Below are 57,671 nucleotides of genomic sequence, written 5' to 3' on the forward strand. Positions count from 1 at the left end.
TTTTGATTAAGTGATAAAAGGAACCATATTTCTCACTTTCATCATAACCGCGATTGGCAGCAGCTTCTTTATATAAATTTCCTACATAAATACGTGCAGCTGCATAAGTCCAATCTGGATTTGCTTCATCTATATTTTCAAGAGCTGTCTGAATCAGTGTATCATTCACTTTTTTACTCGAGGTAACACCTTGTGTTTGTTTTTCTGCTTTTTGAAACCAAGAAGCAGCATCTACTTTTAAGCCTTCCGATGCATTATTAATTTTTTCTTGGATAGATGACGGATTAATAATAATGGTCATGTTTAAGCCTCCTGTAATCATATATATTTCTATAAAACAATTATTTGTAAATATAAAAAAATAACTATGTATTCTTCAAATGATTCTGTTGCTTCTTCCGTACAAATAATAAACGTCTTGCCGGGCAAATCTGCTGATTTATATTTTTTATTATTAAAAGCAATCCGCTACCCATACTAGATGTAGTAGATTGCCTCATTTTTGAATACCATAAGTTGGTGGGATATCCCTGATTTGTATTAGTTTCGACATTTCAGTAATTATCCTTTCACTTTCACAATACACTATATATAGTGTTAATCAGTTTTGAGTTCGCCCACATCTTGTATTAAACACTATCATAGATTATTCAACTACGCAAGATTTTAATTCAAGATAGTCTGTTTTAACTAGACTCTATTTTTATCTTTTTTTCTTCGTAAAGGCAGGTAATTTCTGCTTTCTTTAGAAGCTTAAAAACAAATAAAAATTATATTGTTTTTATCTTTCAATAAAATCTCTACCAAAGATACTATTTACTATTTCACTTTTTATTAAACTCAAGTTCTCATTATAGCTTAAATTAATAGAAAGAAAAGTATTTAGAAGTGATTTTTAATGGTAATTTTTTATCCACATCTCCCCCTGTGGATAAGGTGTGGATATTAAAAAGTTATTCAAGACATTTCCACAGTATTATCCCCAAATATATTTAAAATGTGAATACTTATTAAATAACTCAACTTTCACACCTGAGAATAAGTATCTATACCTTACCATTCCAGGATGAACATGTTCTTTATTATCTTGCTTGCATTTTGTTAAATCATCCTTCTATATGAAATGAAAATTGTGTATAGCGCCGCTCCGACCAACCACTACGCTTTCCACGGGGACGGCTTCAGCCAGTATAGAACATCCTGCTAGCGGAGGCAGACCGTTTTGACTCCTGAGGGAATAGCATCATCTGAAGATCCACTTTTGCCAAGTGCTCTTCTTGGTAAAAGTTAGCTGAAGAGCATGCCCCTAGGCAGGCTAAGGTCGCAACGTCCTGGGGTTGCGATTACTCACCCCATCGAAAAGAGTTGTTGCAACGCCTGCATTAGTACGTCCTGTACGTCGAAAGCAAAACGGTCCGCCGTAGCGGTGGCCTTACACGTTATCTTCTTTCTAAATAGCGTTTATACTTTGTCAAGAGATAGATGGAAGGAACGGTCAACACCTGTCTCTAGGATAAGCAAGTTATTTTTTAAGTCTGAAAGTTGAGTTAAATAATAAATAAGAGCAGCTCCTGCTCATATGTCAGGAACTGCTCTTATTTGCTATTTATTCATACTTGAAAAGAAATCACTTAATGGGTCAAGTTCTTCCTCGTCTTCATCATCTTCTGCAGAATCATGAATGTTTAGTTCATCTGCATTTAAATCATCCATATTCCAATTATCTTGAGTGACTTCCTGCTCTTGGTTTGAGACATAGCTTTTCGATTCTTCTATGCCTTTAAATATATTATCTGTGCTGTTATTCATGGAAGTTAAAAGGGCAGTTGCACGCATTGGATCGGTTAGCAATTGATATAAAATCGTTCCAATCAAAGCTTCAGAGTGTTCATGCTTCAACCAGCTCTTTTGCTCTTTTGTCAATGATCTGGGCAGAGGGATTGTAACAGTTTCCCTTTCTTTTACACTCATATCATTTACACCTTTTAAGACGAAACTTGCAATTTTACTTGAAAAGTTTCTCCGTTCGGTTTCCTTCAATTGCTGCAGCTGTCTCAGTAAGTATTCAGGAGTATCTGAAGGAATTCGAAATGTGATTGTTTGTCCTCTTTCGATATTCTTTCCCATAGGATCACCTTACTTTGCTTTCGTAGTCTTCTCTTCCTTCTTCTCAGCTTTTTCATTTTTCTGTACAAAATCAGTAATCAATTTATAGTATGCGTTAGCCATCATCCAGATACTTTCACTCTCATCTTCAAAGAATTCGATGTTGTAGCCATCCAGTTTATTGTTTAGAGCTTTGATATAATCCTTAAGAACTGCTGATCCTCCTCCGACAAAATAGCAAATCTCTGTCTGTGAGTTCCTGCTCCATACATTGCGCAGATAGCGATATTCTTTCTTGGCAAGCTCCAATAAAATATGATCTGTTATATCATGTACATTGGTACGGCTTCCTTTTACCATAATGTGATTGCGGTCATTTTTTCTTGTGATAATATCAACGACATCTCTTCTGCTATCCAGCTCTACACCATGCTTTGATCTTATTTCTTCACGGATTTGTTCCAGAGATTCAGAAACACCTATATTAAATCCTTGTGCTTTATCGTCATCCACATTTCTATTGCGAATAACGGCGATATCTGTGGATAACCCGCCGATATCCTGAATTAAAATTTGTTTGTCAATTAATTCCTTGTTGATAACTTTTAAGTCATTATCCATAATTAAATTGACGTAAGCGGCAAATCCTTCCGGGTATACTTTTACTTCATCAAATTTAATATTTACTTTCTTGCCCTGGTGTTTAGGAGTAACTAGAAATTCTATTTGATGCACTGACCCTAGCAGGCGAGAGCGGTACCCGACGTCTTTTCCTTCTTTTACTTCTCTGAGAGGCAACCCTGTTCCTAATGTATAAAGAGCGTCATAAACATCATTCTTCTCTTTAAACGCGTCGCTTGATACAGCATCCAATGCTAAAGCAGCAAATAACATAACTAATGTCTGATCTTCTTCTGATTTACTGCTTCCTGGATCCAGCTCCTGAGAGTTTGTTGTTTTTGTAGCCAGATTTCCCACTCTATATATAATGTTGTTTTCAGATAGGGCAGGGGAGTGGATACGAATATGAATATTATCCAATACTTCCTTATTATCCAGTTCTTCAATTCCAATTACAGGTCTATCCTCTAAATCTGGCGCTACCACATTAGGTATGTAATATTCATTCTCTAATTTACCAAAATTACCTTTTAAGGCATCGTTCCCAACATCAATTGCTGCAATTCTAGATTTTGTCATTTTCATTCTCCTTCCAAAAATAAGATTTTATAATGTACCTTACTTTTTTAAATAAGATACAAATATATGGACATTCTAGCAAACTATCTCTAATCGAATGTACATAACATAATTAAAAATCTATGTTTCTAGAATAAACGTATTCATTTATTTTCTCAAGTCTTTCGACAAATTGTTTACATGTTTGTTTTTTTGTATACTTTATATATCCTTATTAAATCAAGTTTTACACGATTTTGTACACAAGTAAACATTTTTGTTTATAATTGTACACAAAACTTGTTTACTTGTGTACAATTATAAAGATATTATTTTCGACATATTATAACCAGTTTTTCTATTTCAAAAAATAAGAAGAAAGACTTGTTAAATATCCCAATTTTCTATAAAATATGATTTGATAAATAAACATTAGTAACTTATAAAATGTTTATTTCTGTATATTTTACCCCTAAATAAAATCTTGTAAATATATTTCCTTCTACCAATCAAAAGGCGGTCAGCTATGTTTGCATATCATATAATTAGGTCTAAAAACCCGAGCCTTTTTCACTTGATTTATATAATATTTTGGCTATTATTTCATGAAATGGAGAGGTTTTTATTATGATCCGATTATATCTGCGATTTGTAATTATATCGATCTTTATTGCCGCTGCCGCATTATCCATTAAATATGGCACACTAATTGTTGATGTAAATACCTACTTTACATTATTTACATTGTACTTAGTCTTTTCTGTTCTGTTTGTACACTTAAGAACTCTCGTTAAAACCGGGACAATGAATGTTGACTACAGTATTTCTTACAGCTTCTCTTTTGTCCTATTAACTGGACCTTTAGGCTTATTTCTATTTGAATTAGTTAATCGTTTTTATGTATACTTCCATAGGAAAATTACAGGAACTGCTGACGAAGATGAACTGTTACATACTTTTTATAATATAGGCGGTCCGGTCCTTTTCCATTCTTTTGGATTTTATTGCTTTCAGCTTATATACCCTATGATTTCATCACTTCCTTTTGCATTCTGGTTATTTGTTTTCTTTCTCACTATTATAATGGACATTATTTCTTCCTGCTTCATATTAATACTTATGTTTATTACTAAAAATGTGCAATCTAAACAAGAAGCAATTGAATTTATTACGGGAAGAAGTATGCTTGACCTGCTTAAAACCGCATTGACTAATGCCCTTCTTTTCACCTTCATTACTTTAGGACAATGGGAAGCTGTTATTGCGATTTTCTTGTTAAGCTATATTGTAGGACGCGCTGGAATATTTCACACAAAACTTTTGCTGCAAAAACAGGAGAATGAGCGTTTCAAGAAAATGGCATATACTGATTTTTTAACGAATATCCATAATCGTGCATACATGAATAAGGTAATGAAGGAATTAAACGGTAATGAAGAGGATCTTGCAGTGGTTATTGCTGATATTGATTCATTTAAATCGATCAATGATACTTTTAATCATATTATTGGTGACGGCGTAATTCAGCACTTCGCCAAGCTTTTGCAAAAGCATACAGCCTCATGCGACTATGTATTCCGTACTGGCGGAGAAGAGTTCACCCTTATTCTAAGAAATAAAACATATGAAGAATGCCTGATTTTCCTGGGGCAATTACGAGATACTATTTTGGATACACCTGTAGAAACTGAATTCCGCTCCAAGACAGTCAATATTCCCTATACTGCTTCATTTGGGATGTATTATATACAAAAGGATAATCGTATGGAGCTAAAAAAAGCATATATGAAGGCTGATGAATTGCTGCTGGAAGCTAAACATAATGGTAAAAACAAAATCATCTCACAAAACAGCAGCTTAAATAAGCTTAAATAACAGTGGATTTGGCGAATAGTATTTATATGAACATAAAAAGCTGTGAATTCGATAAATTATAAACGAATTTACAGCTTTTCTTAAAACAGAATTATATTGTTTTTCATAGCTCTTTGATGTACCAGAGGTCCATTGCAGTGTGCTCGCTTCCTTCCAATGGTTTCTCTAATAACCGAAAGCCATATTTTTCATATAAGCGTCCCGCTGTTTCCAGCTCATGTCTTGTTTCTAAATAGCATTGCTTAAAATGCATAGAAGCATAGCTCAGGGCTGTTTTCATTAATTCCCTGGATAAACCCCTGCCCTGTGCTTTTTGAGCTAAATAAAGCTTCTGCAGCTCACAAATAGAGCGTTTCGCATCATAAACACCTATACCGATTCCCCCGGCTACCTCTCCATCCACCTCGATAACCCAATATTTATCCTTTGGACGTTCATTATAGTATGTACTTAGGTGCGCGAGCTGCGGATCTGTGTAAGCTGTGCCCTCATGATCTAAATGATGCTTCTCTAAAGAACGTTTAATGATGGCTTCTATGACCTTGTCATCCTTCGCTTCAATTTCTCTGATTACAACAGATTTATTCAACAAATACACCCCACTTATATAAAGAAAGAAGCCAACTCATCCCTGAGTAAGCTCCTTTTACTTCCTAGATTAAACTGCTTTTTCCTTTTTGATCTGCTTACTTCGTAATTGTCCGCAGGCTGCATCAATGTCTGCACCATTTTCCCAGCGGACACCACATTGGATACCTTCTGCTTTTAAGGTTTCATAAAAGGCTTGAATATTCTCTGAGCTGCTGCGTTGATATGCAATATGCTCATCAACCGTATTATAAGGGATCAGATTAACATAAGCAAGATGACGGTGGCCGCTGATTAATTTAGCCAATTCACGTGCTTCCTTCTTATGATCATTAACATCATGAAGCATGATGTACTCGTACGTAATACGGCGATTCTTCTTCTCTAAATAGTAATCTACAGCCTTCATCAGTTTTTCAATTGGGAAGGCACGATTAATCTTCATGATTTTCGTACGTAATTCGTTATTCGGTGCATGTAAAGAAATAGCCAGATTCACCTGGATTGGTTCATCAGCAAATTCATACATTTTATGTGCCAATCCACTTGTTGAAACTGTAATATGACGCGCACCAATATTTAATCCGCCGTCATCATTAACGATGTATAAGAAATCCATTAAGTTCTTATAGTTATCCAAAGGCTCTCCGATTCCCATAACAACAATATGGCTGACACGGTCTTCTTCTCCACGCTCATCCAGATGTTTTTGTACATTCATAATTTGCTCAACAATTTCTCCGCTGGTCAAATCGCGGTTTTTGCGCAATAATCCACTTGCACAAAAAGAACAGCCGATATTACACCCTACCTGTGTTGTCACACAAACAGACAGTCCATAATTAAAGCGCATCAGTACTGTTTCAATAACATTGCCATCCGCCAGTTTAAATAGAAATTTAATTGTGCCGTCTTTTGACTCTTGACGAATTTCTTCCCCCATTGTATGCAGGACAAAATTTTCCTTCAAAATGTCAATTGTTGACTGATTAACATTATTCATATCTTCAAAGCGGCTGATCCGCTTTTTATATAACCAATTCCACACTTGATCAGCGCGGAACCGTTTTTCACCATGTTCCATTAACCACAACTTCAATTGTTCATATGTTAATCCGTAGATAGATGAATTACTCATCAATATACCCTCATTTCCATTTTTTCTACTTTCCCTATATTACTTGATTAAGACAAGCTTAGCAAATAGTTTTCACCTTCTTTTTAAGGTATAAGTTCAAACATTGGACGGTATAACAAGAAACCTTTATTATTTTTATTAAGTAAGGAGGGATTTAATGGATACTCAATCATATAAAACATTTCAAAATATACCTTTATCTGTTCTTGATCTTGCCCCAATTATTGAAGGCGGGGACGCAACACAGGCATTTCAGGAAAGCGTCCGTCTGGCGCAGCATGTCGAAAGATTAGGATTTCACCGCTATTGGTTTGCAGAACACCATAACATGAAAGGAATTTCAAGCTCGGCTACCTCTTTATTAATAGGTCACATCGCCGGCCATACCAATTCCATTCGTGTAGGTTCAGGCGGCATCATGCTGCCAAATCACGCAAGCCTGGTTATTGCAGAACAATTTGGCACACTTGAATCCCTTTATCCAGGTCGTATTGACTTAGGATTAGGCCGCGCACCCGGAAGTGATCAGGCAACTGCCTTTGCTTTACGCCGTACACTGCATGCCGGTCCGGAGGAATTTCCGATGCAGGTTAATGAATTACAGGACTATTTTTCAACTAATCCTGTATCACGAGTGAAAGCAATACCCGGGCAAGGACTGGATATCCCGATCTGGCTGCTTGGCTCGAGTGATTTCAGTGCGAGATTAGCTGCTGAAAAAGGCCTGCCATTTTCATTTGCCAGCCATTTTGCACCTGCATATACCGTTCCGGCACTGAAGCTCTATCGCGACCGTTTCCAGCCGTCTGAAGCACTTGATAAGCCGTATGCAATGGTAGCAGTAAATGTTATTGCAGCTGATACAGATGAAGAAGCAGCGCGCTTAGCCACCTCTCACCAGATGCAATTTTTAAATCTGCGAAAAGGGAAAGAATCCAAGCTGCAGCCGCCTGTTGAAAGCATGGATGCAATCTGGTCACCAGCGGAAAAGGCTGCTGTTCAAGAGTCTTTGAGTCCAAAAACAACGATTATCGGCAGCAAAGAAAATGTCCGTAAAGGATTGGAAGCATTCCGAAAAGAAACAGATGCCGATGAGATTATTATCACATCTCAAATCTACGACATTAAAGCAAGACTCGACTCCTATTCTATTGTAGGCGAGTTAATGGATGAATAAATTAATGATGGTCTTCCTTAAGAGAAACTCACTCTCACAAGGAAGACCATATTTGTTTTCAAAGCTTTCATCCTTCTGGCTTCTTTAATTGTCTTCCAAAAACCCTTCATGATAAAACTCCAGACGAATACCATTCTTCGGTCTTGCTGGAATTTCCGTACCCCGGCAGGTGAACTCTTGATTCGGTACAATCCAGTCTGTCTGCAGCAGATACGATAAGCTCACTTTCATTAACTGCATTATTACACTTTCTTTCACAAAACCAGGTGCAGTATCACTGACTAAAAATCGATCAGGCTGAAATAATTCTGGCTGACTCCACTTCCCAGGATGATGGTTTGTACCATGTATATCAAATAAGACAAGCTGATTCTTTTCAAAGAACATATCCTTCCAGAAGAATTGCTCCTGTGTCTTTGCTGCTGAAAAAGGTACCATAGAAAAATAACGGATAACCTCATGAATAAAGCAGCCGACATATTTCTTGTCAATTCGCAGCCGTTCTTTTAACTGCGGATTCTCAATCAGCGCTAACTGGCTGAAGACAACCCATCGGCTGGAAGCAACAAAAGTCCGAATAAGTAATAGTAACTCCTCAACCACTGTTTTAATCGGTAAAATCCGACCAGATTCATCCTCATACCAAGATAATTTATAAAGGAATTTATCTTCATCGACATGGACTCCTCCTGCTCTTAGCTGACGGACTAAAAATACGAGCCACTTTTCAATTCGATTCTTCGCCTGATTCCTTTTCCAACGATTTAATCCATACTTTGAAAACAGTTGGACAAATTCCTGAATATCCGTTGTACGCTGCTTCAGATTATTTGCACGAATCGGAATTCCTAACCAGTTACAAACAGCAATGACCCACATCTCTTCCATTTCGGTCACAAAATTAATGGACGGATTGGTCTTCCATGCCTCTATTCTTTCTTGCCAACGCTGCCGAATAATCGCCTCCAACTCTTCCCGATTTTCTGCAGTGAAGGCTTCTTGAAACCACGCTTTCTCCTGGTGGTAATCAATATCCGCCAAATAAAATACGCCATTTTCTTCCGTCAGCAAACTAGTAGACAGTTCAGAGATACTTCTCTCGGCTTTAAACTTACTCGTATCCCTTACTAAATCTGCTGCCTCATCTGCACGCAGCATCACCAGCTTTCTCCCGAATATACGCGACCCGATAACATCTTCCTGATATTCATTCATTCGTTTAGAAAAATAAAAATAACCATCTCTTAAAAAATCTATCGTATGATCCATTCCTTTATCCTGCACGATTGGTTTTACCATGTTCTAACCCCCTAGTACTTCTCTATCCTACTTCCCTCTTCACCGCTCTTAAAACCTGTCCCTATCTTAAAAGTATGCACCGTTTTCTTAGGATTATAAACAAAGAGCACTCTACCTAGAATGCTCTTTGTCTGCTACTTTCTCATCCTCTATGATTACTTCACCAGTTTCACTACGCTCTTTTTCCGCTTCTTCTCTGACTTGATCCATCACATCTTTCAGCTCATCCTCAACTGTTGTATCTGCCATTTTCACATTCGCCCGGTAAGCAGCCCGGGTAATAACATGTCCGGCAACTGGAGCAGTCAAAAACACAAAGGCAATTCCCAGCAGCAGACGAACACTGTAAAAACCTTGATTGGAAGCAAAATAAATAAATGCTCCAACCAGAGTTAACAGAACCGCAAGCGTAGAGCTTTTAGTACCTGCGTGGGATCGTGTAAAGACATCTGGCAGACGAATGATTCCTATCGCGCTGATTAACGCCATAATCGATCCAGCAAGCATAAATAAAGCAGCAATAAACTCAATCGTCCCGTCTATATTCAAGAATGACCCCCCTCTCAATATATTTCGAGAAGGCAATGGTACTGATAAAAGCCAGAATAGCTAAAATCAATATAACCTCTAAAAATGCTGTTGTTGTCAGCATGACAGATACAATCGCTATGGAAGACACAAGCATCACACCAATCATATCTAAGGCTACAATACGGTCAGGCAGGCTCGGACCGATAATAATCCGAAAAACGCTGATACAAATCGATATTCCATAAAATGTTAAGGCAACTGTCAACATTCCTTGAACCATCAGCGCGTCACCCCCATAATCGCTTTTTCAAAGTTATCAATTGACTTTAATAATATATCTTTCGACTCTTCCACATCCATTGCATGTATATAAAAGGCATCCCCATCTTCTGTCACCTCTATGACAACAGAACCAGGAGTTAATGTTAATAATAGAGCCAATGCCGTAATTTCCCAATCGCCCTGCAGAACTGTTTCGTATTTAAACAGCCCCGGCTTAATTGAAAGCTTTGGTTTTAAAATTTGTCCAAGAACCATTTTTGAAGAAGAAATAAGCTCTCTTGTAAAGATAAATATAAGCTTTATTAATGCAAAAAAGCGTGATAAATAAAAGCGTTCTCCGAAAAATCGATGCATTAAAAATACGATACCGATCCCAACGATGTAACCTGCTACAAATGTTGTAAAACGAAGTTCTGATTCATCACTGATCAGCGTCCATAATACAGCGATAAAAACATTTAATAAAAACTGTGCCGGCATTCTGCATTCACCACCTTGTTTTTTAAAAACTGACCGGAGAATATCAACCTGATCTCAGAAAGGCTGACCAGATAATTCGAGCTTAAAATATTACATTCCAGCCGATTAATTACCTCCAAGTACTGCGTCAATATAGATTTGCGGGTTTAATAAAGTTTCCGCTGCATCCTGGACGTACACAGACATAGGCTCTGCGCCTAATCCCAAAGCAATCGTCCCTAATGCTAAAATACAAGTAGAAACAATCCAGCCTTTCTTAGCTGGTACTTCTTCATCCTTACTTATTATCGTTTCCCCCCAAAAGCTGGTAAGGAAAATACGCATAAGAGAGTATAGAACAAAGATACTTGAAATAAACGCAAGAGCTAATAAAACATACGATCCTGCTGCTACAGCCCCTTCACCAATCAGCACCTTGCCGATAAAGCCGCTCAGCGGCGGAATTCCAGACAAGGACAAGGTTGTCAGGAAGAACAGCCACCCAAGTAGCGGATGGTTCTTAATAAGTCCGCTTATCTCGTCTATTCTAGTTTGCCCAGTTACTGCAATCATTGTACCTACCAGTAAAAATAGTAGTGCTTTTATAATAATATCGTGAATCAAGTAGTAAATGGATCCTTCTATAGCAGATGGCGTTGCCACAGCCAAGCCCACCAGAATAAAACCAACCGCAATGATTACATTGTAAGAAGCTACTAACCGGATATCCTTATAAGCAACTGCTCCAATACTTCCACCGATTAAAGTTAATGCCGCCAAAATTCCAATCAGCGTATGCGTAATTTGCTGTTCCTGGTAAAACAGCAGCGTAAATACGCGGAACATCGCATAAATTCCGACCTTTGTCAGCAACGCTCCGAACAAAGCCGCAATTGGGGTAATTGGAACGGAATAAGATCCCGGGAGCCAGAAATATAGAAATAACCCTGCTTTTAATGCAAATACAGTTAAAAACACGACGCTGATAACAGTCACCATAGGTGTTTGCCCTACTTCTGCAATACGTTCTGATATATGTGCCATATTAAGTGTTCCAACTACTCCATATAAATAAGCAATGGCTACGAGGAAAATCCAGGAAGAGACAACATTAATAATTACATACTTTATTGACTCGCGAAGCTGTCTTTTCTTTCCTCCAAATGCAATCAGCACATAAGATGACAGAAGCATAATTTCAAAACAGACAAACAGGTTAAAAATATCTCCTGTCAGAAAGGAACCATTTACCCCTGCTATCAGAAATAGAACAAAGGAGTAGAAAAAGTTCTTTTCAAAGGATGGTTTGACCGAAGAAAAGGAATAAATTAAACACGCTGCAGCAACCACACTTGATGACAACACAAGCAGCATAGCAAAGCTGTCAGCAACAAACAAGATTCCAAAAGGAGGCTGCCAGCCGCCAAAATCAAGTCGCATAACACCATTTTGCTGAATTAGCTGCAGTACATAGACACTAATACCGATATTCGCAAGAAATACCAATAATGAGATTGTCCGCTGCGTTTTTACATATGGTCTTAAGAATAAAAGGATAATCCCGACCAGGACCGGGAGCATCATCGGCATAACAATTATATTATTCATCTGGATTCCCCCGTAACTTATCTAGTTTATCTGTCCCAATCTCCTGGTATGTTCGATAAGCAAGAACAAGAGAAACCGCAGTTACCGCAAAACCGATAACTATTGACGTTAAAATTAATGCCTGTGGAAGTGGATCTACTGGATCTCCCTCACCGACAATCGGCACAGTCCCAGTCTTTAAGCCGGCAACTACCATAATAATAAGATGCGCTGCATGGGTTAAAATCGCAGTTCCGATAATGACACGAATTAAACTCTTTGACAGTAAGAGGTAAGTTGCTACTGTTACTAATACACCTGCCAGGATGGTTACTAACGTTTCCATATTTACTCATCCTCACTAATACTTAATAAGATTGTTACAACAACACCTACAACGACCAAGGCAACGCCGCCTTCAAAAATCGTAACAGTTGTCAGTTCTATTTCACCGAAAAAAGGTACATTAAAATAATCGAAGGCTTGTGTTAAAAAGTTGTCTCCAAATATCAATGCTCCAAATCCCGTACCTACGGATAAAAAGGCTCCAAAGGCAGCTACCAGTTTAAAGTCAATTGGCAAACCTTTTTGGATAGTTTCAATATCAAACACAATAAATAATAATACCAGCGCGGAAGCAAGAACCAGCCCGCCGCTGAATCCTCCGCCTGGACTGTTATGACCTGCAAAGAATAAATATACCGCAAGCGTCAGAATAATAAAGAAAACAAGTTTGGCCACTGTACGGAGAATGACATTATTTATCTTCAATCTGATCACTCTCCTTCTTGGCTTTCACCCGGATCATTGTATATACACCAATACCTGCAATTAAAAGCACGACGACCTCCATCATCGTATCAAATGCCCGGAAATCACCTAAAATGGCATTTACCATGTTTTTTCCGCCCGCAAGCTCATAGGAATTTTCAAAGAAGGTTGAAATAGTATCAAACGCTTTGTTTCCCTGAACCCCTAACGCTACAGCAGTAAATACCACTCCTACACCGATAGATATAAACAGGTTAATACTTTTCGTTTTCTTCGTTGTATCTTCCTTATCCAGTTCAGGCAGAAAATAATAAGCAACAAGAAATAAAACCGTTGTTACTGCTTCAATAATCGTTTGTGTCAAAGCCAGATCCGGTGCACGGAACAGTACAAAAAGAATCGAAATACCAAAGCCTAAAATACTATTTAAAACAATTGCTGTCAGCCGTGATTTCGCAAATAAAATGGTAATTCCTGCTATCATCATAGCCAGTATGACAAGCCACTCAAAATTAGAAATGGGTGCATTCTCAGGAAGCGTAAAATAATACGCTTCAGTAAAAATGAAAATACCACCAATTGCTAAAATGAAGAAGGCAAAGATATACACCATATAATCACGCAAATAACGCGTCATGTACTTATTTGTAATAACAGTGGATTTATCCTCAATCTGATCTAATACAAAGCCGTAAAACACATTTATAGAGCGTTTTTCAGGGAACAGATTGTATACGTCGTACCAATATTTCCTTGTTATGAACAGCAGCACTCCGAAAAGAACAACTCCAATTGTCATAAATAATTCGGGCTTAAATCCATGCCAGGCATGGATATGTGTTCCAAGCTCGGCACCTTCTGCAGCGAATGTCGGGAAAATCCCGTTCATAGCAGGAGTAATCAAATTCTCTCCAACAATATTCGGCATGAAGAAAAATACAATAACAAGCAGTCCAAGTATAATTGGAGAAATGAGCATACCCGGTTTCGGTTCATGAGCCGGATGCTCTAATTTTTCTTCTTTATAAGGTCCCAGGAATGTTTTTACAACAAATACGGTTGAATAAACAAATGTAAAAACACTCGCTATCCAAGCAATAATTGGAATGGCTATCCCCCATGTCCCCAGACCAAAGAATCCTGCTTCTGTAATTTCCAGAGTGGATACAAAAAACATCTCTTTACTCAGGAAACCATTAAATGGGGGTAATCCAGCCATAGACATACTTCCGACAGTTGCGATTGTGAAGGTAACCGGCATTAATGTTATTAATCCCCCTAACCGCCTGATATCCCGTGTGCCTACACTGTGGTCCACAACACCTACAACCATAAATAAAGCACCTTTGAACGTAGAATGATTTACTAAGTGGAATAACGCTGCAAATGTTGCTCCTGTATATACTACTGATTCTGTTGAATAGCCTAAATAAAGAGCAGCGGATCCCATACCAAACATACTCATAATCATTCCGAGCTGACTAATTGTAGAATAAGCCAGCAATGCTTTTAAATCTGTTTGGCGAACGGCATTAAAGGAGCCCCAGAAGAGTGTGAATATCCCGACTCCTGTAACCGCCCAGAACCAGACTGCTTCTCCGCCAAAAACTGGCGTGAACCGGGCAACAAGATAGATACCTGCCTTTACCATTGTTGCGGAGTGCAAATAAGCACTGACTGGGGTAGGTGCTTCCATGGCATCCGGAAGCCAGATGTGGAACGGAAACTGAGCCGACTTGGTAAAAGCGCCAAGCAGGACAAGCAGCATCGCCGGTATAAATAAAGCATGGTCGCTAATCGCTCCTACATTTGCAATTACTTCGCGGATACTCCATGTATTTGACATGGAACCGACCATAATAAAACCAACCAGCATGGAGATACCGCCAGAAACAGTAATAATTAATGACTTCTTGGCACCTTCTCTGGAACGTTTTCGCTGGTACCAGAATGCGATTAACAAGAAGGAAGAAATACTTGTTAATTCCCAAAAGACATACAATACAAGCATATTGTCTGACATAACGACACCTAACATAGCCCCCATAAACAGCATGAGGTATGTATAGAACGTGCCTATTGGCTCTTTAGAAGAAAGGTAATAGATGGAATAAAGAATAACAAGAGCTCCAACTCCGGAAATTAATAATGCCAATGTAAGACTGAGTCCATCCAGATAAGCCGTTATATCTATTTCATAGCTTGGAATCCAATTTATTGTCTGTACAATAACTTCACCGCTTGAAATGGCTGGGATAAGTGAAGCAAGATAAATGAATAAACCTGTCGGTACCAGAATAGCAAACCAGCCGACATGAATGTTTTTCAAATATTTATATAAGAAGGGTATAATTGCAGCAGCTAAAAATGGTATAAAAATAGCCAGTACTAAAGTCGACAAACGAGAACCTCCTATCATTTTATTGATTTTCTTTTTCGTGATTATGCTTCGAAAATTTCAAGTATCGTTTGCCCTTGACTTGCGTTCCCACACATAATCCGGGGAACTCAGGCAATAATCCCTTACCTTTACATCCTTCGTTTTCCTTATACTCTTTGTTGACGTATAAAAAGTACACACACATTTTATTTTAGAAAGTATGTTATTTACTAACTACCCATTGTGATGAATGAAAAAACGAATATCACAAACATAATGGTTATTTTGTCCGTAAAATGCTAATCTAATGATAGAAAAACATATTATTCTGGAAAACATTTATAACAGACTGTCTATGCTCCTCGTCACAATAAGGTTATGTTAGAAGAACGCCTTCAGGATTACAGTGCAAGTGAATTGAATAAAAGGCGGTTAAGTGGTTAAATCAATACTTTATGATTGCTTCTTTAAGCAATTTCAATCGTATTGAAAGGGATATTACTCACTTTGATTAAACGAAACTTGATTTAGCGGGACACTTTGCCCTAACATATTTAAAATGTTTTTCATGCCCAAACAGAGGAAAATTACGGACACTCATGCTGTGAAAAATCGTGGTAAAAAATAATAAGCCTTTCTTGCAGTAGAATATAAAGGCATTATGAGGTGTTAAAATGGTTGTTCGAACAATCTGATAAAAATAACACGAAGTTGCAGCATCAATCATGAGGTCATATTTTTACAGGCCTCAGCAGAACACACACTAAAACAATAAGTCTTCACAATCACACATAAATATTATACAAGAATTTATCTGTACTTGCATGCATGACGTTGTGATACGCTTATAAAATCTTTTTGTGTCACTTTAACTGAATTAAAAGGATATAATTAAATTTACTTGCAACTTGGAAGAAATACTTGTATAAAGGACTTTATGATAATCATAATTAGTAGGAATAAAGACTTTTTTATATGTCAATTACTTCTTCAAATTTTTTCTTCCCTGGTACTATACGAAAATCGAAATACATGTTAAAATGATACGGTTTAAAGGTAAAGAAACTGTCACGAGGAGGTTTATACCTTCTCTTTCCAGGTTAAATTAAGAATAAAACAATTCAGTTCCTTTTCGGATAAATATTGATTTTTTAAATATAAATAGCAAATGACTATGAAAGAAAGGTGCGGTAGATACGATGAAAAAAATCAGAGGTCGCATGGATGAAAGTATTTTAGTATGTGTTTATTATGGTCCCAACGGAGAACGCCTTATCCGCCGGGGCCATAAGCTGGCACAAATCATGGATTGCCCATTATACGTTTTAACAGTAGATGCCCTTCCTTACGATGAATTTGATGCAGATAAATCAGGTTTTGTCGAACATTGGAAGGAGCTGTGTGAGGAACTAGATGTAGAGGAATTTATTATACGTGATAATGAGAAACGTTCCGTAAGAGCAATTAAAGAAGTAGCGCACACGCACAATATCACACAAATTATTATTGGGCAAAGCGCACAAAACCGTTGGGAAGAGATTACGAAAGGTTCTTTTGTCAACGTGCTTCTCCGGGAAATTTCTTTCATCGACCTTCACATTGTTTCCGTGGACCGTACATTAAAAAGTACAGATGATACTATTTACGAAAAAGGCGTACGTGCATTTATCCAGGAAGACAGTGAAGCACCCGGACAATATCGTTTGAAATTCACCCGTTCCAAGCATAATTTATACGAAGGAATTTTCTATAAAGAGATTGGAACAGATTTCAATAATGGGGTATTCAAATTCATTAACAACAAAGGGAAGACCTCCCAGGTTCATATTACAGAAAATGTATGCACCGGCGAATTAAAAGAACCGCCAAATATCAATAACCATTCTATTCATTAAAAAAGACTCCATGCGACAGTGATTACTCCCGAAAATCAGATTTTACATTCTGGTTTTCGGGGACTGCACTGACATTGGAGTCTTTTATATTGCTTTTATTTCCAGCCTTGATACATTTCAGGCACCCTGCTTTTAAATACGGGAACTTCGCTGCGTATACGTTCCACATTTGAAATAGCAATTGTCTCAATCAGTGTTTCTACTCGTTCTTCCGATCCCTCTTTAACAGTCGTCCCCCATGGGTCTACAACTAATGAGGTTCCGCAGAAATCAACCCCATTATAAGAACCTACCCGGTTACTTGAAATAATATAGCATTGATTTTCAATGGCCCGTGCCATTTGAAGTGCCTTCCAATGATCCTTACGTGCTGATGGCCATTCTGCTGTTATATAAATCACCTCAGCTCCTGCTATCGCCAATTCTCGGGCTAACTCTGGAAAACGAAGATCATAACAAATAAGCAGTCCCATCTTTACTCCGTCTAACTCAAACAGACGTACCTGTTTTTTCCCACCTGTTAAGTAGTCTGGTTCATCTAACATAGGGACAAGATGTATTTTGTCGTATGTATAGACCTCCTCTCCCTCATTATTGATAACAAGTGCTGTATTATAGATTGCACCATCCACTTTATTAGCAAATGATCCGCCAATAATATGCACATGATGCTTTTTAGCCAATTCTTTCAAAAAACCCCTTGTAGGTTCTCCATCCAAATCAGCAATTTTCTCTAATTGTGCTAATGCGTATGCAGTCGTCCACATTTCCGGAAGAACAATAATATCAGGTTTCTCTGTTCCTACCTGTTTTTCCAGCCATTCCTTGATGTGTTTACGATTACCTTCCGGGTCTCCAGGGATAATATCCATTTGATAGATAGCATGCTTCATCTCGCACCCGCCTTTCTCATTTCAATTCTTATTCTAGCAGAAATTGTTATCTTTATATTAACATGTTGTCTAAAAAGGATAAATTTCAACTCGTATACATATTATAGATTCTAAACGCTATACATGACAGCAGCCTGAAAGCATACTAGAATGGAAATAGAACTTAGTAAGAAATTTAGGGAGGATACGGCATGCAGATAGAAAATATTCTGAACGAATTAAAAGATCGTACTCCTGCATTAATGGGACATCAGCACTTTAAACGATCTTCTGTTTTGATTCCTTTGATTGAAGTGAATGGAGAAACTCATATTCTCTTTGAAGTCCGCTCGATGAACTTAAGAAGCCAGCCGGGAGATATCTGTTTTCCAGGAGGACGCATGGACCCGGAAGATAAGAGCCCTGATTATACTGCTATCCGGGAAACAATTGAAGAACTGGGTATAACAAAACAAGATATATCCGAACCAATTCCGCTCGATTATATTGTAAATGATTTAGGAAGAATCATTTATCCTTTTATCGGAAAGCTGAAAAACCTAAAAAATATCCAACCAAATCCTGATGAAGTGGATCATATTTTTACTGTGCCGCTCTCCTTCTTCTTAGAGAATACACCCGAAAAATATAAAGTGCATCTGGAAATACAGCCAGAGGACAACTTCCCTTACCATCTTATTGTCGGCGGTGAGGACTATGAATGGCGTATCAGGGCTCTGGAAGAACTCTTCTACCGATATGATGATAAAACTATTTGGGGGCTTACTGCTAAAATCCTTACACATTTTATCGACTTGATTAATGAACAAAAAGACCCTTAATACGTCTAAACGTATCAAGGGTCTTTTTGTTCAAACTGTTGTTTAATCTAAAAAACTTCTGTCCGGCGAACAGAGCGTTTTAGATTTAAGCCTGTTTCCAAATATGCACAACTCCTTTATCGTGCTCCGTACGGATTAAACGGCCTATACCTTGTTTTAAACGAAGCTGCATATAAGGTAAATCGATTTCTTCATATGGATTCCCTGCATGCTTGCGTTTTGCTTTAAATACAGGATCATCCGGCGGATATGGCAAGGAAGCAATAATAACCTGTGTTAATGATTCCCCTGGTACATCCAGCCCTTCCCATAAATGATATGCACAAAGCGTGGAAGAAGCGTTTAATTGAAACGTACGAACCAATTCACTGATTTCCTTGTCACCCTCAAATAATAAGTCAAATGACCATTCCTTTTCTTGCGCCCATTCCCGGAACACCTGCATCTCCTCTTCGGAACGGAATAAAATAAGGCTGTGGCCTTCATTATCCTGAAGCTGCTGCGCAATTCCTTCAAACTTTTCTGTATCATCCGTATAGCTATGATCTTTTATCGCACGTACTTTCTCATACTCAAATGGGGATTCGACAGAAAATGACTCATATGAATCAACACCCAGACTTCTTGCAGTATACGAGAAGTCACCATCCTGAGAAAGCGTTGCGGAAGAGAAAATAAATGGAATATTTTTTTGGAATACTTCTTCCCGCAAAACATCCTCTACGAGCCTCGGCATAATAACCAGACTACTTTCATCTCCATCCTCTTCCAGCCAGTAAACACCCTCATCATCCTTTAGGAAAATCGATAACCCGTACGTGAAAAATTCCAGATATTCTTCAATAATCTTTGTATGATACGCATCCATAGTAAACAATTCTGCATCAAAAACTAGCTGTTCTAATAACTCTTGAACCATTTTTTCTAATCGCTCAGCCATCTCAATCATTTTTGGATTTCTTGGGATTTCCAGCCGATTAGATCCTTCTACACGTACTGCAATTTCTGTAATAAGATCAAACCAATCATCATGAAGCGTCATAATGTCCTCTGCTAATTGCAGCGATTCTTCCCGAACATCCTGCCCCTGGTATCCTGTCAGGACATTTGTGATATTCTGATAGTTAAAACGATAGGTTAACCCTTTTTGTGCTGAGAATTCCAGCAGATGCCCTTCATCAAACACAACCGCACCTGCTTCTGGAAGTAACGGAAGCTGGCCTTCTCTTATCCGTGATTCTTTCGTCCAGACATGCTCCATGTAAAAATCATGTGAGCAGATAATAATATCCTGGGCATGACGGTAATAATCACGATGCAATGTCTGCGCACTGCGATGTCTAAAGTCACATGTTGCACACTGCTTCAAAGGATCCCAGCCGATCTGCTCCCATTGCTTATCAGAAAGCCATGGGTAATCTTTCCGGTCCCCATAAGGATAAAATGACTGCATCGAGACACCCTGATCAAAAACAAAGTCTGGAACAGAATCATGTACATCCAGAATTTCTTCATCCTCAGTGTATTCGGACAAAGGGTCCAGTTTTTTCATGCAAAGATAATTTTCACGTGCTTTAGCCAAACGGACATCTACTTCCAAGCCAAGTGCTTTTTCAAGCTTATCAATATCTCCGCCTTCTTTGACCAGCTGTTCAATCAATGTTTCATCAGCACAGGAAATAATAACCGGCTTTCTCATATAACGGGCATAACAAATTGCATACAATAGATAGACAATCGTTTTCCCTGTTCCGACACCTGCTTCTGCAAAGATTGTCTTTTTATGCTTAAAAGCCTGCTCGAGCTGAAATGCCATATAAATTTGTTCATCGCGCAGCTCAAAGCCTTGTTCAGGTAAAATATCATAAAAAACATCGCCGATATAATCTCCTAAGCGATCAAAAAATTGCTCATTTTTTGCTACAGTAAACGGGATTGATTTCATTCCTGCCATAGGCAACTCCTTTTTCTTCTATTATCTATAAAATGTTTTAACTTATTAATCAAAAAGCACTCTTAATCGTACCATTATTTCTAAAACTCTAGCAAGCTATTCCCTTTTTTAATATTTTCCCATAAAAAAAGTGACATATCTCATAAATATAAAGAGATACTGCCACTTTTTCTTTCGTCTAAACAAAAAATATTATTCTGATTTTAATTCTTTACAACTTCTTGTCCGCGCACATTCCAAGTTAATGCAAAGACAAACATTGCCAAGACACAGGAAACAATTAATAATATAAAGCTCCCACCCCAGCCAAAGTGATCAATAACATAACCCATAATGATATTGGCTGTTACTGCACCGCCAAGGTAACCAAATAAGCCTGTTAATCCTGCTGCAGTCCCAGCTGCTTTCTTAGGTACTAAGTCCAACGCTTGTAAACCGATCAACATAACCGGTCCATAGATTAAGAAGCCAATAGCAATTAATGCTGCATTATCAATCATCGGATTTCCAGCCGGATTCAGCCAGTAAACAAGAACAGCAAGCAGTACTCCGAACATAAAGACCACGCCGGCAGGCCCGCGACGGCCTTTAAAGAATTTATCGGAAATCCAACCACATAGCAGTGTACCTGGAATTCCAGCCCATTCGTATAAGAAATAAGCGAAACTGGATTCACTCATTTCAAATCCTTTTGATTCATTCAAGTAGGTGGGAGCCCAGTCCAGCACTCCATAACGCACAAAATAAACGAATATATTGGCGAATGCAATTGCCCATACCCATTTATTATTTAAAACATATTTGAAAAGAATTTCTTTCGTTGTTAATTCTGTTTCTAATGTTTTTTTATTGTTTGTCGGATAGTCGTTACGATATTCCTCAATTGGCGGCAATCCTTCTGATTGGGGAGTATCACGAATTAGCATATATGCAACAACAGCAAGCAGCAGAGCAACAATCCCTGGGAGGATAAATACACCTTCATAGCCTACGAAATAGCTTCCAGCAAAGATAGTCATTCCTAATGTTGCAATTGGAGCCATTAATCCTCCGCCAACATTATGGGCAACATTCCAAATTGAAGTCTTTGTACCGCGTTCACTTACACTATACCAGTGAACGAGAGTACGTCCTGATGGAGGCCATCCCATACCTTGAAACCATCCTAGTAAAAACATCATAACAAACATAATAGCAATAGAAGATGTAAAGAATGGAACAAACCCCATTAATAAACTGACAACAGCAGATAATACGAGCCCGCTTGTTAAAAAGACGCGTGGATTACTCCTGTCTGATACAGTACCCATAATAAATTTACTGATTCCGTATGCTAAGGATACAGCAGATAGCGCAATTCCAAGCTCGCCTTTAGAATACCCTTCTTCAATTAATCCAGGCATTGCCAGGGAAAAGTTCTTACGAAGTAAATAGTATGCTGCGTAACCAATAAATATTCCCATAAACACTTGAAAACGGAGTCTCTTATAATGGGAATCAATTTGATCTTCAGGCAGCCTCTCTTTTTCCGGTGCTGGCTTAAACATCTTAAACAAAACAATTTCCTCCTTATGCCTCTTACTTTCTATGTTGAACTCGAACAGTATACACCTAAGTCACAATTTTATGAAGACAAAAAAGGAAAATCCAATTATTATTAATTATTAAATAAATGTAAAATTTTATTTGAAGAAAAAAGGCCTTTTCTTAATGAATTTTCTCCTCTAATATTAGTTCCTTTAGAAAAACTAAAAACCCCTATAATAGATTGACTTTTTTGAATAAATTATCCTTTTACGATTAACAAACTACTGCCTTAATCTTAATGACATCGCCTTCATAATTTGTTACGCTAGTATCTGGAAGAGTTTCAAATTAAATAAGGGGTGTAACACAATGAAGCGAGTTGTTCTTGTTGGAGGTGGATATGGCGGTGTTAAAACGCTGCTTGGCCTTCTTAGCCAAACATTATCCGATAATATACATATAACTGTAATTGACCGTAATCCATTCCGTTCACTGAAAACCGAGTTCTATGCAATTGCTGCTGGAACTTCAGCAGACCATGATGTCCGCGTTGATTTTCCAGATGATTCCCGCATAAAATATATTTTTCGGGAAATCACAAAAATTGATGTGGATAATAAACAGATTATTATTCAAGATGAAGATTCCATTGTTCCCTACGATTATTTGATTATCGGATTAGGCTGCGAGGACAATTATCATGGAATCCCTGGAGCAGAGGAATACACAGAAAGCGTTCAAACCTTTGCGAAAGCAAGAAAAGCTGGTGTTGCAGTAGGGAACTTAAAGGCATATGGAAAAGTATCTGTTATCGGGGCGGGCTTAAGTGGTATTGAGGTTGCTTCTGAAATTCGTGAAAGCAGACCAGACTTAAATATCCGCCTCCTTGACCGGGGAGATACCGTATTAAAAACCCTGGACAGCAAAATCCAGGCTTATGTAGAAAGATGGCTGACAGAAAATAATGTGGATGTGATACATAATTCAACGGTGGAATATGTAGAACATGATGGCGTATGCAATAACGGCGTTTGCTATTTAAATGATGTTACCATTTGGACTGCCGGAGTACAGCCTAATTGGCTTGTGCGTGAGCTTCCATATACTAAAGATCGGCACGGTAAAGTAGTCGTCAATGATTTTTATCAGGTTCCGGAAGATCCTTCTGTATATGTTTTGGGTGATTGTGCTTCCAGTGAATATTCGCCAAGCGCCCAGCTTGCCGGTCTGCAGGGAGAACAAATTGCAGAAATTCTTCTCGCTGTTTTAAACGAAAAGCAGCCGAAGAAGCCGAAACCTCTCAAATTAAAAGGAACTTTAGGTTCCTTAGGAAAATCAGACGGATTTGGAAATATGGCTAAAAAGCCAATGACAGGATTATTGCCGAGACTCGCAAAATCTGGTGTACTATGGTTAAGTAAAAGACATTAAAATAAAGATGCCAAGCTAATTCTCAGCTTGGCATCTTTATTTTATTTATCCAATTCTCTTAACATCTCTTCAATAGCTTTTGCTACACCGTCTTGATCATTTGCCACCGTTTCATAATCGCATAGCTTCTTGATTTTATCAGAGGCGTTGCCCATAGCGACACCACGTCCAGCCATTTCCAGCATACTCGCATCATTCCAGTTATCACCCATTGTCATGACGTCTTCCATTGACCAGTCCTTATCCTCAATATACTTCTGAATAGCTAAACCTTTTTGAGCTTTTGGATGGTTAAATTCAAGATTCGTATCTCCAGAAGAGGTAATCACTGCTCCTGTTTCATCGCGAAGTTTTCTCTTAGCCTCCTCCAGCTGATTTTCCTCAAACGCAAAGGTGAGAATTTTATAGATTTCTACATTCTCATCTTTTAATGCTGTCTGCAAGCTTTCCACAAAGGAAACTTCCTCTAATTGAAATCGCTGTTCTACCATTTCGCGCATTTCTTCCTCGGAAATATCTGGATTAGCTGAACGCATAATATCGATAAGCACATCTAAAAAATGCTCCCTGCTTTCAGAAAGAACTCCTTTATTTGTAAATAACTCTACATACATCCCCAGCTTGCTGCACTCATTGGCAATTCGCGCAGCTACCTGCTTGTCCATAGAAATACTATTTATTTGCTTCCCATTCTCCAGGTATGTTACAGCTCCATTTAAGCTCACTACCGGACAGGTTATCCCCGCCGCCTGCAGAGGGATATTCGCAGCATGATAGGATCTGCCTGTTGCTACAATAAACTCAATACCTTTCTCCACAGCTATTTTTACTGCTTCCGCATTTGCCTCGCTAATTTCTCCATTTTCATTAAGTAATGTTCCATCCATATCTGATGCAATTAATTTCATTATACCTAACCGCCTTTTCTATAAAATAGAACTTAAAAAAACAAGGAATTCAGGATATTCTCTAAAGGAAATCCTGAAAATAGCTGCTATATTAAAAAGGAAAAAAACAGTACTCTTCTGTCTTATTGCTTTTATTTTCCCATTTCCAGATATTTTTAATCCGTTCTATTTTATTTTTCGTTGCAAAATAACAGAGCTCATCAGCAATTGATATGAGCTCCACGTTATTTTATCTCCCTTATCTACTATACCTCATTTACTTAAGACGATTCCAATAATTGCTCTGCCTTCGCAATTTGCTCCAGCACACTTTGTTTTGCCGTACCGCCGGCAGCAGACCTTGCATTAACAACAGTTTCCGGCTTCAACGCTTCATAAATATCCGCTTCAATAACCTCTGAATATTGTTTAAACTCTTTTAAGCTCAGGTCAAGCAGATAAGTTCCTGCTTGAATACAATTTAAAACAACCTGTCCGACAACGGCATGTGATTCACGGAAGGTAAGCCCTTTATTCACCAGATAATCTGCTAAATCAGTGGCATTGGAGTAATCATTCGTAACAGCGTTGTACATACTTTCCTTATTTATTTCCATTGATCCAATCATCCCGGCAAAGAGCTGTAGCGCGCCTTTCAGTGTCTCGTGAGAGTCAAACATCCCCTCTTTATCCTCTTGCATATCTTTATTATATGCCAAAGGCAAGCCCTTTAAGGTAGTCAGCATCCCGATAAGATTGCCGTAAAGACGCCCGGTCTTGCCGCGAACAAGCTCTGCTACATCCGGGTTTTTCTTCTGTGGCATCATGCTGCTTCCTGTTGTATAGGAATCATCCAGCTCAACAAAATTAAATTCTGCGCTTGACCACTGTACCAGTTCTTCACAAAGACGGGACAAATGTGTGCCGATTAAAGAACCGTTGGAAAGGAATTCCACTACAAAATCACGGTCACTTACAGCATCCAGGCTGTTTTCACAAATCCCGTCAAAATCAAGCTGCTCAGCTACAAAACTACGATCAATCGGGAAGGTTGTACCTGCCAGTGCTCCTGCACCTAATGGTGACTTATTTACGCGCTTCAAACTGTCCTCCAGACGTTCCACATCGCGTTGAAACATAAATACGTACGCCATCATATGATGCGCAAATAAAACAGGCTGAGCACGCTGTAAGTGCGTATATCCAGGCATAATGACATCTATGTTTGCTTTTGCCTGCCCAATGAGTGCCTGCTGGACTGTTTTTAATAGTGATTTTAATTCGGAGATAGCTTCCCTTGCATACAGACGCATATCCAAAGCTACCTGGTCGTTTCTGCTGCGTCCGGTATGAAGCTTGCCACCCACTTGTCCAATCTCTTCAATCAGCAGCCGTTCCACATTCATATGAATATCTTCATCTGCCTCAGATAGCTCTGCTTCCCCTGCTTCAATCTTACTGAGAACCTTTTTCAAGCCCTCAGCAATCTGGTCGGCTTCTTGAGCAGGTATGATACCGCATTTTTTCAACATAGCAACATGAGCCAAACTGCCTTTAATATCATATTTTGCTAACTTCTGGTCAAAACGAATCGACGAGGTATACTCGTCGACTAATTCATTCGTTGGTTTTGTAAATCTTCCACCCCATAATTTCACGGATTAACAGCTTCCTTTACCTCTAGTTTTACTTTCTCAATCGATTTCTTTCCCTGAGGACCATTTACTGAAGCATGTACCTGTGTAGGCAGTCCCCATAATTTAATAAATCCTAATGCTGCATCATGGTCAAATGCATCGTCCTTATTGTAAGTTGCTAAGTCAAAGTCATATAAGGAGTTTGCAGACTCTCTTCCGACAACATGTGCATGACCTTTATACAGCTTCACTTTTACTGTACCAGAAACATGCTCCTGTGTCTTCTCAATAAAGGCTTGCAGCGCCTCTGTTAACGGTGAGTACCATAAGCCGTAATAAACAGCCTGCGACAGCTTCTGCTCAACAATCGGTTTAAATTCTGCTACTTCACGGGGCAGAGTTAATGCTTCCAGTTCCTGATGTGCGTTAATCAATGTCATTGCTGCTGGAGCCTCATAAATCTCTCTTGATTTAATTCCAACTAAACGATTTTCCACATGATCAATTCTTCCAACTCCATGTTTTCCAGCAATCTCATTCAAAGTTAAAATTAATTCATCCAAATCTAATTTTTTGCCATCTAATGAAACTGGCTTTCCTTGTTCAAAAGTAATCTGAACTGTTTGAGCTTCATCAGGTGCATCTTCTGGATCCTGCGTTAAATCATAGGCATCCTTTGGCGCCTCTGCCCACGGATCCTCTAAAATACCACATTCGTTACTTCTGCCCCACAGGTTCTGATCAATACTATATGGACTTTCCTTTTTAATTGGAACTGGAATATTATGTTCCTTTGCATACTCAATTTCTTCTTCCCTGGACATTGCCCATTCACGAACCGGTGCAACAATTTTCAATTCAGGATTTAACGCTGTAAATGCAACATCAAAACGAACCTGGTCATTCCCTTTTCCCGTACAGCCATGCGCTACAGCTACTGCTCCTTCTTCTCCTGCAATATCCACTAGTATTTTTGCGATCAATGGACGGGATAATGCTGAAATTAACGGATATTTTCCTTCGTATAACAGGTTAGCCTGTAATGCCGGCAATACATATTCTTCTGAATAAAGCTTTTTCGCATCAATCACGTACGACTTAATTGCACCAACATCCAGCGCTTTTTGTTTCACGAACTCTAAATCTTTTCCTTCTCCTACATCCAATGCAACTGCAATCACATCATAATTATATTTATCCTGCAGCCACTTTACTGCTACAGATGTATCTAATCCTCCAGAATAAGCTAAAACGATCTTGTCTTTTGCCACTTAAAAAATCCCCTCTCATAAATGTGCTATTATCGAATTATTATGCATGATTATGTATAATAATGCAAGAGGTATTTTGAAATTTATTTATTTTTTCGGGAAATTCAGCTTTCCCCCTGTCCGCACAAGTAATTCCAAGCTTTTTTATTTGTTTACAGAAACATATAGAGCGGAATAAGTGAGCGTTTGTTCAGAAAAAAATCCTTTTTAGGGCAATAGATTTATGTATATTTTTCTTATTAAGTTATGTTTCATTTTTATATTTGTATTGTTCGGGAAAGTTAAAGTGATTCCCATTTAGTAATTTTCCCATAATCACCTGAAGGTTATCCTTTGAAATAATGGGTGCATCCTTTTTTATAACTTCCCATCCTTTCTTCCTATACAAATTTAATGCAGGCTTGTTCTTGATAGCAGTTGTTAATACAGCAGTTCCACAATTCGTATTCGCCAATAATTCATCATGCAGTTTACTTGCAACACCGAGACGTTTATAAGAGTGATTTACTGCCAGCTCCACAAACTCAAAACAATCAGCTAACCAAAAGTCTATTTTATCGTCTGATAATTGATTAGCAATTTTTTCTCTGTAAAATTGTTTGGACAAACTTGTATAGCCATATGCAAAACCAATTAATTTCCCTTTTGCATCCTTGCATTTCAAACCGATAAAACCTTCATAACCGGTATGCTTTCTTATATTTTTCACTGCATTTTCTTTATCTTCCAGCAAAATATTATCCGTTAAAAAAGTCATACAATATAGTTTTGCAATTTTTTCTATATCGGAATCATTGCTGTTGAAGTAATCAATTTCTATGTTTTCTAACATTTTAAATCCCTCTCTTCTTCACTATTATAAATATAACTTTCCGAGCTCCACACTAATACTTAACAATCAAAAAAGACGCCCTGAAAAGAGCGCCTGAATAAGCATTTAAATTTTCTTAACAGCATCGCTTACTGAATCTTCCCCGGTAATTAAATCGAAGCCCTTTCTATACGTGTTTTTCGCTTCCAATACTTCGACAATGACAGCTGCTACATCTTCGCGGGGTATGCTGCCTCGTTCCAGATTTTCACTCGCCTGTACTTTTCCTGTACCCGGTTCATTCTGCAAGCCGCCTGGACGAACGATTGTATAGTCAAGGCCGCTGTGTATCAACGTTTCATCAGCAAAGTGTTTAGCAACCATATATGGTTTAATTGGACTGTCTGCCCAGCTGTCACGATTATGCGCCTGGAATGCACTGACCATAACAAAACGTCTCACATTCGTATTTTTTGCTGCTTCAATTGATTTTACAGCTCCATCTAAATCAATAAGCAATGTTTTATCCAGACCGGTATGGCCGCCAGAGCCTGCTGTAAATACTACTGCATCTGCGCCCTTCAAAGCATCCTCCAAACCGGAAATACTGCCTTCTAAATCTGCTAAAACAGCATGAACTCCATTTGCTTCCAGTTCTTTTTTCTGTTCTTCTTTTCGGACCATTGCCGTAACCTCATGCTGTTCATTGATATGAAGCTGATTAACAAGATGTCTTCCAATTTGTCCATTCGCTCCAATAACAACTACGTTCATTCTTAACAACTCCTCTTCATATAATGCTTCTATTTTAAAATGTTCCCTTCCAGAAAGTATCCAAACTTGTTTTCTATCCGGTTAAGACTTGAGTTGCGCGAAAGCTACTGCATCTCCTTGATCACATGACTTAAATCCATTTTTCTCATAAAAATATCTGGTATTAGGAGCTTCCTCTGTTAACAATACTTTTTGATTGACACCTGCATATTTATTTAACACACTTTGCATTAATTCAGAGCCTATTTTTTGATTATGGTATGCATTTTTTACAAGCAAATCTTGAATATAAATAATAGATAGACCGTCTCCCACCACTCTAATTAATCCAATTAATTCATCTTCATGCCAGGCCGTTAAAACATATAAAGAGTTTTCTACAGACTGCTGCAGCCTATCCACATCTTTTGTGTAAGCAGACCAGCCAACGTCTGTATACAAATCCTCCAAAGGCCTCTGATCCAGCTTTTTCATTTCTTGATAATTAATTTGCATACTATTCACCTTCTTATTTTTAAACTAATCTTATTATAACCTGCAGACCAAAGTATACATAAGATAACGCTTTCCTAATTATATACAGTACGTTTTACCTTTTATATTAAGGGAAGAATGATTATATGCTTAGCAGAAGGTGGGATTAATATGGATTCAGCTAAAAAAGGATTTATTCTGAGCGGAATTATTTATTTTTTCATTTCTATTCTATATGAGCTTTATCCGACAAATTGGCTGGCTTTAATCGAGCTATTGGTTGTGGCATCTTTTATTCTATTATTATTATGGACTTATACCAGTTTCACAACCAGAAGGTATATCCATCTCTTTATAGCATTGGTCATACTTGTGCCAGCTGCATTTAGAATTATTTATAGAATAGTTTCTTAATAGTAAAACTTTATTCAGCGGGCGTTTTTCCCACTGTTCTTGTTAAGGAAATCTTACACCCGATTGCACCGTGATAAATATAAAGAAAACGAGTGATTTTACAAATCATTAAAGACTTTTATAGTTTCCTGGAGCAGAAAATTAGACAGAACAAGATTTTTTCCAAAATAAAGAACTAAGCTAACAAAAATGGATCTATTATAATGAATCCTGCGTTATCCACACGATGTGGATAACTTTAAAAACCCTCTTCTGGAAAGGCCATATAAAATATTCTCTGTTCTTCTATCATACATTGAATTTATCCATTTGAAATACAAAAAAGAATGACCCGGAAAGCCATTCTCATAGAAGTCTTATTCACTTATCCAAATCGTCCAGAGATATAATCTCCTGTGCGCTCATCCGTAGGATTATTGAAAATATGATCTGTTTTATCATATTCAATAATTTCTCCATTCAGGAAGAATGCTGTCTTGTCAGAAATCCGGGCTGCCTGCTGCATATTATGCGTTACAATAACAATGGCATAATCCTTCTTCAATTCCTGTACAAGCTCTTCAATTCGCAGAGTTGATTTCGGATCCAGCGCAGATGTCGGCTCATCCATTAAAATAACATTCGGCTCGACGGCTAAACAGCGGGCAATACATAGACGCTGCTGCTGTCCACCTGATAACCCATACGCATTATCATTAAGACGATCCTTTAATTCATCCCAGATAAATGCGCCACGCAGGCTTTTTTCAACGATCTCATCAAGTATCTTTTTATTTTTAATACCATGGATTTTTGGGCCATAAGCAATATTTTCATAGATTGATTTTGGAAATGGATTTGCTTTTTGAAATACCATTCCCACCTGAGTCCGCAGATCTTCTACACGAAACGATTTATCTAAAATATTTTTTCCTTTATACGTTATCTGACCAGATGTTTTTACAATTGGAACCAGTTCCACCATACGGTTCAATGTCTTCAAATATGTTGACTTTCCGCACCCGGACGGCCCAATAATTGCTGTTACCTCTTTTTCCTTAATATCCATATTAATATTTTTTAAAGCATGTGTTTCTCCATACCATAAATTTAACCCTTTTGTATCATAAACTACTTCTTTTTCCACTTCCGGTTCGCTTCTTTCGTTTTCATTTCTTACAAGTTTCAAGTTAATTGCTTTTGTCATTACAGTACTCATTTAGGATAATCTCCTCTCTTATATTAAATCTCTTTTCATTTATTTAGTAACGCTGCTGAAATTTATTTCGAATCAGGATTGCGATAGAGTTTAGCAAAAATAGCAAAACTAATAGTACAATAATTGTCGCTGCTGCTAAGTTCGCATATTCTGCTACAAGAGAAGCATCAATAGTCCAATAATAAATTTGCATTGGTAATGCCGTAAATGTATCAAAAATACCTTCTGGAAACGGGATTAATAAAGCTGGTATACCAAGAACGGTTAATGGAGCTGTTTCCCCTATTGCACGCGATAATGCTAAAATTGCTCCCGTTAAAATCCCAGGTAATGCTGCCGGCAGAATAATACGACTTACAGTCTGCCATTTTGTTGCTCCCATGCCGTAGGACGCTTCACTCAAGCTACCCGGCACTGCCCGAAGAGCTTCTTGTGCTGCAACAATTACGATTGGAAGCACAAGCAAAGCTAATGTTAACCCGCCAGCTAAAATAACATTTCCAAATTCTAAAGCACGGACAAATAATGTCAGGCCTAATAGTCCGTAAACAATGGATGGAACACCTGCTAAGTTAGAAATATTTGTTGCAATAAAGGATTGAAGTTTTCCTTTCTTTGCATAAAGCTCCAGATAAATTGCTGTCCCTACTCCAATTACCATTGTTACCGGAATAACAACTACCATCAGCCATGCAGTTCCTAGAATTGCTCCCATAATACCCGCTCTGCTTGCATCCGTTGATAGATGGTTCTTTAGAAAGTCAATATTGATATATTCTATTCCCTGCGTAAAAATACGGACAAGTAATACTGCCAGTACAATCAGACCAAATAATGTAGAGGCAAAGAAAAGGCCTTTCCAGCCTGCATTCTTTCGTACACGAGATGACATACGCTTTCCAACCAGTTCTGCATCCATATATTTTGTTGCCACCTTAGTACTCCTCTCTAAATTTACGTGAAATATATTTTGCTAATAGATTCATAATTAATGTGAAAACAAATAACGTTAATGCCACAGCATAAAGACTATAATAAATTGTTGTTCCTGCTGCTGCTTCTCCCCCAGCTACCTCTACAATATAAGCAGTCATTGTCTGCATAGACCCAGTAATGTCAAAGGAGAAATTCTTAGAGCTTCCACTTGCGATAGCTACAATCATCGTTTCCCCTATTGCCCGGGAAATACCAAGCACAAAGGAAGCAATAATTCCTGATAATGCTGCAGGGATAACTACTTTAAATGTTGTCTCCAGCTTCGTTGACCCAAGTGCTAAAGCTCCTTCTCTCATAGAGTTAGGAACAGATGACATCGCATCCTCTGACAGCGAAGCAATCATTGGAATAATCATCACACCCATGATAATTCCCGGACTAAGAATATTTGTCGCTTCAATAGATGGGAAAATCATTCTCAGTAAAGGTGTTACAAATGTAAACGCAAAGAACCCGTAAACAATTGTTGGCACTCCTGCCAGGATCTCCAATAACGGTTTTATCACTCTTCGTACGTTATCAGGAGCATATTCACTTAAATAAATCGCCGACATCATCCCGATTGGCCCAGCTACCAGCATTGCAATAACTGTTGAGATAATCGTTCCATTTAATAAAGGTAATACACCAAATTCAGGGTTTTGGCTTAACGGCTTTAATACCGTTCCTGTAAAGAAATCAAGAATCGGCACATTCCGGAAAAACGCAACTGATTCAGCAAACAAAGTATAAATAATCCCGATTGTTGTAAGAACCGATATGGAAGCAATAATCAATAATAGACCCGGTATCATCCGTTCTAATTGATTAAAAAATTTCCGCTTCCGCTTTTGTTGCTCAATCATTTCACTAACCGACGTACGGTTCTTATTATCTGCAGCCATTATTCAAAAGCCACCTTTCCTCATCAAAAAATAAGAGGAAGATGAGAGGTGCAGCTGCACCACTCATCTATCTTCTTTTCTTATTCTATTCCTTCTAAAGCTTCCAGCTGAGACTGAACTTCCTCATCAGGAATTGGTGCAAATCCAGTCTCACCGGCAATATTATTCGCATTTTCTAAAACATATTTTGCATAATCAAGAACTTGTGGTTTTTCCTGTGCATGATTTACATTCAAGTAAGTGAATACGGGACGTGTATAATCTGCGTAAGGTCCATCCTCTGCAATGGTATCCAGGGAAGGTTCAACTGCCCCTTCTCCAAAATCAATAGATACTGCATTAATCGTGTCCTGATTACTTTGATAGTAACCAAATCCAAAGAATCCAATGGCATTCTTATCTTCCGAAACCAGTGTTACTAATGTTGAGTAATCTTGCTGAAGATCAATGCCATTTACTAAGTCTTGTTCTTCTAAAATAGTTTCGTAAAAGAACTCATATGTTCCATGATTTTCATTTGGACCATACGTTTTAATATCTTCATTTGGCCAAGAATCATCAAGATCTGACCACTTTGTATATTCACCAAGGAAAATCCCCTGTACCTGCTCTGGTGTTAACTCTGTTGCCCAGTCATTATCTGGATGCGTCACAATTGTTAAACCATCTAATGCAACCTTTAACTCTTGAACCTCAATACCTAATTCATCTGCTTTTGCCTGTTCTTCTTCTTTTATTTCTCTTGATGCATCATTAAAGTCTGTCCCGTTTTCAACTAGGAATTTTTGAAAACCTGCACTCGTCCCGGCACGACTTACTTCTATCGAAACGCCCTGCTGCTCATTTAACATATAGTCTTCAGCTAAACGTGCCATTAATGGAAATACAGTACCTGAACCATCAATTGCGATATTTCCTGTCAGTTCTTCTCCATTATCAGATCCAGAATCTCCTGCACTATCTGCATCATCTGAACCACATGCTGTTAAGAAAACTAAAACAGAAACTAAAAAGAATAAAGTAATACGTTTAAAGCTCATCAAAGGGCCCCCTTAAAATTCATCCTATATTTACTGGACATTTCTTCTCTGTCCTTACTTTGAAGTATAGAGAAGAATTATTAATATAGTTTGTTGTTAATGTAAAGAGTATGTAAATTATCTTAAAGAGGGCTTAATAAAGTTAGAAAATCCAACTGAAGAAAAGATATACAGCTGCTACGTTCTACGCTCTTTTGTATGCTTGTCCCGTTTTAAATGAAAAATATCATTTATTTCTTTATTAATATCTTATGCACGGATATTCCATTTATCATTTAAATGGATAAACTTCCGAAATATCTTATATTACCATCTCAGCTTTCACGTTATCATTTTGCTACAACCGCTTGCATTTTATATGACAATTACTTATAATGACGATAATTCACATTTGTTATTTATCAAAAGCGTTGAAGAGGAAAAGTAAGATTCACCTATTTTTTCACAGAGAACTTCGGTAGCTGAAAAGAAGTAAAAATAAGAATCTGAACAATGGTCTCTGAGCTTCGTGCTGAAAGTATCCCTTAGATATAAGTAGGTTCCGGCGAGATTTGGTACTCGTTATCAATACCACAGTATAAAAGCTCCATGCTTTCGTACTTGATGAGGCTGTATGTGTGAGCATACAGTAAAATAAGGTGGTACCACGTAAATTCCAGCCACGTCCTTATCGTTTATTCGATACGGGCGTGGTTTTTTAATTTCTTATTAGAAAAGGAAACCAGCTACTCATCAGCGAAAATAAAGGCTAACATACAGGAGGGTTTTAAATGGGCAGAAATTTAGTAATTCAAACAGACTTTGGTATCAGTGATGGTGCAGTAAGTGCAATGTATGGGGTGGCACTTACTGTAGATTCCAATCTCCGGGTATTTGATCTGACACACAATATCCCGCAATATAACATTTGGGAGGGTTCTTATCGTTTGTATCAAACTTTACCATACTGGCCAGAAGAGACGGTTTTTATTTCTGTAGTCGATCCGGGAGTTGGTACTTCGAGGCTGAGTGTTGTTGTGAAAACGGTGAATAACCAGTATATCGTGACACCAGATAACGGAACACTTACTCATATTAAGAAGGATATCGGCATCAAGGAAGCAAGAATTATCGATGAAAAAACAAATAGGCTGCCCCAATCAGGTGAATCCTATACGTTTCATGGCCGGGATGTTTATGCGTACACCGGAGCAAGACTGGCATCAAATACAATTACCTTTGAAGAAGTCGGACCGGCTATTGATACAGATGATATTGTCGAATTAACAAAACCGGAGGCATTTATAGAAGATGATATTGTCTACGGTAATATTGATATATTGGATATCCGTTTTGGTAATCTATGGACCAATATCAGCCGAGGGTTATTCCAAAAAATCAATGTTGCACACGGTGATGCTTTTGAAGTTACCATTGCCACTAATCGTCAGCAAGTATATAAAAATATCATGACATATAGACATTCCTTTGCCGAAATTCGACTTGGTGAGCCTTTACTATATGTGAATTCATTAGATAATTTAGGCGTAGCTATCAACCAGGGTTCCTTTGCCAATGCATATCATGTTGAAACAGGACCTCATTGGCAGATTATTATTCGTAAAGCGTCGAAAACGGATTGATTTTAAATAGATAATAGTGTTTTATTCTATGAGGATTTTTTAACAGCAAAGCTTTAAATGATATGAAATATTATTCAAATAAAAAGTGATCCATTGCCGTAAACCGGCTCTGCATCACTTTTTATTACGTCTACTATAATGTATCATACACTCTTTCCTGTAATTCCATCTTACCGTCTGTAATCTTATATACTTTATCACAATCATCAATCAGGCGCGTATCATGGGTCACAACAATGGTTGCTGTCTGCTTTTCTTTGGTTATTTCTTTCAGCATATTCATTACCTCAAACGCGCGATCAGAATCGAGGGATGCAGTTGGCTCATCCGCTAAAATAATACTTGGGTTGGTATAAAGTGCTTTGGCAATTGCAACCCGCTGCTTTTCCCCGCCGGATAAGTCCTTCGGAAAGTTACGGATTAAATGGTCAATTCCCAGTGACTGATAAAGCTCCTTCGCCTCCTCCTTTTGCAGATTCCCTTTCTTTACCTTATCTAACAGCTGCATCTGCTGTCCGACATTTAAATAAGGTATGAGATTAGATGCCTGTAATACAAAACCGACTTCCTTCAGCCTTAATGCAGCACGTTTTTTCTCCTTTAAATCCGCCAAAGCTGTTCCATTAATCATTACTTCCCCGTCAGTTGGTGTCTGCAGTCCGCCTGCAATAGTTAAAAATGTACTTTTTCCTGATCCGGAGGGACCAATCACAGCAATTAATTCTCCTTTTTCAGCTTCAAAATCCGTTTCTTTCATTGCTTCCACTTTTGTTCTGCCGGTTCCAAAAGTTTTCTGTACCTTCTTCAATTCTAAAATAGCCATGCTCTCTTACCCTCCTATCGCCTTTAATGGATCAATTCGTACAATGGTCTGTACGGAGATTAATGCTCCAATTACTGACACAACAATCAGGATGATTCCATAAATCAACATTTCGATGTAATTAAAGGCTACCGGTACTGCCGCAGGTAAAAATAAGCCTGTGATTACCGCCAAAAACAGCCCGATCATAACACCAGCTAAAGAAAGTAAAAATGTCTGGGCCACTACAGAGCCGGCCAAGTACCCGGATGATATCCCCTGCGCCTTCATTACCCCAAAAATACTTATCTTCTGAATGGTAAGTACATAAAGAAAAATTGCCAGTACAACAGCCGATATAATAAATAAGAAGTATATCATCAATGTCAGCGTCAAATTTTGTTCTGTATAGCCTGGTAAATTTTCTATAAAAGTTTCTGTATCAATAACCTGTAATGTTTCGTCTGCTTCCACATTATTTAAATTATCTGTACGAATGATGAAGGCATTAATCGCATCACTATCTTCTTCAGCAAATTCCCCGTATTGAAGGGTCTCCAGTGTATCCTGGTCCGTGAACAGTACTGGCGCTGCATTAAACCTTGCTTTATCAGTAAATCCGACAATTTCTAACGTTTCATCTGTAGAAGACAGAGAAAGCTCGTCACCGATTTCAAAGCCGTCTTCTTTTAATGTATCATCAGCTATGACTTCCCCTTCATCCACAAAAGCATTTCCTTCGGTAACATCCGGCATGATAAAGGAAGATGAATCTACTGCAAAAATATATACATTTTCTTTTTTATCCCCGTTACTGGCAATCGCACTCAGCTGAGATAATTCGGTATATTCATCAACGCCGCTCCCATCAAAATCATCCTTGGACAGGATAGATTGCTGCAGCCGCAAATCCGATTCTTCTGTCAGAATAATCCCATCTGCTTCCCATTTATCAACAGCTTCACGGTTTAATTGCTCTAATCCATTTGCCAGCCCTGATAAAAAGAAAACCAGGTAAGAAATAAGCACCAAAACACCAATAACCAATGTAAAACGCAGCTTGTTATTCCTTATTTCGTTCCAGGCTAAAAAAAACATAAATTCACTTCCCTTTGGCTTCATTACAACACAAATACCTTTGCCTATTCCCTTTTTATAGCGTGTTTAACCCGATATCATAAAGATTTAGTTTTCAAGATCTGTTAATTCTTTTAAGTAACCAATAATTTCATCTTTATCCTTTGTACTAAGCTCTTCATATAACAGCTGCTCGGTAAACTCCCAAATATCTTCAAGTTTCCTTTTTAACTGATAAAAAGTGAGAGCATCTTTATTTATATGATAATTTTTATGATATTTCCGATAAATTTCCATAAATTTCTTGAAATACGGCTCACTTGTCAGAAACATCATGTCTGCTTCAGCAGGAGCCAGTTTCAAACCCTCCCAATCGATTACCAACAGGTTCTCTGCCTGCATTAAATTCCAATGATGAAGGTCCGTATGGCACAGCACCCTGTTTAATGAGGCAGATTTCAGTTTTGTTGAGAGCTCTTTTACGTTAGTAATCCACTTGTTTATACGCTCCTGGTTCTCATGCAGAAATAAATGCAATTCTTTTGGAACATGCTCCTCACTGTAATCGAGCACCTTTTCCAATTCTCTTATAAAGGGTACCTCAAAATCTTCTGTCAGGGCCCCCGTTGGAAAAGGGATTTCCTCACCAAATGAATGAAGTGCAGCAATGATATGTGCCAATTCTTCTGTCTGCTGCTCTGTTAAATCCTGTTCACCAATTGTCTTCCCATTAATAAAAGGATACAGTAAATAAATATTTTCCTCATCGTCACATTTGTAGTAGCCTTCCTTTGTCTGCATCGGAACAGGAATTCTACCTTTTAAATTACTGTTATGTTCTATCCATTCGACTATCGGAACATATTGATCAATCAATGCAGTTAATTTTGGTGTCGACGCCCGGTTCTTTTCATATACCTTTAAAAAATAAACAGCTTTACCTGCTTTTATCTCAAAGGCAAGCGATGCCCATCCCCCTTGTTTGGATTGTATTTGTACCGGGTGGACGTCATATTCTTCTTGTAACATGGCAGTAAATTTGTTCATTTCCAAACCTCTTTTCTGAGAATTTTGTCCTCCTATTGTAAATTCAAAAATGGTTTTTCTTTATCAATACGGTCAAAAAACATAATTCCATCCAGATGATCCATCTCATGCTGAACTAGAATAGCGCTATATCCTTTAAAGGCATAGGTATGCTTCTTTCCTTCTATGTCAAAGGCCTTCACCTTTATTCTTTCATAGCGCAGCACATGCCCGCGTATTTCTCTATTTACAGATAGACATCCCTCTCCCTCCGGAAGGTAGATTGTATTTGCAGAATGGCTGATCAGCTTAGGATTAATCAGCTTTAATTCTATTGTTTCACCCTTTTCCGTCTGGTAAAGTGCTGCAAACATTCTTTTGTTGATACCCACTTGATTCGCTGAAAGCCCAGAGCCCGGCCTTAACTTATATTTCCTTGCCAGTTCAGGATTCTGACTGTTTTTTAAATAGGTCAGCATACATTCCAGTTCTGTTTTCGTTTCTTCCGTAACAGGCATGCGCACTGGATCCAGCTGTTTTCTTAAAATAGAAGCTCCTTCTTTTTTAATGTCTTTCATTGTAATACGGTACCCTTTATGGAATTTCGTCATAAATAAACACCTCTTCCAGATTTTTATCCAGCGCTCTGGATATTTTAAATGCCAGCACTAAAGCAGGGTCATATTTATCATTTTCAACACAGTTAATTGTTTGTCTGGAAACGCCACAAAGAAGAGCCAGCTTTGCTTGAGTTATATTTGATTGCTTCCTTATTTTTTTGATAAAATTTTTCAATGTTCAAGCTCCTTTTGTCAAAAGTATTTGACAAAATTATAGCATTACTCCCTTCATAATGTCCAAAGCTTTGGACATTATAAAATACCCTCCTCCTTTTGGTACATACTAAAATAAGAAGGTTATGCATCTCCCCTTTGCTTTATACCGGAAAATTTTTCGAAGTTGTATGTATCTCCTTCTAATTAAAAGTGTTATCATAGTATATGTTTTCAGAAATACAAATAGGAAACCCTATTTTTGGAGTGATCACATTGAAAGCATGGTTAAAAAACCGGACAAAAAGCCAAATAATTACCGTTTGTTTATTACTGATCGGTTTTATTGCATCTATGATTTTTATCAATAATAATTATGATTTATATGATAGAACGATTGTTCAAATAACCGATGTGCAGGAAATAAATAGAGAAGATCAGGTTGATACACATGGAAATAAAGACGAGCATGTTACACAGCATATCGTCGGGGAAGTAAAAAATGGACCTGATAAAGGAAATTTAACTGAATTTGACAATGAATATATCCAGTCCCTGGCATTGGATTATGAACTGGCTGCTGGAGACGAGATTTTTCTTGCCCAGGATGGCGAGGCCACTGGTGATATCAAACGGGATAAATATTTCGTATTTGTAGCATGGATATTCCTGGCTATTTTATTAGCTGTCGGTAAATCCAGAGGAGCTTTATCTGCACTCAGTCTGCTCGTCAATGCAGTCATCTTATCGGTTGCTTTAGATATTTATATTCAACATCCAAGCATCAGCTTGTCGCTCATTACATTAATCAGTATCATCATTTTTACGGTGCTGTCTTTACTGATGGCAACAGGCTTTAATGAAAAGACCTATACAGCTATTCTCACGACACTGATTGGTACAGGTGTATCTCTGGTTATTGCTTATGTAGCACTACAGTTTACTGCTGAACAGGGCTTACGCTATGAAGAGATGGCATTTCTAACCCGGAATCCGCAAACTATCTTTATGGCAGGACTTTTGATTGGCTCATTAGGAGCCGTCATGGATGTTGCTATTACCTTGTCTGCTTCCATGTTTGAAATGTATGAGAAAAATAATCATATTAGCCTAGAAACATTAAAAAAAGCCGGATATGAAATAGGCAAGGATATTATGGGTACAATGACAAATATTCTATTTTTTGCCTATGTCAGCGGATCGATTCCAATGCTGTTAATTTATTTTAAAAATGCAGCTCCATTCGGTTTTACTGTATCCATGAACCTTTCTCTTGAATTAGCACGTGCTTTAGTTGGCGGAATTGGTATTGTCCTGACTATTCCTATTGCTGTGTATATATCTATTTTCTTCATCCGCAGAAAGCAGGCGAAATTATGAATGTACTCGTATTACTGGCAATCGTATTATTTGCACTAATGGCTTGGGTTGGCGGAATGAAGGGTGTTCGGTCCTTTATCGCACTCTTTATTAACTTTCTCATTGTTCTGATGGCTGTTTTCGTCATGAATGACCCGTCCGGAAACCCGATTATTATTGCGCTTATCGCGGTCGGCTTTATCAGCGCGGTCAGCCTCTTCTTCATTAATCAGGTAAATAATAAAACAATGCTTGCTTTTTTAGCGACGATTGCAACGACGGTTATCTTAATCTTTTTCATTATTATTCTGACCGAACAATCAATGATTTACGGACTCGGAGAAGAAGAGTCTGGCGAAATAACCACGTTCAATGTTCATATCGGTCTTAATTTTGTTCAAATTGCTACAGCAGTTATTCTGATGAGCACCATTGGAGCAATTGTGGATACAGCAATTTCCATCACCTCTCCCATGCGTGAAATTTATGAGCAGAATCCGGAGATTTCCAGAAAAGATTTATTTTTAGCCGGCATCCGGATCGGCAGAGATATTTTAGGGACAAGTACAAATACATTGTTCTTTGCCTTTTTCGGAGGCTATATGGGGCTGTTAATCTGGTTTAAGGATTTGGATTACTCGGTAGGCGATATTATGAATGCGAAAGTGTTTAATGATGAATTGCTGACAATCTTTATTTCCGGTGTCGGAATCGCCCTGGTTATTCCAATTGCCGCTCTGATGAGTGCGTATTATTTGAAGAGAAAAAAGAAAGATATCGTGTTAGAGGATAATGAATAAACAAAAATATAATCTAGTTATAAGAGAGCCTAGCCGCTGCAAAATCAGTGTCTGGGCTTTCTTATATATTTTATATTATAAAAATTGAATTATCCTTCTTGAAAGAAAACTTTCAAAGTCTCTCACTCAAAAGTACCGAAAATCACTACCATTGCCAGAAAATTCATTATGAACAGCAACACTAATCCAGTTTAGGTTACATACGTTTTTTTGTTTAAATGTAAATATTAAATCTATTTATATAGTAAAAACATGATTTTTACATTAGAATAAAAAAAAAGACATAAGGGAGGCCAAACTAAATGATTAAAGACTTCAAAGAAAACTTTCAACGTCATGCGATACTCCGTGCAGTTATATTTATATTCATCGGTGCAGCTATTTTTATTAATCCAAATGGATTCTTGCATTTTGTGGGTTATTTGATTGCAGGGTATCTAACTTTACTAGGTGTTATTAAAATATATCAAAGCTACAAATTAAAACAACAGACCGGCACTTATGATATAGGTTTAGCAGGCGGCATTCTTTTAATTGTATTGGCTGCTGTCTTCATTTACTTTGCACCAACACTTTTCTCGATTTTACCGTTTTTATTAGGTTTAGCGATTATCATCAATGGACTAATGCAACTGATTGTAGCCTTGAATATAAAAAGTACTGGCTGGACTATTTTTTGTATTCTCCTCATGGTTGGAGGAGCTGTTCTTGTTTTTAACCCTTTCAAAAGCACGCTTATACTATTTCAAACCTTTGGCGTCATTCTGACATGTATAGGAATCTCTGAAATTGTGGGACATTTTCAAAATAGAAGAAAATAATAGATATTAAAGATGTAACTTATTATTTCTGCTTATATATCTATATTTAGCACTCTTTCTAAAGCCATTGACTTTTCATATATTTCATATTAAGATATAACAACAGTTACATAAGAACTCTTATTGAGAGTGGCGGAGGGACTGGCCCGACGAAGCCCGGCAACCTTTCTAGAATTCGTTCTAAAAAAGGTGCTAAATCCTGCAAAGCGCATTATGCGCTTTGGAAAATAAGAGAGGACGTTTAGTAAATAAACTTTTTCAACCTCTCTAGAGCAAATAGAGAGGTTTTTTATGTAACATTTAAAGAGGTTGTTCAAAAAGTCCAATAAATATAATACGGTGAATTTCTCCGTACTTTTTGAATTCTATTTAAAGTTATTTTAAAAGGGGACATCTTATCATGCAAATAGCTACTGTAAAGGGCTCACCAGGCCATTATCAAATTGGTGAAGGTGCTCTGAAACACCTTGCAGAAAACTTGAATGATCTGCATGTGGAACGAATTGCAGTCGTTACCGGCAGAACTGCCTGGGAAAAGGCAAAACCATATCTTCCAGCTGTAATTACAGATAACATAAAAGAGAAAGATATACATTTTGCAGATGGGCATTGTACTGTCGAACGAACCAGCAGACTTGCAAAGATTTATCAGGAACAACAGGTTGATGCTGTCATTGGTATTGGCGGCGGAACAGCTTTAGACATAGCGAAAGCATCCGCTATAAATGCACAAATAAAAAGCATCTTAATCCCAACCATTGCAGCAACTTGTGCAGCATGGACCCCGTTAAGTGTCTTTTATCAGGAAGACGGAGCGCATTCTCATTATACAGAATTTCCTGAGACCAATACATTGGTCATAGTAGAACCGGCAATTATCGCAGAAGCTCCTGTAAAATATTTAAAAGCAGGGATTGGCGATACGTTGGCAAAATTCTATGAAGCCCGTTCTTTAGTGGAAGCCTTCTATCCTGCTGGTACACTTCCAGTCTGGCTGCAAATTTCTCAGTTCGCAGCCCGTTCCTGCAAAGATATTTTGCTTGCTGACAGTGAAGCAGCAATTAAAGCTTGTGAAAATAATCAGGTGACAGATGCACTCATTCGCGTTATTGAAGCCATTATTGCAACAGGTGGTATGGTTGGAGGCTTTGGCGGGAAAGCTGGACGTATTGCCGGTGCACATTCTATTCATAATGGTTTAACAGCAGCACCGCAAATCGCTGATTCCCTTCATGGGGAAATCGTATCCTACGGTATTTTAGCTCAGCTTGTCATAGAACAGGATATTGAAGAGCTTCATAAGCTCTTGAATTATTATGAAGCATGGGGCTTTCCAACAAGCTTGGCAGACTTCTCCATACAGACAGATGATCAGGAGCTGTTGGAAGCTATTGCGGAGAAGGTTACCCGTGAAGAGGAATCTATTCATTTGATGAAGAAAGAAATCAATGCAGATAAAGTTATTAGTGCATTCTTACAACTTGAAGACTATTCAAAATAAAAATGAAAGTAGGAAGATCTATTATGAAGAAATATTTACTTAGTATTACAGCTTTATTACTCGTTTTCCTTGCTGCCTGCGGCGGAGATGACGAAAGCGGCAGTGAATCAGACTTACTTGAGGATGGTGTACTGACAGTCGGTGTAACAGCCGGGCCGCATGAAGAAATTGTTGAAAAAATAGCTGAAATTGCAGCTGAAGATGATTTAGAGATTAAAACGGTTGTGTTTAGCGATTATGTCATGCCGAATGTTTCTTTAGACGAAGGTGATATTGACATCAGCAGCTTCCAAACAGAACCTTTTATGGACAGTATGGTTGAAGAAAGGGGCTTAGATATTGTTAAAGTAGCAGATACTGTAACTTTCCCGATGGGGGTTTATTCTGAATCTGTTGATTCGCTTGAAGATATTCCAGACGGTGCAACATTAGGTCTTCCTGGAGACCCTACCAACAGCGGACGTGCTTTATTATTATTTGAACAAGCTGGACTTATCAAATTAGAAGAAGGTTTAGGTGTTAACGCAACAGTAAATGATGTTGTTGAAAATCCAAAAAATCTTGAGCTGCTTGAGTTAGATTCTGCGCAAATACCAAGGCAGCTTGGTGAAGTAGATGCAGCGGCAATTAATTCCAATTTTGCAATTGAAGCTGACCTTTCCCCTAAAGATGATTCTATCTTTATTGAGCAGGACTCTACCTTTGTTAACTTAATTGCAACCCGCACAGAAAATAAGGATGATGAAGTAGTTCAGCAATTTATTGATCTTTACCACACAGATGAAGTAAAAGAATTTATTGAAGAAAACTTCGACGGCTCTGTCGTTCCAGGCTGGTAAAATCAAATAATTTAAGTAAGCTGAAGCCTGATTATTACAATATAATCAGGCTTTAAAGTACAACATGGAAAAGGAGAAACATCTTATGAGAATACAGAAAAAAATATATGTGCTCGTATTTATAGCTCTGTTGAGCCTCGTTTTGGCTGCTTGTGCCAGTGAGCCAGATAGTAATACGAATGAATCTGGGAGCAATGATTCAGAAGGAGGTACGCCAGGCGGTGATTTAACGATTACCACTCCAGCAGATGCTGTATCACTTGATCCGGCTGCTTCCAATGATACCCCGTCCAGTGACGTACAACGAAATATTTTTGAAACACTTGTTACCCAGGATGAGAATATGGAGGTTCAGCCTTTGCTTGCAGAGGAATGGGAGCAAATTGACGATACTACGTGGGAATTCAAGCTGCGTCAGGATGTTAAATTCCATGACGGCTCTGATTTTAATGCAGACGTTGTAAAAGCAAATATTGACCGTACGCTTGATCCGGATGTAGGATCTCCACGCGCAATTATGTACAATATGATTTCTGAAGTCGAAGTAGTCGATGATTATACTGTTCATTTTAAAACAGAATATCCTTTTGCTGCATTACCGGCTCACCTTGCTCATCCAGGTGGAGTGATGATTTCAAAAGATCAGATTGAAGAAGACTACGCAGCTATGGAAGATGGAGAAGATGCTGGAAATGTTATCAGTGCAAATCCACAGGGCACTGGCCCTTTCAAATACGATGAATGGCAGCCTGGTCAATACGTCCGTTTAGTAAATAATGAAGATTACTGGGGCGAGCCGGCATTGCTTGATTCGGTAACCTTCAAAGTAGTTACTGAAGATTTAACTCGTATTGCAGAGTTACAGACCGGTGACTCTCAGGTTGCGAACTCCTTAAGCCCGTCTGATGTGGCTCAAATTGAGGGTTCTGATCATCTATCCGTTCAGGCTCAGGACAGTCTGGCACTATCCTATTTAGGATTTAACATGGAGAAGGAACCATTTGATGATGTACGTGTCCGCCAGGCAATAGCTAAAGCAATTGATAAAGAAGAAATTCTTTCCGGTATTTATGATGATGTTGGAATCCCTGCACATACTCCAATTGCACCAAGTGTGTTTGGTTACAGTGAGGACGTAAAAGACCAAGAATATAATATAGAAGAAGCGAAAGAATTACTTGCTGAAGCAGGTCTGGAGGATGGATTCTCCACAACAATTTGGACAAATGATGATCGTCAGCGCATTGATACAGCAACAAATATCCAGGCACAGCTGAAGGAAATTGGTATTAATGCAGAAGTAAGAACTGTGGAATGGGGCTCTATGCTTGAACAGACTGCTAACGGCGAGCATGATATGTTTGTCTTTGGCTGGACAACCGTTACCGGAGATGCTGATAACGGCTTATATCCTTTATTCCATTCAGATAATCTGGGTGAATCAGGAAATAGAACTTTTACAGTTGATCCCGAGCTCGATGATTTATTAGACCAGGCCCGTCAGGAAGGCGACCCTGATGAACGATTAGAGCTTTACCGTCAAACACAGGAATTACTGGCTGAAATTACGCCAATGGTTTATATTCACCATCAGCAATATTTATTAGGTGTCGATGACAGTGTAAAGGGATTAACTCAATCACCAACACAGCTTTTAAATTTAAAAGAAGTATCTATCGAACAATAATAGAATCTCCTCTTGCTCCTCAACCGGGGGCGGCAAGGGGAGTTTTTTATTATAAAAAGCTTACATATCCCAAATGAAAAATTTTCTTTAATTCTCTTAATTATCTCTGGAGTTTGTTTGTATCTAGTTTCGAATAAATAATGTACAACCCTATTAATCCTTAACGATATCTAAAAAACCATTAAGTTTTTTTCATTATTCATCTCCTTGTAACTCCTTATTTCTTCCACCATTGCAATACTTCAAAAAAGGAATTCTGTTATATATCTAGAATTTGTTATATAAGCATTTTTTTACTATGATTAAACTAAACTTATCTGAAGATTCTCATCCTGATAAATGAAGGGAATGTGTCCAATTTGATGCTCTATCGTTTACCCATATTGATTCTGACTACAGGAATTGTCTATATATTTATTTCACCATCAGAGCCGTTAGCATTCAGTATTTTCTTTAAGGTAATTCCAATGGTGCTTATTCTGATCTATGCTTTTGAGCAATCACTGCCAAAACGAAAGGCTGTACATTATTGGATTATTGGCGGTATTATATTTTGCCTGATTGGGGATGCAACGTTGCATTGGTTTTTAATCGGCTTAACTGCTTTTTTTGTTGGTCATGTATTCTATACAATCGGCTTTTTAAAAGAATGGCGCTTTTCTTTACCAAGATTTCTTTCTTCTATACCACTTATTCTTTTTGCCTGCTGGATTGGTTATCAGCTTATAAGCAGACTGCAGACTGATGGGGAGACAACCCTTATCATCCCTGTCATCGCTTATATTGGAATCATTACCCTGATGACATTTACGGCTGTAATGACGGGGAACCGCTGGGCTGTTCTAGGAAGTATTTTATTTATCATTTCCGACGGTATGCTTGCCTGGAATATGTTCATATCCAGTTTTGCAGCCGCAAATGAAGTTATTATGCTTACTTACTATAGTGCACAATTTCTTATTGCCCATAGCCTGTTTACCATTGACTCCAAACACAAAGGAGTTGCCTGGTAACAGCTCATGAGAAAAATATGTCTATAAATACGTAAAAAGCCCTTTTGCGAAAACATAATTTCGTAAAAGGACTTTTTAGATTACAGCATAGTATTCCTAAAGCCTCACTTTATATAAATGGCGTTATTTCCGGATGCTTCTGCAGGATATCCACATAATGAATAAGATCATCTGATAATTTATTTAAACGATCAATAACATTTTGATTCGTGATTATATAGTTTGTATAATCCTTTTCTTCAACAAATACATATTTGGGAATTACCCATGCATGCATATAGTGAAGAATCGGTTTTAAATGCTGTTCCGGCACTAAATAGTGCTTCGTTGTGCCCGCAGTTGCTACAATTGCAACCATTTTATTCCGAAAAGCATCGACAGGAAGCAGATCAAAAATATTCTTTAATGTTCCTGGAATAGATGCTTGAAAAACAGGCATTCCGATCAGGATTCCATCAGCCTGCATAATTTTTTCCAACAAGACTTTTGTGTCACCTGTATAATCTTTGTAAGGACGTCCGTCACTGAATACCACATTGTAGTCCTTTAAATCTAACAGTTCTATATCTACTCCAGTATGTTCTTTTTCCATATACTTTAATACATGGTCCACTGCAACTCTTGTTTTTGAGCCGACCGTTGAACCAGAAATACCAACTATTTTCACGGAGCATCCTCCTATATTATCAATTTATTTCTTTTTGTCCAGGAATGTTTATCTGATTCTTAATCAGTCTATGCAAACATATGGATGCACATTTACTTTGTTCGCCTATAAATAGACTTCTTTATAACGCGAACCTTCTATATTGCTCATATGATTACAAAGGAACATAAACAGACAGGAATGAAAACGCTTTTTAAAAGCAGTTATTTACCTGTATTATACCTAGTTGACAAATAGAAATACAGTTAGATGCTTATCAGTCTGGAATCCATTGGTACTCTTTTAAATTCACACGCCCGGCAGAACTTACATGAATATCTTCCGCCTCCAAACGGGTGCGCTGCTCCCAATTTGCCTCTTCATTTGGAATTGCCAGCTGGCCTTTTGCATTGATTACACGGTGCCAGGGCAGGTTATGCTTTCTGCTCATTGAATGGAGGATCCGGACAACCTGTCTCGCAGCTCTAGGATTACCGGCCTCTCTGGCTATTTGTCCATAAGTCATAACCTTTCCTGGTGGTATTTGCTGTATTATTTTGATAACCTCATGTGTAAAAGGAGTCATCCTTTATCATTCCTATTCCAATTTTTATCGCAGTACACCGAAAAGAAACTGCTAAATGAAGTTTTACTTTACCTCACATATTTTCGCGGTACACGTTTTCCAATTAAACAAACTGTTTCATAATGAATGGTTTGCATTTGTTTTGCTACAATGTCCAAAGAAACATATCCTTCACTGGGGGCGCCAAAAATGGTAACAATATCATTCTCATGAACATCATCTATGTTCGAAACATCCACCATCGTCTGGTCCATACAGATGCGTCCGACAATCAGACATTCCTTCCCACGAATGGTAACATGCCCCTGATTGGATAAGAGACGTGATAATCCATCTGCATAGCCGATTGGTAAGGTAGCAATTTTTACTTCTTCCTTTGTTGTATAGGTTCTGCCATAGCTGATAGATTGTCCAGCCGGAACAGGCTTAATAAGTACAGGCTTTGTTTTCAAGCTCATCACCTGCTTCAGCGGCAGAATTCCCTTTAAATGAGGCTCCGGATAAAGACCATACAGGCTTACTCCTACACGAACCATATCCAGGTGCATTTCCGTATATGCAATCGTCCCGGCGCTGTTACAGCAATGCTTGATAGGAATTTTGTACCCATTCGCTTCTACTGCCTGATAAATCTGCTGGAATCTTTCAAATTGCTGATACGTATACTCACTTGACTTGCCATTATCCGCCTCCGCAAAATGAGTAAAGATTCCCTCTACTTCTATTTCTTCCTGGTCTAAGGCTTGACATAACTCCAATGCTTCTTCCACTGACCGGATACCAATACGCGTCATTCCTGTATCCACTTTGATGTGAACCTTTGCCTTTTTCTCTAAAGTTATTGCTGCCTGGCGAATTGCTTCTATTGTTTCCTGCGAATAGACTGTCAGTGTTATATCCTGCTCTATTGCTTTATGGACTGCATAACCCGGTGTATAGCCTAGTATTAATACAGGTGCAATAATCCCTGCTTCTCTTAAGGCCAGTGCTTCATCTAAAAAAGCAACTCCAAGCCAGTCCGCTCCATTAGCTAATGCTTCTTCAGCAATTTCTACAGCTCCGTGACCATATCCATCTGCCTTCACAACAGCCATAAAGCGTGCTTCTTTATGAATATGCTGTTTGAATTGTTTTACATTAAAGGCTAAAGCCTGCAGAGATACTTCCGCCCAAGTATCTCGGAAACTTGTTGTTTTCATGTTTTGCCACCTCGTATTTGTCGTCATTAATTCTATATTTATTCTCTATTTTCAGTTCACAATGTATCAATCTGATTTTATCACTTTCATTCTTTAAAGAGAAATGATGCTGCTTAAAAGGAATATTAAACCTCATAAATGTTTAGTCGCATATGTACCCATTAAAGAAGTGAGCCGTTTCTTATGAAACAGCTCACTTCTTTAATGTTTCTTTAGATGACTTTGTATCTTCCCGATGAACAACATTCCACTTGCCGCCAAACAATTGTATACTTTTTTCTATCTTCTTTATCACTTCATCTGCTCTCTCATAAATGATTCCACGTAAATCATGGACCTGACGCATCAATTTCTCAAGCCATGCCTCCTGTGTATCGATTCTTTCATGGAGCAGCGTGAGTTCTTCTTCTCTTTGTCCCGTCTGATTATAAATTTCTTCTAACTTATTTCCCTGCTCCTCCACTTTTTTTGATATTATTGCATTTACATCCTCTATTTTTTCAAGCTTAACATGAATAGATGCCTGGTTATTCTTAATATCATCTGTCTCTGCCTCAGCCTTCTTTTGAATAGCAAGAACCTGTGCAAGCTGTCCGCTTTCACTCCTTGAATTTTCATCAAGCAAATCTAATCGATCTAATACCTTCTCCTGCACCTGCTGATGATTCTTTCTATTTTTGTCCATCTCCTTTAATCTTTTCGCAATGCGTTCCAGCTGCTGATTTTTTGCAAAAACATCCCGCTGAAGCTGCTGTAATACTTCTGTAGATTCCCTTTGCATTTCCAGCTGTTTTTGTTCTCTCTCACTTGCATGAGCATAAATAAATGTTTCCTGATTAGACGAAGCACCCTTTATATCATCTGCATAAATGCGCTTTTGCCGGTTCAGATATACCATTTTCATCACCTCTAAAATCAGCTTATGCACAAAGAAAAAAATAGGACGAATTTTGGTTATTCGCCTAGTATCATATGATGGACCTGTGATAGAGAAGAATTGAGAAAAATAACTCCTCTTCATTATTAGAATCATCTTCTAACCGCATAATTTTTTTATATTTCATTTTCACTTCTATCAGCATTTTTCTATAAATAAGTTAAAAACCCCAAGTGACATCTCATTCACTCAGAGTTTCCTTCATAGGTTATATTATTGAAAGTGGATAAAACCATATAAGCTCCGAGGAAGATGAGCTAAGGCTTTGGGCGCAGAAGAATCAGCCCGAAGGAAGTTTCTTGTAAAAACTTCGAGCTGCTCATTATATTCCCTTAATTCCGATGGGTGGTACTATGTGTTCGAGCTTTAAACGCATCGATAAACTGTTCCGGTGAAGATTTTATAATGTAGGCATAAACTCCTTTAAGAGTGTGTAAATAAAGCATTCCTTTTTCTTTTTTTCCAGTGAGCCGGTATGAAATATCCATAACATCTTCAATTGAGAATTCCCGGTATCGTGTGACAATCTTATCTTCATAAAGGTACATATAACGTTGTTCTTCCGTATCCTTTTGTTCTAATACGCTTACTTGACGGACAACTTTTACATACGGTTGTTTGGCAATAAATTGCATTGTCTCCTCCGTTAATTCATCATTCTATCAGCTTTCCGCAACACGAAGATGATTCTTTCTCCATTGCAGCCATTGGCTTTCTCTCGTTTTCCGCGGTAAAAACTGGCGGATATCCTCTTCATGATAGCCAACTTGCAATCTTTTCGCGTCTACCATAATCGGACTGCGTAAAAGACGGGGATATTCTTGAATAATCTCTAATAACTCCTGCAACGGCAATGCTTCAATATCAAGATCTAAATCTTTATAAATTTTAGAGCGTGTAGAAATAATTTCATCTGTTCCTTCTACTGTCATACGAAGAATATTTTGTAATTCATTGACTGTCAAAGGTTCTCTGATTACATTACGTTCTGTATATTCAATTCCGTTTTTCGTAAACCATTGTTTTGCTTTTCTTGTTGATGAGCATGCTGCACCATAAATTGTTACTGTCATTAATCATACCCCATTTTTATATAGTTTCTTTTCCTAAATCATTAGAAAACTTGACCTTTGCTAAACCTTTGGGTAAATACCAAATTATGACCGGGTCATCGCACCCGTCGCACAAATGGAAAAGTTTATACTTGCTTCTTTACCTTTGATAAACCTTTGCTTAACAGGTCCATTTCAATACGAAAATTCTCTATAGCTTTTTCATGAGAAAGATTTCTGGATAGCTGATCCACAATATTTCGAAATGTGACAGATGTTAAAATCTGCATAACATGGAAGAACTCTTGTTTATTATCAATATTTAATTTTTTAAAATCCACCAGATCCTTTACTTGATTCACTGCATCTACCTCTGGCTGTTTCCCTAAGAATAACTCCGTAAATGAATCTTCAATTTCATGCGTGACATTAAGCACGGCATTTTTTAAGAATTGTAAATGCTCCTCTTCAGAAAGCTCGATAAGCATTGTGCGAAAAACCTGATCCATAGAAGCCATCAGATCTCCGTCCTTTTCCTGTAACAGCTTTAAAAAGTATGCCCGGCGCTTATCTGTATGGATCTTTAATAAATAATAAAATGCATCTTCTTTACCGTTAAAATATTGATAAAAACTTCCTCTTGAAACACCTGCAAGCTTTACAATATTCGCAATGGAGGCTTGTGGTAACGGAGCTCTTGCAAATTCTTTTTCTGCTGCTTGCAATAATTTAGCCCTTTTTGAGTCGTTCAAATTAAAAAATGTAGATGTAGGCATATTCTTGCTCCTCCATAAGCTCATGTGACACAATGTCATGTTCTATAATTCTATATTAAGTGACACGATGTCATAAGTCAATTTTTTTCATGACATCGTGTCACTTTTTTTATAAAATGTGACTATTGTATGGCAGGCAGGAGCCAGGTTTTCTATTAATAAGTGTTTACTATTTCTCTTTCCTGTAAACCTTTTATAAAAAATTTATTCTTACATTCGTTTAACCTCCGACCTAATAATCATATTCCCCGATTCTGCTATTTCATAACCTTAAATATTGAACAAAATATGAGAATTTCAAAAATTAATTTGATTATTTATTTTTTCGGTATCGTTATCTGCTTTTTCCTTCAAAATAATACCTAAAAAAAATTGATTTCAAATGATATATTTTCGTGTATAATTATTTCGAATCTGATAAGAATGATAGCACTCCTTTATGTTCACACGTGAATATATGCAAAGGATTTTTTATTAGATATCTATATGTAAAAAGGAGTCTGAAATGGCAAAAAAACCAATTATTCAATTCAATCATGTGATGAAACAATTTGACGATGATGCACCTGTTTTAGATCACGTCAGTTTTGAAATAGAAAAAGGTAAATTTTATACGTTGCTCGGTCCTTCTGGATGTGGGAAGACAACGATTCTCCGTTTAATCGCCGGATTTACAGAAGCAACTTCGGGCGATATTCTTTTTGAAGGAAAAAAGATTAATCACGTGCCAGCTAATAAGCGTCCAATTAATACCGTTTTTCAAGATTATGCCCTGTTCCCCCACCTTAATGTATATGAAAATGTTGCTTTTGGGTTACGGATTAAAAAGGTTAAAAAAGCAGATATGGATGCCAAGGTCAAAGAAGCGCTCAGCTTTGTAAATTTAAAAGGCTATGAAAACCGGGAGATTACGGATATGTCCGGCGGTCAAAAGCAGCGTGTAGCAATTGCCCGCGCCATTGTCAATGAGCCTGCCATTATCCTGCTGGATGAACCGCTCTCGGCACTGGACTTGAAGCTTCGTTATCAAATGCAATATGAATTGCGGGAGCTGCAGAGACGTCTTGGGATTACCTTTATTTTCGTGACACATGACCAGGAGGAAGCTCTTGCTATGTCGGATGAAATCTTTGTATTAAACAAAGGAAAAATTCAGCAAAGCGGCACACCTAACGATATTTATGATGAGCCGATTAACCGGTTTGTTGCAGACTTTATCGGCGAGTCAAATATTATCCGGGCAACAATGATTCAGGATTTTCTGGTCGAATTTGCCGGTAAACAATTTGAATGTGTAGACCAGGGGATGGACCCGAATGAAGCTGTTGAAATTGTCATTCGGCCGGAGGATATGGAAATTACTTCTGTAGAACAGGGAAGCATTCGCGTTACGGTTCAAGCTCAATTATTCCGCGGGGTGCACTATGAAATTACTTGTATGGATGATACCGGCAATGAATGGCTTGTTCAATCGACCAAAAAAGCAACTATCGGCGAGGATGTCGGGCTCCGCTTCACACCTGAGGACATTCATGTTATGCGGTTAAATGAATCAGAGGAAGACTTCGACCGCCGCCTCGATGCCTATGGTGAGGATGAGAACGATGCAAAATAAAACCTTCCGAAATTTGTTTATGCTCCCTTATGCACTGTGGATTATTATATTCGTTATTGCACCGATTCTTTTGGTTGTTTACTTTTCCTTTTTTGATATTAATGGGAACTTCTCTTTTACAAATTATAAAAACTTTTTTACTGCAACTTATTTGCAAATGACCTTAAATTCCTTTTGGTACGCTTTTTTGATAACCGTTATTTCGCTGCTCATAGCATATCCGACAGCTTATATTCTGACGCGTACCAAGCATAAGCAGCTATGGCTTCTGCTCATTATTGTTCCTTCCTGGATCAATTTATTATTAAAAGCCTATGCCTTCATTGGAATTTTTGGCACACACGGCGCTGCCAACCGTTTTTTAGAGTGGGCCGGCATTGGATCCAGACAGCTCTTATTTACCGATTTCAGCTTTGTATTTGTTGCTGTGTATATTTTTATTCCTTTTATGATTTTACCTATTTTTAATGCTCTGGATAAATTAAATCCCAGCCTGCTTTATGCAGCAAGTGATTTGGGAGCATCTAAATGGACAACATTCCGAAGAGTTATCTTCCCGTTGACATTGGACGGTGTCAAATCAGGATGCCAGGTTGTTTTTATTCCGGCTTTATCCCTGTTTATGCTGACACGACTTATCGCAGGAAACCGGGTAATTACGCTGGGGACAGCGATTGAACAGCAGTTTCTCGTGACACAGAACTGGGGAATGGGCGCGACCATTGCTGTATTTTTAATTATCATCATGGTCGGCTTTATGGCACTGACTTCGATTAGAAGGAGAGGTGTGTAATATGGAGAAAAAATCTTCTTCGTTCGCAAATCTATTTTTGCTGCTTATCTTTTTTATTTTATACGCACCTATCTTTTACCTGATTTTCTATTCCTTTAACAGCGGCGGTACTATGAGCCATTTTGAAGGATTTACCCTTGATTGGTACCGGGAATTATTGCATGATACCCGGCTGTTAATTATCGTCTTGAATACAGTAGTCATTGCTTTATTATCTGCACTTATTGCTACAATAACAGGTGTACTCGGCGCTATCGGGATACGCTCCTATAAACGGAGACAGACTAGAAATACATTGCTTTCATTAAATAATGTCCTTATTGTCAGTCCTGACGTTATTATGGGAGCAAGCTTTTTGATTCTCTTTACCATGGCGGGGATTCAGCTCGGATTTTATTCTGTTCTTTTATCTCATATTGCATTCAGTATACCGATTGTTGTACTGATGGTTTTGCCGAAGCTGATGGAAATGTCGCCCTCTTTAGAGGATGCAGCGCGCGATTTAGGAGCAAGCCATTGGAATGTTTTGACGAAAGTAACACTGCCCTATATAGCACCAGGAATCTTTGCCGGCTTCTTTATGGCTTTAACGTACTCCTTAGATGATTTTGCAGTGACCTTCTTTGTAACTGGAAATGGATTTTCAACACTGTCTGTAGAAATCTATTCCCTGGCAAGAAGAGGCGTCTCCTTAAATATTAATGCATTATCAACACTGATGTTTGTTATTACTGTCATTTTTGTCGTTGTCTATTATTACCTGGCAAGCCGCTCAGGTACAAAGGGGGCGAACTTTAGACGATGAAGGCTTTAAACCGTTCGTTTCTTATTATTCTCGTTGTGTCTGTTGTTTTACTCATAGTTATTAACCGTCTGAATGCTGCACAGGGTTTTTCCGGCGACAACACACTTACCGTATATAACTGGGGAGACTATATTGACCCGGATGTCATTCAGCAATTTGAAGAAGAAACAGGAATCACTGTTATTTATGAGACCTTCGATTCCAATGAAGCAATGATGACCAAAATTGAACAGGGCGGCACAACATATGATATCGCCGTTCCTTCTGAATATACTATTGAAAAAATGAAAGAAGAAGACTTGCTCTTTGAGCTGGATCATGATAAAACTCCAAACCTGCAATATATTGATGATCGCTTCTTAAATCTGCCTTTTGATGAGAATAATCGCTATTCAATCCCTTATTTTTGGGGAACAGTAGGCATTATATTCAACCCGGAGCTGCTTCCGGAGGGAATGGAAATAACAGGATGGCATGATTTATGGGACCCGCGCCTGGAGAACCAGATTCTGCTTGTTGATGGAGCCCGGGAAATTATAGGTATGGGCTTAAACACACTCGGTTATTCTCTGAACGACACAAATCCAGAGCATCTATATGAAACATTGGATCAATTGGAAAAGCTGACTCCTAATATCCGTGCCATCGTCGGGGATGAAAACAAAATGCTGATGGTGAATAATGAAGCCGCAGTGGCAGTCGGCTGGTCCGGGGATGCTGCAGATATTATGTGGGAAAATGAAGCAATGGACTATGTGGTTCCTGAGGAAGGCTCTAATCTTTGGTTTGACAATTTTGTTATTCCCAAAACTGCCAAAAATATCGAAGGTGCACATGAATTTATTAACTTTATGCTGGACCCTGAGATTTCTGCACAGAACACAGAATATGTCAGCTACTCTACGCCGAATAAAGAAGCTTTGAAATATATGCCTGAAGAAATGGTGAACGATGAACGCTTTTACCCGGATGCTGCATTGACGGATAAGCTTGAGGTTTATAAAAATCTCGGGAAGGAAAGTCTGGCGTTTTATAATGAGCTGTTTTTACAGTTTAAGATGTATCGGAAGTAATTGATAAATTATTTTGGTGTTTTGATATATCTATTTAACGCTTGATAAAATTGTTCTCATATTCCAACCAAGGCAATGATAACATTTCTGCCATCTTCACTCTGGCCGATTGTATAAGCGATCTCATAATTTTTACGTTAATAATATATGTCGTAACCAAAAATATCAGCTAAATCTCTTTTTTTCAACAACTCCAAAGGGATTTAGCTGAATTTCTTTAAAAGCTTCTTTTAATTTTTTAATAAATTTAACGGCTTGAAAGGGAATAATCAACTCATTCTTTTTTACTGCCTATTTTAAGTTCACTCCCCTATTTTTACTTCTTTGCGTTGCCTCAATTTTTCTATCAATATTTTTAACCCGTTGTTATCTATATCCTTTATATGTACCCAGGCAACTTTATTATTCTCTATGTTCCCCAATATAACTTCCGTGTTTACTTTCACGATATACCTGAAATCGTAATGCTGATGAGCCCCTTCCCCTTTTTTTGGATTGGCAGGAATCGTATGAATATCAATATCTAAAGGGATGAGAGAAACTGCTGCATCCACTTCCCCATCCATTCCTGTTTCTTCTTTCAGCTCTCT

57 protein-coding genes, 1 riboswitch and 1 other annotated feature (2 of these 59 cut by a window edge) are annotated in these 57,671 nt (G+C 38.0%); of the genes, 18 read left to right on the top strand and 39 right to left on the bottom strand.

Features of this window, described 5'->3' with window-relative positions; translation table 11 throughout:
* The 3 genes from MKY30_RS03510 to MKY30_RS03520 all read right to left on the bottom strand — a co-directional run.
* On the bottom strand, positions 1-301 hold the 5' portion of the coding sequence (locus MKY30_RS03510; RefSeq protein ID WP_341082838.1) for a ribonucleoside-diphosphate reductase subunit alpha. It extends 1,928 nt beyond the left edge of the window; the window shows 301 of its 2,229 coding nt (coding positions 1-301); the start codon lies at positions 299-301; its stop codon lies beyond the left edge, outside the window.
* 1,301 nt (positions 302-1,602) lie between these two features.
* On the bottom strand, positions 1,603-2,127 hold the full coding sequence (locus MKY30_RS03515) for a hypothetical protein (RefSeq protein ID WP_339283407.1): 525 nt from the start codon (positions 2,125-2,127) through the stop codon (positions 1,603-1,605).
* Positions 2,128-2,136: 9 nt separating this feature from the next.
* Positions 2,137-3,306 (bottom strand): ParM/StbA family protein, encoded by a 1,170-nt coding sequence (locus tag MKY30_RS03520; RefSeq protein WP_147211805.1) that lies wholly within the window; start codon positions 3,304-3,306, stop codon positions 2,137-2,139.
* A gap of 606 nt (positions 3,307-3,912) precedes the next feature.
* On the opposite strand from MKY30_RS03520, the gene MKY30_RS03525 reads away from it, so the two are divergent.
* Positions 3,913-5,160, top strand: a complete 1,248-nt coding sequence (locus tag MKY30_RS03525) for a GGDEF domain-containing protein (RefSeq protein WP_341082839.1) — start codon at positions 3,913-3,915, stop codon at positions 5,158-5,160.
* Between the two features lie 103 nt (positions 5,161-5,263).
* On the opposite strand, the gene MKY30_RS03530 is transcribed toward MKY30_RS03525, so the two are convergent.
* Positions 5,264-5,749 carry a GNAT family N-acetyltransferase gene (locus MKY30_RS03530; RefSeq protein WP_147211803.1) on the bottom strand — a complete coding sequence of 162 codons (486 nt, stop codon included), beginning with the start codon at positions 5,747-5,749 and terminating at the stop codon, positions 5,264-5,266.
* Between the two features lie 69 nt (positions 5,750-5,818).
* Positions 5,819-6,886: a 23S rRNA (adenine(2503)-C(2))-methyltransferase RlmN gene (gene rlmN, locus MKY30_RS03535; protein ID WP_341082840.1), complete on the bottom strand. Its 1,068-nt coding sequence runs from the start codon at positions 6,884-6,886 to the stop codon at positions 5,819-5,821.
* A gap of 157 nt (positions 6,887-7,043) precedes the next feature.
* Between rlmN and MKY30_RS03540 the strand changes: the two genes are divergently transcribed.
* Positions 7,044-8,063, top strand: coding sequence for an LLM class flavin-dependent oxidoreductase (locus tag MKY30_RS03540; RefSeq protein WP_147211801.1), 1,020 nt, complete (start codon positions 7,044-7,046; stop codon positions 8,061-8,063).
* 84 nt (positions 8,064-8,147) lie between these two features.
* Here the strand turns inward: MKY30_RS03540 and MKY30_RS03545 are convergent, their stop codons facing one another.
* From MKY30_RS03545 to MKY30_RS03580, 8 genes are all read right to left on the bottom strand, one after another.
* Positions 8,148-9,362 carry a cytochrome P450 gene (locus MKY30_RS03545; RefSeq protein WP_341082841.1) on the bottom strand — a complete coding sequence of 405 codons (1,215 nt, stop codon included), beginning with the start codon at positions 9,360-9,362 and terminating at the stop codon, positions 8,148-8,150.
* Positions 9,363-9,473: 111 nt separating this feature from the next.
* Positions 9,474-9,911, bottom strand: coding sequence for a Na+/H+ antiporter subunit G (locus tag MKY30_RS03550; RefSeq protein WP_147211799.1), 438 nt, complete (start codon positions 9,909-9,911; stop codon positions 9,474-9,476).
* Complete coding sequence (locus tag MKY30_RS03555; protein ID WP_147211798.1) at positions 9,889-10,173, bottom strand: Na(+)/H(+) antiporter subunit F1; 285 nt, start codon at positions 10,171-10,173, stop codon at positions 9,889-9,891. Before MKY30_RS03555 ends, MKY30_RS03550 begins: the two co-directional genes overlap by 23 nt.
* Positions 10,173-10,655 carry a Na+/H+ antiporter subunit E gene (locus MKY30_RS03560; protein WP_147211797.1) on the bottom strand — a complete coding sequence of 161 codons (483 nt, stop codon included), beginning with the start codon at positions 10,653-10,655 and terminating at the stop codon, positions 10,173-10,175. Before MKY30_RS03560 ends, MKY30_RS03555 begins: the two co-directional genes overlap by 1 nt.
* Positions 10,656-10,760: 105 nt before the next feature.
* Entirely contained in the window at positions 10,761-12,242 is a 1,482-nt protein-coding gene (locus tag MKY30_RS03565; RefSeq protein ID WP_156985205.1) for a Na+/H+ antiporter subunit D, read from the bottom strand.
* Complete coding sequence (locus MKY30_RS03570) at positions 12,235-12,567, bottom strand: Na(+)/H(+) antiporter subunit C (protein WP_147211795.1); 333 nt, start codon at positions 12,565-12,567, stop codon at positions 12,235-12,237. The genes MKY30_RS03565 and MKY30_RS03570 overlap by 8 nt, the downstream gene beginning before the upstream one ends.
* 2 nt (positions 12,568-12,569) lie before the next feature.
* Positions 12,570-12,992, bottom strand: a complete 423-nt coding sequence (locus MKY30_RS03575; protein WP_147211794.1) for a Na(+)/H(+) antiporter subunit B — start codon at positions 12,990-12,992, stop codon at positions 12,570-12,572.
* Positions 12,979-15,393 (bottom strand): Na+/H+ antiporter subunit A, encoded by a 2,415-nt coding sequence (locus tag MKY30_RS03580; RefSeq protein WP_341082842.1) that lies wholly within the window; start codon positions 15,391-15,393, stop codon positions 12,979-12,981. Before MKY30_RS03580 ends, MKY30_RS03575 begins: the two co-directional genes overlap by 14 nt.
* Positions 15,394-16,571: 1,178 nt before the next feature.
* Here MKY30_RS03580 and MKY30_RS03585 point away from each other — a divergent pair.
* Positions 16,572-17,267: a histidine kinase gene (locus MKY30_RS03585; RefSeq protein WP_147211792.1), complete on the top strand. Its 696-nt coding sequence runs from the start codon at positions 16,572-16,574 to the stop codon at positions 17,265-17,267.
* A 95-nt stretch (positions 17,268-17,362) separates the two neighbouring features.
* Here MKY30_RS03585 and MKY30_RS03590 read toward each other — a convergent pair whose 3' ends face one another.
* Positions 17,363-18,160, bottom strand: a complete 798-nt coding sequence (locus tag MKY30_RS03590) for a carbon-nitrogen family hydrolase (protein ID WP_341082843.1) — start codon at positions 18,158-18,160, stop codon at positions 17,363-17,365.
* A 191-nt stretch (positions 18,161-18,351) separates the two neighbouring features.
* On the opposite strand from MKY30_RS03590, the gene MKY30_RS03595 reads away from it, so the two are divergent.
* Positions 18,352-18,981 carry an NUDIX hydrolase gene (locus MKY30_RS03595; protein WP_339283416.1) on the top strand — a complete coding sequence of 210 codons (630 nt, stop codon included), beginning with the start codon at positions 18,352-18,354 and terminating at the stop codon, positions 18,979-18,981.
* Positions 18,982-19,066: 85 nt separating this feature from the next.
* Here the strand turns inward: MKY30_RS03595 and MKY30_RS03600 are convergent, their stop codons facing one another.
* Both MKY30_RS03600 and glpT read right to left on the bottom strand, forming a co-directional pair.
* Positions 19,067-20,935 (bottom strand): ATP-dependent DNA helicase, encoded by a 1,869-nt coding sequence (locus tag MKY30_RS03600; protein WP_339283418.1) that lies wholly within the window; start codon positions 20,933-20,935, stop codon positions 19,067-19,069.
* A gap of 203 nt (positions 20,936-21,138) precedes the next feature.
* A complete protein-coding gene (gene glpT, locus MKY30_RS03605; RefSeq protein WP_339283420.1) occupies positions 21,139-22,491 on the bottom strand; it encodes a glycerol-3-phosphate transporter in 1,353 nt (450 codons plus the stop codon).
* 340 nt (positions 22,492-22,831) lie between these two features.
* Here glpT and MKY30_RS03610 point away from each other — a divergent pair, with 340 nt between their 5' ends.
* Positions 22,832-23,893 carry an NAD(P)/FAD-dependent oxidoreductase gene (locus MKY30_RS03610; protein ID WP_339283422.1) on the top strand — a complete coding sequence of 354 codons (1,062 nt, stop codon included), beginning with the start codon at positions 22,832-22,834 and terminating at the stop codon, positions 23,891-23,893.
* A gap of 41 nt (positions 23,894-23,934) precedes the next feature.
* On the opposite strand, the gene MKY30_RS03615 is transcribed toward MKY30_RS03610, so the two are convergent.
* The 6 genes from MKY30_RS03615 to MKY30_RS03640 form a co-directional block, all read right to left on the bottom strand.
* Entirely contained in the window at positions 23,935-24,801 is an 867-nt protein-coding gene (locus MKY30_RS03615; RefSeq protein WP_341082844.1) for a Cof-type HAD-IIB family hydrolase, read from the bottom strand.
* Between the two features lie 260 nt (positions 24,802-25,061).
* Complete coding sequence (gene argH, locus MKY30_RS03620; RefSeq protein ID WP_147211785.1) at positions 25,062-26,438, bottom strand: argininosuccinate lyase; 1,377 nt, start codon at positions 26,436-26,438, stop codon at positions 25,062-25,064.
* Entirely contained in the window at positions 26,435-27,688 is a 1,254-nt protein-coding gene (locus MKY30_RS03625; RefSeq protein ID WP_147211784.1) for an argininosuccinate synthase, read from the bottom strand. The genes argH and MKY30_RS03625 overlap by 4 nt, the downstream gene beginning before the upstream one ends.
* A gap of 244 nt (positions 27,689-27,932) precedes the next feature.
* Complete coding sequence (locus MKY30_RS03630) at positions 27,933-28,520, bottom strand: GNAT family N-acetyltransferase (RefSeq protein ID WP_341082845.1); 588 nt, start codon at positions 28,518-28,520, stop codon at positions 27,933-27,935.
* A 105-nt stretch (positions 28,521-28,625) separates the two neighbouring features.
* Positions 28,626-29,273, bottom strand: a complete 648-nt coding sequence (locus MKY30_RS03635) for an SDR family oxidoreductase (RefSeq protein WP_147211781.1) — start codon at positions 29,271-29,273, stop codon at positions 28,626-28,628.
* Positions 29,274-29,354: 81 nt separating this feature from the next.
* Entirely contained in the window at positions 29,355-29,768 is a 414-nt protein-coding gene (locus MKY30_RS03640) for a GNAT family N-acetyltransferase (RefSeq protein ID WP_156985212.1), read from the bottom strand.
* Between the two features lie 150 nt (positions 29,769-29,918).
* Here MKY30_RS03640 and MKY30_RS03645 point away from each other — a divergent pair, with 150 nt between their 5' ends.
* The gene (locus tag MKY30_RS03645) at positions 29,919-30,161 is read left to right on the top strand and encodes a hypothetical protein (protein ID WP_147211779.1); all 243 of its coding nucleotides are present in this window, start codon (positions 29,919-29,921) and stop codon (positions 30,159-30,161) included.
* Positions 30,162-30,525: 364 nt separating this feature from the next.
* Here the strand turns inward: MKY30_RS03645 and pstB are convergent, their stop codons facing one another.
* The 4 genes from pstB to MKY30_RS03665 all read right to left on the bottom strand — a co-directional run bounded on the left by pstB (position 30,526) and on the right by MKY30_RS03665 (position 34,279).
* On the bottom strand, positions 30,526-31,347 hold the full coding sequence (pstB, locus tag MKY30_RS03650) for a phosphate ABC transporter ATP-binding protein PstB (protein ID WP_186813695.1): 822 nt from the start codon (positions 31,345-31,347) through the stop codon (positions 30,526-30,528).
* A 55-nt stretch (positions 31,348-31,402) separates the two neighbouring features.
* Complete coding sequence (pstA, locus tag MKY30_RS03655; protein ID WP_341085588.1) at positions 31,403-32,278, bottom strand: phosphate ABC transporter permease PstA; 876 nt, start codon at positions 32,276-32,278, stop codon at positions 31,403-31,405.
* A gap of 16 nt (positions 32,279-32,294) precedes the next feature.
* Entirely contained in the window at positions 32,295-33,239 is a 945-nt protein-coding gene (gene pstC / locus MKY30_RS03660; protein ID WP_147211776.1) for a phosphate ABC transporter permease subunit PstC, read from the bottom strand.
* Between the two features lie 80 nt (positions 33,240-33,319).
* On the bottom strand, positions 33,320-34,279 hold the full coding sequence (locus MKY30_RS03665; RefSeq protein WP_186813693.1) for a PstS family phosphate ABC transporter substrate-binding protein: 960 nt from the start codon (positions 34,277-34,279) through the stop codon (positions 33,320-33,322).
* 401 nt (positions 34,280-34,680) lie between these two features.
* Positions 34,681-34,951 (top strand) — a binding site (T-box leader).
* 98 nt (positions 34,952-35,049) lie between these two features.
* On the opposite strand from MKY30_RS03665, the gene MKY30_RS03670 reads away from it, so the two are divergent.
* Entirely contained in the window at positions 35,050-35,901 is an 852-nt protein-coding gene (locus MKY30_RS03670) for an SAM hydrolase/SAM-dependent halogenase family protein (protein WP_341082846.1), read from the top strand.
* A gap of 133 nt (positions 35,902-36,034) precedes the next feature.
* Here MKY30_RS03670 and MKY30_RS03675 read toward each other — a convergent pair whose 3' ends face one another.
* The 5 genes from MKY30_RS03675 to MKY30_RS03695 form a co-directional block, all read right to left on the bottom strand.
* The gene (locus MKY30_RS03675; protein WP_147211773.1) at positions 36,035-36,724 is read right to left on the bottom strand and encodes an ABC transporter ATP-binding protein; all 690 of its coding nucleotides are present in this window, start codon (positions 36,722-36,724) and stop codon (positions 36,035-36,037) included.
* Between the two features lie 6 nt (positions 36,725-36,730).
* On the bottom strand, positions 36,731-37,801 hold the full coding sequence (locus MKY30_RS03680) for an ABC transporter permease (protein WP_341082847.1): 1,071 nt from the start codon (positions 37,799-37,801) through the stop codon (positions 36,731-36,733).
* Between the two features lie 87 nt (positions 37,802-37,888).
* On the bottom strand, positions 37,889-38,827 hold the full coding sequence (locus tag MKY30_RS03685; RefSeq protein ID WP_147211771.1) for an aminoglycoside phosphotransferase family protein: 939 nt from the start codon (positions 38,825-38,827) through the stop codon (positions 37,889-37,891).
* Positions 38,828-38,859: 32 nt separating this feature from the next.
* The gene (def, locus tag MKY30_RS03690) at positions 38,860-39,417 is read right to left on the bottom strand and encodes a peptide deformylase (protein WP_147211770.1); all 558 of its coding nucleotides are present in this window, start codon (positions 39,415-39,417) and stop codon (positions 38,860-38,862) included.
* A complete protein-coding gene (locus MKY30_RS03695; RefSeq protein ID WP_147211769.1) occupies positions 39,401-39,601 on the bottom strand; it encodes a helix-turn-helix transcriptional regulator in 201 nt (66 codons plus the stop codon). The genes def and MKY30_RS03695 overlap by 17 nt, the downstream gene beginning before the upstream one ends.
* Before the next feature lie 254 nt (positions 39,602-39,855).
* On the opposite strand from MKY30_RS03695, the gene MKY30_RS03700 reads away from it, so the two are divergent.
* From MKY30_RS03700 to MKY30_RS03730, 7 genes are all read left to right on the top strand, one after another.
* The gene (locus MKY30_RS03700; RefSeq protein WP_341082848.1) at positions 39,856-40,959 is read left to right on the top strand and encodes a YibE/F family protein; all 1,104 of its coding nucleotides are present in this window, start codon (positions 39,856-39,858) and stop codon (positions 40,957-40,959) included.
* Complete coding sequence (locus MKY30_RS03705; protein ID WP_339283438.1) at positions 40,956-41,738, top strand: YibE/F family protein; 783 nt, start codon at positions 40,956-40,958, stop codon at positions 41,736-41,738. The genes MKY30_RS03700 and MKY30_RS03705 overlap by 4 nt, the downstream gene beginning before the upstream one ends.
* 302 nt (positions 41,739-42,040) lie before the next feature.
* Positions 42,041-42,559 carry an HdeD family acid-resistance protein gene (locus MKY30_RS03710; protein ID WP_147211766.1) on the top strand — a complete coding sequence of 173 codons (519 nt, stop codon included), beginning with the start codon at positions 42,041-42,043 and terminating at the stop codon, positions 42,557-42,559.
* A gap of 117 nt (positions 42,560-42,676) precedes the next feature.
* Positions 42,677-42,793, top strand: a riboswitch (SAM riboswitch).
* A gap of 166 nt (positions 42,794-42,959) precedes the next feature.
* Positions 42,960-44,060, top strand: a complete 1,101-nt coding sequence (locus tag MKY30_RS03715) for an iron-containing alcohol dehydrogenase family protein (RefSeq protein WP_341082849.1) — start codon at positions 42,960-42,962, stop codon at positions 44,058-44,060.
* Between the two features lie 23 nt (positions 44,061-44,083).
* Positions 44,084-44,899: a MetQ/NlpA family ABC transporter substrate-binding protein gene (locus MKY30_RS03720; protein WP_147211764.1), complete on the top strand. Its 816-nt coding sequence runs from the start codon at positions 44,084-44,086 to the stop codon at positions 44,897-44,899.
* A gap of 85 nt (positions 44,900-44,984) precedes the next feature.
* Positions 44,985-46,586 (top strand): glutathione ABC transporter substrate-binding protein, encoded by a 1,602-nt coding sequence (locus tag MKY30_RS03725; protein ID WP_147211763.1) that lies wholly within the window; start codon positions 44,985-44,987, stop codon positions 46,584-46,586.
* 362 nt (positions 46,587-46,948) lie between these two features.
* Positions 46,949-47,599: a lysoplasmalogenase gene (locus MKY30_RS03730; protein ID WP_339286335.1), complete on the top strand. Its 651-nt coding sequence runs from the start codon at positions 46,949-46,951 to the stop codon at positions 47,597-47,599.
* Positions 47,600-47,708: 109 nt separating this feature from the next.
* On the opposite strand, the gene MKY30_RS03735 is transcribed toward MKY30_RS03730, so the two are convergent.
* The 7 genes from MKY30_RS03735 to MKY30_RS03765 form a co-directional block, all read right to left on the bottom strand.
* Positions 47,709-48,266 (bottom strand): NADPH-dependent FMN reductase, encoded by a 558-nt coding sequence (locus MKY30_RS03735; protein ID WP_147211762.1) that lies wholly within the window; start codon positions 48,264-48,266, stop codon positions 47,709-47,711.
* A 256-nt stretch (positions 48,267-48,522) separates the two neighbouring features.
* The gene (locus MKY30_RS03740) at positions 48,523-48,831 is read right to left on the bottom strand and encodes an MGMT family protein (protein ID WP_147211761.1); all 309 of its coding nucleotides are present in this window, start codon (positions 48,829-48,831) and stop codon (positions 48,523-48,525) included.
* Positions 48,832-48,899: 68 nt separating this feature from the next.
* On the bottom strand, positions 48,900-50,030 hold the full coding sequence (gene alr / locus MKY30_RS03745; RefSeq protein WP_341082850.1) for an alanine racemase: 1,131 nt from the start codon (positions 50,028-50,030) through the stop codon (positions 48,900-48,902).
* Positions 50,031-50,223: 193 nt separating this feature from the next.
* Positions 50,224-50,928 (bottom strand): hypothetical protein, encoded by a 705-nt coding sequence (locus MKY30_RS03750; protein ID WP_156985222.1) that lies wholly within the window; start codon positions 50,926-50,928, stop codon positions 50,224-50,226.
* Between the two features lie 371 nt (positions 50,929-51,299).
* Positions 51,300-51,602: a hypothetical protein gene (locus MKY30_RS03755; RefSeq protein WP_156985223.1), complete on the bottom strand. Its 303-nt coding sequence runs from the start codon at positions 51,600-51,602 to the stop codon at positions 51,300-51,302.
* 27 nt (positions 51,603-51,629) lie between these two features.
* Positions 51,630-52,040, bottom strand: a complete 411-nt coding sequence (locus MKY30_RS03760; protein WP_147211757.1) for a Spx/MgsR family RNA polymerase-binding regulatory protein — start codon at positions 52,038-52,040, stop codon at positions 51,630-51,632.
* Between the two features lie 125 nt (positions 52,041-52,165).
* The gene (locus MKY30_RS03765; protein WP_147211756.1) at positions 52,166-52,795 is read right to left on the bottom strand and encodes a TetR/AcrR family transcriptional regulator; all 630 of its coding nucleotides are present in this window, start codon (positions 52,793-52,795) and stop codon (positions 52,166-52,168) included.
* A gap of 505 nt (positions 52,796-53,300) precedes the next feature.
* Between MKY30_RS03765 and MKY30_RS03770 the strand changes: the two genes are divergently transcribed.
* From MKY30_RS03770 to MKY30_RS03785, 4 genes are read left to right on the top strand one after another with little or no spacing between them, the layout of a single operon-like run.
* Positions 53,301-54,410, top strand: a complete 1,110-nt coding sequence (locus MKY30_RS03770) for a polyamine ABC transporter ATP-binding protein (RefSeq protein WP_156985224.1) — start codon at positions 53,301-53,303, stop codon at positions 54,408-54,410.
* The gene (locus tag MKY30_RS03775; protein WP_156985225.1) at positions 54,400-55,203 is read left to right on the top strand and encodes an ABC transporter permease; all 804 of its coding nucleotides are present in this window, start codon (positions 54,400-54,402) and stop codon (positions 55,201-55,203) included. The genes MKY30_RS03770 and MKY30_RS03775 overlap by 11 nt, the downstream gene beginning before the upstream one ends.
* A 1-nt stretch (position 55,204) precedes the next feature.
* Entirely contained in the window at positions 55,205-56,008 is an 804-nt protein-coding gene (locus MKY30_RS03780) for an ABC transporter permease subunit (RefSeq protein WP_156985226.1), read from the top strand.
* A complete protein-coding gene (locus MKY30_RS03785) occupies positions 56,005-57,081 on the top strand; it encodes an ABC transporter substrate-binding protein (protein ID WP_341082851.1) in 1,077 nt (358 codons plus the stop codon). The genes MKY30_RS03780 and MKY30_RS03785 overlap by 4 nt, the downstream gene beginning before the upstream one ends.
* A gap of 302 nt (positions 57,082-57,383) precedes the next feature.
* On the opposite strand, the gene MKY30_RS03790 is transcribed toward MKY30_RS03785, so the two are convergent.
* A protein-coding gene (locus tag MKY30_RS03790; RefSeq protein ID WP_341082852.1) for an NUDIX hydrolase crosses the window boundary here: on the bottom strand, positions 57,384-57,671 show its final stretch. The gene runs 288 nt beyond the window's last position; only the last 288 of its 576 coding nucleotides appear in the window; the start codon falls outside the window, past its right edge; it ends in the stop codon at positions 57,384-57,386.

The organism is Oceanobacillus sp. FSL W8-0428, from assembly GCF_038004405.1.
GTDB lineage: Bacteria > Bacillota > Bacilli > Bacillales > Amphibacillaceae > Oceanobacillus > Oceanobacillus sojae.

What these genes read in the sequence shown, in the direction of transcription:
- MKY30_RS03515 (WP_339283407.1), bottom strand. Translation starts at nt 2,127, where the DNA reads ATGGGAAAGAATATCGAAAGAGGACAAACAATCACATTTCGAATTCCT.
- MKY30_RS03520 (WP_147211805.1), bottom strand. Translation starts at nt 3,306, where the DNA reads ATGACAAAATCTAGAATTGCAGCAATTGATGTTGGGAACGATGCCTTA.
- MKY30_RS03525 (WP_341082839.1), top strand. Translation starts at nt 3,913, where the DNA reads ATGATCCGATTATATCTGCGATTTGTAATTATATCGATCTTTATTGCC.
- rlmN (WP_341082840.1), bottom strand. Translation starts at nt 6,886, where the DNA reads ATGAGTAATTCATCTATCTACGGATTAACATATGAACAATTGAAGTTG.
- MKY30_RS03540 (WP_147211801.1), top strand. Translation starts at nt 7,044, where the DNA reads ATGGATACTCAATCATATAAAACATTTCAAAATATACCTTTATCTGTT.
- MKY30_RS03545 (WP_341082841.1), bottom strand. Translation starts at nt 9,362, where the DNA reads ATGGTAAAACCAATCGTGCAGGATAAAGGAATGGATCATACGATAGAT.
- MKY30_RS03555 (WP_147211798.1), bottom strand. Translation starts at nt 10,173, where the DNA reads ATGGTTCAAGGAATGTTGACAGTTGCCTTAACATTTTATGGAATATCG.
- MKY30_RS03560 (WP_147211797.1), bottom strand. Translation starts at nt 10,655, where the DNA reads ATGCCGGCACAGTTTTTATTAAATGTTTTTATCGCTGTATTATGGACG.
- MKY30_RS03565 (WP_156985205.1), bottom strand. Translation starts at nt 12,242, where the DNA reads ATGAATAATATAATTGTTATGCCGATGATGCTCCCGGTCCTGGTCGGG.
- MKY30_RS03570 (WP_147211795.1), bottom strand. Translation starts at nt 12,567, where the DNA reads ATGGAAACGTTAGTAACCATCCTGGCAGGTGTATTAGTAACAGTAGCA.
- MKY30_RS03585 (WP_147211792.1), top strand. Translation starts at nt 16,572, where the DNA reads ATGAAAAAAATCAGAGGTCGCATGGATGAAAGTATTTTAGTATGTGTT.
- MKY30_RS03590 (WP_341082843.1), bottom strand. Translation starts at nt 18,160, where the DNA reads ATGAAGCATGCTATCTATCAAATGGATATTATCCCTGGAGACCCGGAA.
- MKY30_RS03595 (WP_339283416.1), top strand. Translation starts at nt 18,352, where the DNA reads ATGCAGATAGAAAATATTCTGAACGAATTAAAAGATCGTACTCCTGCA.
- MKY30_RS03600 (WP_339283418.1), bottom strand. Translation starts at nt 20,935, where the DNA reads ATGGCAGGAATGAAATCAATCCCGTTTACTGTAGCAAAAAATGAGCAA.
- MKY30_RS03610 (WP_339283422.1), top strand. Translation starts at nt 22,832, where the DNA reads ATGAAGCGAGTTGTTCTTGTTGGAGGTGGATATGGCGGTGTTAAAACG.
- MKY30_RS03615 (WP_341082844.1), bottom strand. Translation starts at nt 24,801, where the DNA reads ATGAAATTAATTGCATCAGATATGGATGGAACATTACTTAATGAAAAT.
- MKY30_RS03630 (WP_341082845.1), bottom strand. Translation starts at nt 28,520, where the DNA reads ATGTTAGAAAACATAGAAATTGATTACTTCAACAGCAATGATTCCGAT.
- MKY30_RS03635 (WP_147211781.1), bottom strand. Translation starts at nt 29,273, where the DNA reads ATGAACGTAGTTGTTATTGGAGCGAATGGACAAATTGGAAGACATCTT.
- MKY30_RS03640 (WP_156985212.1), bottom strand. Translation starts at nt 29,768, where the DNA reads ATGCAAATTAATTATCAAGAAATGAAAAAGCTGGATCAGAGGCCTTTG.
- MKY30_RS03645 (WP_147211779.1), top strand. Translation starts at nt 29,919, where the DNA reads ATGGATTCAGCTAAAAAAGGATTTATTCTGAGCGGAATTATTTATTTT.
- pstB (WP_186813695.1), bottom strand. Translation starts at nt 31,347, where the DNA reads ATGACAAAAGCAATTAACTTGAAACTTGTAAGAAATGAAAACGAAAGA.
- pstA (WP_341085588.1), bottom strand. Translation starts at nt 32,278, where the DNA reads ATGGATGCAGAACTGGTTGGAAAGCGTATGTCATCTCGTGTACGAAAG.
- pstC (WP_147211776.1), bottom strand. Translation starts at nt 33,239, where the DNA reads ATGGCTGCAGATAATAAGAACCGTACGTCGGTTAGTGAAATGATTGAG.
- MKY30_RS03665 (WP_186813693.1), bottom strand. Translation starts at nt 34,279, where the DNA reads ATGAGCTTTAAACGTATTACTTTATTCTTTTTAGTTTCTGTTTTAGTT.
- MKY30_RS03670 (WP_341082846.1), top strand. Translation starts at nt 35,050, where the DNA reads ATGGGCAGAAATTTAGTAATTCAAACAGACTTTGGTATCAGTGATGGT.
- MKY30_RS03675 (WP_147211773.1), bottom strand. Translation starts at nt 36,724, where the DNA reads ATGGCTATTTTAGAATTGAAGAAGGTACAGAAAACTTTTGGAACCGGC.
- MKY30_RS03680 (WP_341082847.1), bottom strand. Translation starts at nt 37,801, where the DNA reads ATGTTTTTTTTAGCCTGGAACGAAATAAGGAATAACAAGCTGCGTTTT.
- MKY30_RS03685 (WP_147211771.1), bottom strand. Translation starts at nt 38,827, where the DNA reads ATGAACAAATTTACTGCCATGTTACAAGAAGAATATGACGTCCACCCG.
- def (WP_147211770.1), bottom strand. Translation starts at nt 39,417, where the DNA reads ATGACGAAATTCCATAAAGGGTACCGTATTACAATGAAAGACATTAAA.
- MKY30_RS03705 (WP_339283438.1), top strand. Translation starts at nt 40,956, where the DNA reads ATGAATGTACTCGTATTACTGGCAATCGTATTATTTGCACTAATGGCT.
- MKY30_RS03710 (WP_147211766.1), top strand. Translation starts at nt 42,041, where the DNA reads ATGATTAAAGACTTCAAAGAAAACTTTCAACGTCATGCGATACTCCGT.
- MKY30_RS03715 (WP_341082849.1), top strand. Translation starts at nt 42,960, where the DNA reads ATGCAAATAGCTACTGTAAAGGGCTCACCAGGCCATTATCAAATTGGT.
- MKY30_RS03720 (WP_147211764.1), top strand. Translation starts at nt 44,084, where the DNA reads ATGAAGAAATATTTACTTAGTATTACAGCTTTATTACTCGTTTTCCTT.
- MKY30_RS03725 (WP_147211763.1), top strand. Translation starts at nt 44,985, where the DNA reads ATGAGAATACAGAAAAAAATATATGTGCTCGTATTTATAGCTCTGTTG.
- MKY30_RS03730 (WP_339286335.1), top strand. Translation starts at nt 46,949, where the DNA reads ATGCTCTATCGTTTACCCATATTGATTCTGACTACAGGAATTGTCTAT.
- MKY30_RS03740 (WP_147211761.1), bottom strand. Translation starts at nt 48,831, where the DNA reads ATGACTCCTTTTACACATGAGGTTATCAAAATAATACAGCAAATACCA.
- alr (WP_341082850.1), bottom strand. Translation starts at nt 50,030, where the DNA reads ATGAAAACAACAAGTTTCCGAGATACTTGGGCGGAAGTATCTCTGCAG.
- MKY30_RS03750 (WP_156985222.1), bottom strand. Translation starts at nt 50,928, where the DNA reads ATGGTATATCTGAACCGGCAAAAGCGCATTTATGCAGATGATATAAAG.
- MKY30_RS03755 (WP_156985223.1), bottom strand. Translation starts at nt 51,602, where the DNA reads ATGCAATTTATTGCCAAACAACCGTATGTAAAAGTTGTCCGTCAAGTA.
- MKY30_RS03760 (WP_147211757.1), bottom strand. Translation starts at nt 52,040, where the DNA reads ATGACAGTAACAATTTATGGTGCAGCATGCTCATCAACAAGAAAAGCA.
- MKY30_RS03765 (WP_147211756.1), bottom strand. Translation starts at nt 52,795, where the DNA reads ATGCCTACATCTACATTTTTTAATTTGAACGACTCAAAAAGGGCTAAA.
- MKY30_RS03770 (WP_156985224.1), top strand. Translation starts at nt 53,301, where the DNA reads ATGGCAAAAAAACCAATTATTCAATTCAATCATGTGATGAAACAATTT.
- MKY30_RS03775 (WP_156985225.1), top strand. Translation starts at nt 54,400, where the DNA reads ATGCAAAATAAAACCTTCCGAAATTTGTTTATGCTCCCTTATGCACTG.
- MKY30_RS03780 (WP_156985226.1), top strand. Translation starts at nt 55,205, where the DNA reads ATGGAGAAAAAATCTTCTTCGTTCGCAAATCTATTTTTGCTGCTTATC.
- MKY30_RS03785 (WP_341082851.1), top strand. Translation starts at nt 56,005, where the DNA reads ATGAAGGCTTTAAACCGTTCGTTTCTTATTATTCTCGTTGTGTCTGTT.